Origin of the sequence: Blautia sp. OF03-15BH (assembly GCF_003463065.1) — a bacterium.
Lineage (GTDB): Bacteria > Bacillota > Clostridia > Lachnospirales > Lachnospiraceae > Limivivens.
Window position 1 is genome coordinate 114902 of the sequence record NZ_QSCM01000002.1, and the last position, 57671, is coordinate 172572.

At 47.1% G+C, this 57671-nt stretch carries 51 protein-coding genes and 1 riboswitch (2 of these 52 running past the window's edge); of the genes, 49 read left to right on the forward strand and 2 right to left on the reverse strand.

Annotated features, from left to right (window positions below; all coding sequences use genetic code 11):
- From DXA57_RS03320 to DXA57_RS03475, 32 genes are all read left to right on the forward strand, one after another.
- Positions 1-739, forward strand: partial view of an NAD(P)H-dependent glycerol-3-phosphate dehydrogenase gene (locus DXA57_RS03320; protein WP_117764584.1) — the 3' portion only. It extends 275 nt beyond the left edge of the window; only the last 739 of its 1014 coding nucleotides appear in the window; its start codon lies beyond the left edge, outside the window; the stop codon is at positions 737-739.
- Positions 740-903: 164 nt separating this feature from the next.
- Positions 904-1941: an ABC transporter substrate-binding protein gene (locus DXA57_RS03325; protein WP_117764586.1), complete on the forward strand. Its 1038-nt coding sequence runs from the start codon at positions 904-906 to the stop codon at positions 1939-1941.
- A 28-nt stretch (positions 1942-1969) separates the two neighbouring features.
- Positions 1970-2902: an ABC transporter permease gene (locus DXA57_RS03330; RefSeq protein ID WP_117764588.1), complete on the forward strand. Its 933-nt coding sequence runs from the start codon at positions 1970-1972 to the stop codon at positions 2900-2902.
- Positions 2902-3696 carry an ABC transporter ATP-binding protein gene (locus DXA57_RS03335; RefSeq protein ID WP_117764590.1) on the forward strand — a complete coding sequence of 265 codons (795 nt, stop codon included), beginning with the start codon at positions 2902-2904 and terminating at the stop codon, positions 3694-3696. The genes DXA57_RS03330 and DXA57_RS03335 overlap by 1 nt, the downstream gene beginning before the upstream one ends.
- A gap of 174 nt (positions 3697-3870) precedes the next feature.
- The gene (locus DXA57_RS03340; RefSeq protein ID WP_117764592.1) at positions 3871-5250 is read left to right on the forward strand and encodes a hypothetical protein; all 1380 of its coding nucleotides are present in this window, start codon (positions 3871-3873) and stop codon (positions 5248-5250) included.
- A 242-nt stretch (positions 5251-5492) separates the two neighbouring features.
- The gene (locus DXA57_RS03345; RefSeq protein WP_117764594.1) at positions 5493-5909 is read left to right on the forward strand and encodes a cobalt transporter; all 417 of its coding nucleotides are present in this window, start codon (positions 5493-5495) and stop codon (positions 5907-5909) included.
- Positions 5910-5938: 29 nt separating this feature from the next.
- Positions 5939-6133 (forward strand): CooT family nickel-binding protein, encoded by a 195-nt coding sequence (locus tag DXA57_RS03350; protein WP_117764596.1) that lies wholly within the window; start codon positions 5939-5941, stop codon positions 6131-6133.
- A gap of 26 nt (positions 6134-6159) precedes the next feature.
- On the forward strand, positions 6160-7089 hold the full coding sequence (locus DXA57_RS03355) for a methylenetetrahydrofolate reductase (protein WP_117764598.1): 930 nt from the start codon (positions 6160-6162) through the stop codon (positions 7087-7089).
- 61 nt (positions 7090-7150) lie between these two features.
- Positions 7151-7921, forward strand: a complete 771-nt coding sequence (locus DXA57_RS03360; RefSeq protein WP_117764600.1) for an ATP-binding protein — start codon at positions 7151-7153, stop codon at positions 7919-7921.
- A gap of 160 nt (positions 7922-8081) precedes the next feature.
- Positions 8082-9974, forward strand: a complete 1893-nt coding sequence (cooS, locus tag DXA57_RS03365) for an anaerobic carbon-monoxide dehydrogenase catalytic subunit (protein WP_117764602.1) — start codon at positions 8082-8084, stop codon at positions 9972-9974.
- Positions 9975-10117: 143 nt separating this feature from the next.
- A complete protein-coding gene (locus DXA57_RS03370; RefSeq protein WP_117764604.1) occupies positions 10118-10879 on the forward strand; it encodes an ATP-binding protein in 762 nt (253 codons plus the stop codon).
- Between the two features lie 37 nt (positions 10880-10916).
- On the forward strand, positions 10917-13040 hold the full coding sequence (gene acsB, locus DXA57_RS03375; protein ID WP_117764606.1) for an acetyl-CoA decarbonylase/synthase complex subunit alpha/beta: 2124 nt from the start codon (positions 10917-10919) through the stop codon (positions 13038-13040).
- A 394-nt stretch (positions 13041-13434) separates the two neighbouring features.
- Entirely contained in the window at positions 13435-14376 is a 942-nt protein-coding gene (gene acsD, locus DXA57_RS03380; protein ID WP_117764608.1) for an acetyl-CoA decarbonylase/synthase complex subunit delta, read from the forward strand.
- A gap of 29 nt (positions 14377-14405) precedes the next feature.
- A complete protein-coding gene (acsC, locus tag DXA57_RS03385; protein WP_117764610.1) occupies positions 14406-15755 on the forward strand; it encodes an acetyl-CoA decarbonylase/synthase complex subunit gamma in 1350 nt (449 codons plus the stop codon).
- 79 nt (positions 15756-15834) lie between these two features.
- Positions 15835-16620 carry a carbon monoxide dehydrogenase/acetyl-CoA synthase methytransferase subunit gene (gene acsE / locus DXA57_RS03390; protein ID WP_117764612.1) on the forward strand — a complete coding sequence of 262 codons (786 nt, stop codon included), beginning with the start codon at positions 15835-15837 and terminating at the stop codon, positions 16618-16620.
- Positions 16621-16623: 3 nt separating this feature from the next.
- Positions 16624-18546 (forward strand): corrinoid activation/regeneration protein AcsV, encoded by a 1923-nt coding sequence (gene acsV / locus DXA57_RS03395; RefSeq protein WP_117764614.1) that lies wholly within the window; start codon positions 16624-16626, stop codon positions 18544-18546.
- A 30-nt stretch (positions 18547-18576) separates the two neighbouring features.
- The gene (locus DXA57_RS03400) at positions 18577-19215 is read left to right on the forward strand and encodes a DUF3786 domain-containing protein (RefSeq protein ID WP_117764616.1); all 639 of its coding nucleotides are present in this window, start codon (positions 18577-18579) and stop codon (positions 19213-19215) included.
- Between the two features lie 172 nt (positions 19216-19387).
- Positions 19388-20017 (forward strand): cyclodeaminase/cyclohydrolase family protein, encoded by a 630-nt coding sequence (locus DXA57_RS03405; protein WP_117764618.1) that lies wholly within the window; start codon positions 19388-19390, stop codon positions 20015-20017.
- Positions 20018-20046: 29 nt separating this feature from the next.
- A complete protein-coding gene (locus DXA57_RS03410) occupies positions 20047-20898 on the forward strand; it encodes a bifunctional 5,10-methylenetetrahydrofolate dehydrogenase/5,10-methenyltetrahydrofolate cyclohydrolase (protein ID WP_117764620.1) in 852 nt (283 codons plus the stop codon).
- Between the two features lie 58 nt (positions 20899-20956).
- Positions 20957-23671, forward strand: a complete 2715-nt coding sequence (locus DXA57_RS03415; RefSeq protein ID WP_158571223.1) for a leucine-rich repeat domain-containing protein — start codon at positions 20957-20959, stop codon at positions 23669-23671.
- A 68-nt stretch (positions 23672-23739) separates the two neighbouring features.
- A riboswitch (cobalamin riboswitch) is annotated at positions 23740-23945 on the forward strand.
- A gap of 335 nt (positions 23946-24280) precedes the next feature.
- The gene (locus DXA57_RS03420; protein ID WP_117764624.1) at positions 24281-24934 is read left to right on the forward strand and encodes a vWA domain-containing protein; all 654 of its coding nucleotides are present in this window, start codon (positions 24281-24283) and stop codon (positions 24932-24934) included.
- A 184-nt stretch (positions 24935-25118) separates the two neighbouring features.
- On the forward strand, positions 25119-25340 hold the full coding sequence (locus DXA57_RS03425; protein WP_117764626.1) for a helix-turn-helix domain-containing protein: 222 nt from the start codon (positions 25119-25121) through the stop codon (positions 25338-25340).
- On the forward strand, positions 25340-25975 hold the full coding sequence (locus DXA57_RS03430) for a DUF1819 family protein (protein WP_117764628.1): 636 nt from the start codon (positions 25340-25342) through the stop codon (positions 25973-25975). The genes DXA57_RS03425 and DXA57_RS03430 overlap by 1 nt, the downstream gene beginning before the upstream one ends.
- Positions 25976-25998: 23 nt before the next feature.
- Positions 25999-27315 carry an AAA family ATPase gene (locus tag DXA57_RS03435; protein WP_117764630.1) on the forward strand — a complete coding sequence of 439 codons (1317 nt, stop codon included), beginning with the start codon at positions 25999-26001 and terminating at the stop codon, positions 27313-27315.
- Positions 27316-27318: 3 nt separating this feature from the next.
- Positions 27319-27996, forward strand: a complete 678-nt coding sequence (locus DXA57_RS03440) for a hypothetical protein (RefSeq protein WP_117764632.1) — start codon at positions 27319-27321, stop codon at positions 27994-27996.
- Positions 27997-28097: 101 nt separating this feature from the next.
- Positions 28098-28316 carry an aspartate dehydrogenase gene (locus tag DXA57_RS03445; RefSeq protein WP_117764634.1) on the forward strand — a complete coding sequence of 73 codons (219 nt, stop codon included), beginning with the start codon at positions 28098-28100 and terminating at the stop codon, positions 28314-28316.
- Between the two features lie 200 nt (positions 28317-28516).
- Complete coding sequence (eno, locus tag DXA57_RS03450; RefSeq protein ID WP_117764962.1) at positions 28517-29812, forward strand: phosphopyruvate hydratase; 1296 nt, start codon at positions 28517-28519, stop codon at positions 29810-29812.
- Positions 29813-29959: 147 nt separating this feature from the next.
- Positions 29960-30928 carry a bile acid:sodium symporter family protein gene (locus tag DXA57_RS03455; protein ID WP_117764636.1) on the forward strand — a complete coding sequence of 323 codons (969 nt, stop codon included), beginning with the start codon at positions 29960-29962 and terminating at the stop codon, positions 30926-30928.
- Positions 30929-31047: 119 nt separating this feature from the next.
- Positions 31048-32442 (forward strand): alanine/glycine:cation symporter family protein, encoded by a 1395-nt coding sequence (locus DXA57_RS03460; protein WP_117764964.1) that lies wholly within the window; start codon positions 31048-31050, stop codon positions 32440-32442.
- 21 nt (positions 32443-32463) lie between these two features.
- Positions 32464-33438 carry a TAXI family TRAP transporter solute-binding subunit gene (locus DXA57_RS03465; RefSeq protein ID WP_330423186.1) on the forward strand — a complete coding sequence of 325 codons (975 nt, stop codon included), beginning with the start codon at positions 32464-32466 and terminating at the stop codon, positions 33436-33438.
- Entirely contained in the window at positions 33435-34622 is a 1188-nt protein-coding gene (gltS, locus tag DXA57_RS03470) for a sodium/glutamate symporter (RefSeq protein ID WP_117764640.1), read from the forward strand. Before DXA57_RS03465 ends, gltS begins: the two co-directional genes overlap by 4 nt.
- Before the next feature lie 199 nt (positions 34623-34821).
- Positions 34822-35004, forward strand: a complete 183-nt coding sequence (locus DXA57_RS03475; protein WP_117764642.1) for a hypothetical protein — start codon at positions 34822-34824, stop codon at positions 35002-35004.
- Positions 35005-35006: 2 nt separating this feature from the next.
- On the opposite strand, the gene DXA57_RS03480 is transcribed toward DXA57_RS03475, so the two are convergent.
- Positions 35007-35909: a S8 family peptidase gene (locus tag DXA57_RS03480; protein WP_117764644.1), complete on the reverse strand. Its 903-nt coding sequence runs from the start codon at positions 35907-35909 to the stop codon at positions 35007-35009.
- A gap of 192 nt (positions 35910-36101) precedes the next feature.
- Here DXA57_RS03480 and DXA57_RS03485 point away from each other — a divergent pair, with 192 nt between their 5' ends.
- The 9 genes from DXA57_RS03485 (at position 36102) to DXA57_RS03525 (ending at position 47826) form a co-directional block, all read left to right on the forward strand.
- The gene (locus DXA57_RS03485; protein WP_117764646.1) at positions 36102-37544 is read left to right on the forward strand and encodes a 2-isopropylmalate synthase; all 1443 of its coding nucleotides are present in this window, start codon (positions 36102-36104) and stop codon (positions 37542-37544) included.
- Between the two features lie 13 nt (positions 37545-37557).
- Complete coding sequence (locus DXA57_RS03490) at positions 37558-38241, forward strand: GntR family transcriptional regulator (protein WP_117764648.1); 684 nt, start codon at positions 37558-37560, stop codon at positions 38239-38241.
- Positions 38229-39440 (forward strand): NADP-dependent isocitrate dehydrogenase, encoded by a 1212-nt coding sequence (locus tag DXA57_RS03495; protein ID WP_117764650.1) that lies wholly within the window; start codon positions 38229-38231, stop codon positions 39438-39440. The genes DXA57_RS03490 and DXA57_RS03495 overlap by 13 nt, the downstream gene beginning before the upstream one ends.
- A gap of 296 nt (positions 39441-39736) precedes the next feature.
- Positions 39737-41962 (forward strand): alpha-galactosidase, encoded by a 2226-nt coding sequence (locus DXA57_RS03500; RefSeq protein ID WP_117764652.1) that lies wholly within the window; start codon positions 39737-39739, stop codon positions 41960-41962.
- 107 nt (positions 41963-42069) lie between these two features.
- A complete protein-coding gene (locus tag DXA57_RS03505; protein ID WP_117764654.1) occupies positions 42070-43707 on the forward strand; it encodes a peptide ABC transporter substrate-binding protein in 1638 nt (545 codons plus the stop codon).
- Positions 43708-43901: 194 nt separating this feature from the next.
- On the forward strand, positions 43902-44858 hold the full coding sequence (locus DXA57_RS03510) for an ABC transporter permease (protein WP_117764656.1): 957 nt from the start codon (positions 43902-43904) through the stop codon (positions 44856-44858).
- Positions 44859-44874: 16 nt separating this feature from the next.
- Positions 44875-45804, forward strand: coding sequence for an ABC transporter permease (locus DXA57_RS03515; RefSeq protein WP_117764658.1), 930 nt, complete (start codon positions 44875-44877; stop codon positions 45802-45804).
- 20 nt (positions 45805-45824) lie between these two features.
- Entirely contained in the window at positions 45825-46856 is a 1032-nt protein-coding gene (locus DXA57_RS03520; protein WP_117764660.1) for an ABC transporter ATP-binding protein, read from the forward strand.
- Positions 46846-47826, forward strand: coding sequence for an ABC transporter ATP-binding protein (locus DXA57_RS03525; protein ID WP_117764662.1), 981 nt, complete (start codon positions 46846-46848; stop codon positions 47824-47826). Before DXA57_RS03520 ends, DXA57_RS03525 begins: the two co-directional genes overlap by 11 nt.
- 85 nt (positions 47827-47911) lie before the next feature.
- Here DXA57_RS03525 and DXA57_RS03530 read toward each other — a convergent pair whose 3' ends face one another.
- Positions 47912-49834, reverse strand: a complete 1923-nt coding sequence (locus tag DXA57_RS03530) for an ABC-F family ATP-binding cassette domain-containing protein (RefSeq protein ID WP_117764664.1) — start codon at positions 49832-49834, stop codon at positions 47912-47914.
- 254 nt (positions 49835-50088) lie between these two features.
- On the opposite strand from DXA57_RS03530, the gene DXA57_RS03535 reads away from it, so the two are divergent.
- The 8 genes from DXA57_RS03535 to DXA57_RS03570 form a co-directional block, all read left to right on the forward strand.
- On the forward strand, positions 50089-51408 hold the full coding sequence (locus DXA57_RS03535; RefSeq protein ID WP_117764665.1) for an aspartate kinase: 1320 nt from the start codon (positions 50089-50091) through the stop codon (positions 51406-51408).
- A gap of 115 nt (positions 51409-51523) precedes the next feature.
- On the forward strand, positions 51524-52192 hold the full coding sequence (locus DXA57_RS03540; RefSeq protein WP_117764667.1) for a redox-sensing transcriptional repressor Rex: 669 nt from the start codon (positions 51524-51526) through the stop codon (positions 52190-52192).
- 63 nt (positions 52193-52255) lie between these two features.
- Positions 52256-53737, forward strand: a complete 1482-nt coding sequence (locus DXA57_RS03545) for an NAD(P)H-hydrate dehydratase (RefSeq protein ID WP_117764669.1) — start codon at positions 52256-52258, stop codon at positions 53735-53737.
- A 2-nt stretch (positions 53738-53739) separates the two neighbouring features.
- Positions 53740-54915, forward strand: coding sequence for an alanine racemase (gene alr / locus DXA57_RS03550; RefSeq protein ID WP_117764671.1), 1176 nt, complete (start codon positions 53740-53742; stop codon positions 54913-54915).
- A gap of 99 nt (positions 54916-55014) precedes the next feature.
- Positions 55015-55362: a type II toxin-antitoxin system PemK/MazF family toxin gene (locus tag DXA57_RS03555; protein ID WP_117764966.1), complete on the forward strand. Its 348-nt coding sequence runs from the start codon at positions 55015-55017 to the stop codon at positions 55360-55362.
- A gap of 83 nt (positions 55363-55445) precedes the next feature.
- The gene (locus DXA57_RS03560; protein WP_117764673.1) at positions 55446-56174 is read left to right on the forward strand and encodes a YebC/PmpR family DNA-binding transcriptional regulator; all 729 of its coding nucleotides are present in this window, start codon (positions 55446-55448) and stop codon (positions 56172-56174) included.
- Between the two features lie 66 nt (positions 56175-56240).
- Entirely contained in the window at positions 56241-57011 is a 771-nt protein-coding gene (locus tag DXA57_RS03565) for a CFI-box-CTERM domain-containing protein (protein ID WP_117764675.1), read from the forward strand.
- A gap of 111 nt (positions 57012-57122) precedes the next feature.
- Positions 57123-57671, forward strand: partial view of a ClpP family protease gene (locus tag DXA57_RS03570; RefSeq protein WP_117764677.1) — the 5' portion only. Its footprint extends 120 nt past the window's final position; 549 of the gene's 669 nt are visible here — the first part of the coding sequence; it begins with the start codon at positions 57123-57125; its stop codon lies off the right edge, out of view.

The following is a 57671-nucleotide window of genomic DNA, read 5'->3' on the forward strand; positions in this document are numbered from 1 at the left end:
AGTGTTTCTGAGACCCGGTCAGCTGATTGTTAATGTGGCAAAGGGAATTGAGGAGCATACCATGCTGACACTTTCCGAGATCATTGAGGAAGAGCTTCCGGAGGCTGAGGTTGCAGTCATGTCCGGACCAAGCCATGCGGAGGAAGTTGGAATCGGTCTTCCGACCAACATTGTGGTCAGCACCCATAAAAGAGCTGCGGCAGAGTATCTGCAGGAGACTTTCATGAGCCCTGTTTTCCGTGTTTATACCAATCCGGATATTCTGGGTGTGGAGCTTGGCGGCTCTTTAAAGAATGTCATCGCTCTTGCTGCAGGGGCTGCGGATGGCCTGGGATACGGAGACAATACAAAAGCGGCTCTGATCACCAGAGGAATCGCTGAGATTACCAGACTTGGCGTGGCTATGGGAGCAAAAGAGGAAACCTTTAACGGACTGACCGGTATCGGAGATCTTATTGTTACCTGTGCCAGCCGTCACAGCCGGAACCGGAAAGCCGGTTATCTCATCGGTCAGGGATACACCATGGATGAAGCCATGAAGGAAGTCAAAATGGTGGTAGAAGGTGTTTATTCCGCCAAGGCTGCCATGGAGCTGGCGACAAAATATCAGGTGGAAATGCCGATCGTAGAGCAGGTAAACAAAGTCCTTTTCGAAAATAAGAGTGCAAAAGACGCAGTTGCCGAGCTTATGCTCAGAGACAAAAAAGTGGAAAACAGTACGCTTGTCTGGGAAGCGTAAGAATGAAAAACGCCTTATTCTGTATAAAACACAGAATAAGGCGTTTTTTACAAAAAAACAGTTGCTTTTTTTGCACAATGGGTGTATAGTACAGATAACTTGAGGCTTTAAAGCATAAAAGTGTTAAAGCATCGACACATTGATAAGATAAAGGAGAGGGTATTATGAAAAAGAAACTTGCTTTATTATTAAGTCTGGGACTCTGTGTATCAACAATGACTGTTACTGCTTCTGCTGAGGAAGAGAAGACCTATAAGATCGGTGTCTGCCAGCTCATGGAGCATGACGCCCTGGATGCAGCCTACAATGGTTTTGTAGAAGGACTGAAAGAAGCCGGATATGAAGAAGGCAAAAATCTGGAGATCGACCTGAACAATGCACAGGGCGATCAGTCCAACTGTGCAACGATTGCTTCCAAACTGAAAAATGACGGCTGTGATCTGGTATTTGCCATTGCAACTCCGGCGGCGCAGGCCTGTGCCAATGAGATCACCGACACACCGATCCTGATTTCCGCAGTTACCGATCCGGCTGCTTCCGGACTGGTTGACAGCAATGAGGCTCCGGGAGCAAACATCACCGGTACCTCTGATCTGACACCGGTGGCTTCTCAGATCGAAATGATCCAGAAACTGGTTCCTGATGCAAAGACCGTAGGAGTTTTCTATACTTCCAGTGAGACCAATTCCAAACTCCAGGCAGATATGGCCATTGAGGCAGGAGAGAAGCTTGGCTACACGATGGAGACCTATACCGTTTCTCAGAGCTCTGAAATCCAGCAGGTAGTAGAATCCATGGTCGGAAAGATCGATGCACTCTATATTCCTACAGATAATCTGCTTGCCTCCAATATGCCGACGGTTTCCATGGTTGCAAACCAGGCAAAGATCCCGACAATCTGTGGTGAGAGCGGAATGGTAGAAAATGGAGGACTCATCACCAACGGAATCAATTACTTTGATCTTGGCGTCCTGACCGGAAAACAGGCAGCGGAGATTCTGGAAGGTGCAGATCCGGCAGCCATGCCTATTGAATACTGCCCGGAGGATTCCTATACCTACACGGTAAATGAAGATACGGCAGCTGAAATTGGCATTGAGATCCCGGAGGAGTTCCTTCAGGATTCCGAGGAAGCGGAAACGGAAGCTTCCACCGAGACAGCAGAGGAGACAGAAACAGAAACAGCATCTGCTGCAGAATAATAACTGAATATACCTTTTGGAGGTTTACATGAGCGTATTATTAGCCATGTTCAGTGCCATTGCCCAGGGAATGCTCTGGGCAATGCTTGCACTGGGCGTTTATATCACATTTCGTCTTCTGGACTTTGCAGATCTGACCTGTGAGGGAAGTTTTGCCATGGGTGCCTGTATCAGTGCGGTAATGACGGTAACTTATCATATGAATCCTTTTATCAGCCTGATCTTCGGTTTCCTTGGAGGTGCGATCGCGGGAACCGTTACGGGACTTCTGAACACGAAACTTAAGATCCCACCGATCCTGGCAGGTATTCTTTCCATGATCTCTCTTTATTCGATTAACCTCCGGATCATGTCTGACAAGGCAAACCTTCCGATCAATGTCCGGGAAGAAGGCGTAGAGAGCATGGTGACTCTTGTGCAGAAGTTGCTTCCGGAATCCATACGGACCATGAGTCAGACCACAACAGTGATCGCTGCCTGTATCGGTGTTATTTTTTGCGTTCTCTCTGTTGCGGTCCTTTACTGGTTTTTTGGAACAGAGCTTGGAAGCGCCATCCGTGCTACCGGAAACAATGAAAAAATGATTCGTGCACTTGGTGTCAATACGGATCATATGAAACTGGTTGCGCTGGCTTTGAGTAATGGTTTTATTGCACTTTCCGGTTCCCTGGTAGCCCAGAACCAGAAAGTGGCCGACGTGGGATCCGGTACCGGTGCCATTGTGATCGGGCTGGCATCAATCGTGATCGGTGAAGTTCTTTTTGCAAAAGCGACCAGCTTTAAATGGCGTCTTACCGGTATTATTGTCGGTTCTATCGTATATCGTATGATCGTAGCCATTGTCCTTCAGCTTGGTATGCGTTCCAGCGATCTGAAGCTTCTGACCGCGATTCTTGTTGCCGTAGCCCTTTCTGTGCCGCGACTTCTTCAGGTAAAAAATGGAAAGGGGGCAAGATCCTGATGCTTCTTCTAGAAAATGTACAGAAAACCTTTAATGCCGGTACAGTGAATGAAAAAAAAGCACTGACAGGAGTCGATCTGAACATGAACTCTAAAGATTTCGTGACTGTCATCGGTGGAAACGGAGCAGGAAAATCCACTATGCTGAACATGATCGCCGGCGTTTATTCGATCGATAAAGGAAAGGTGGTCCTGAATGGGAGAGACCTGACCAGGGAACCGGAATATAAAAGGGCAAAATATATCAGCCGTGTATTTCAGGATCCGATGATGGGAACAGCCGCTAACATGGAGATCCAGGAGAATCTGGCTCTTGCATACCGCAGGGGAAAAAAGAGAGGGCTTGCCTGGGGCATCACGAAGGATGAAAAAGAACTTTTTTATGAAAAGCTGAAAGTGCTGGGCCTTGGTCTGGAAGAGCGGATGACCTCAAAGGTAGGTCTGCTTTCCGGAGGACAGCGTCAGGCGCTGACTCTTCTGATGGCTTCTCTGATCCGTCCGGAACTTCTGCTTCTGGATGAGCATACGGCGGCACTCGACCCGAAAACGGCAGCAAAGGTGCTTGATGTAACGGAAAATATCATTGAGGAACAGTCTCTGTCAGCAATTATGGTCACACATAATATGAAAGACGCCATTCGTCTGGGAAACCGTCTGATCATGATGCATGAAGGAAAGATCATTTATGATGTTTCCGGCGAAGCAAAGAAAAAACTTCAGGTATCAGACCTTCTTGCCAAATTTGAACAGGCCAGCGGCGGCGAATTTGCCAATGACCGAATGATGCTGGCGTAGGGAGTTGTGATCGCAGACTGCTGTTTTTCATGCGATATGCCCTAGATTTCTGGAGAATTAGAGATTGCTATTTTTATGGATTTCGATTATCATAAAGATAGCAATCTTTTTTTGTCAGAATCTGTCCGGCGTTGATCACCGGAAGAATATTCGCCTGATACAAGGGGGAGTTTTATGAAATGCAGAAGATGTAAGACCAGTTTTGATTACGATGCCTGTTATGGAATCTGTCCCAAGTGTGCCGCCTATAACCGTCCGGACGGAAAGGACGAAATGAAAACGGTTATGGGGGAGGATGCGGGAAGCTTTGAAGAAGAATACCATCCGCCGGTGATGTCTACGGGAGAAGCGGGAGACTTCCTGGGAATGGATGAGCCGGCTGCTCACAGACGTTCTAAAAATAAGAATAATGGAAAACAGAAAGAATTTCAGCAGCGTCTCAGCAATCCTTATGTGGAGACCACAGTAAAGGACGGAAAGACCGTTCCCTACTGTGATCATGACAAAAAGACCGCGAAAAAAGAGAAGAAAAAGAAAAAATCCAAAGCAGGCGGCATTCTTGCCCTGCTCTTCTGTGTGGCCATCGGAGTCTGCTCGGAATACAGTACGGAGATCGAGCAGTTCTGCATGAAAATTTACGGGGACTATTTTGCTGAGAAAGGTTCCCTCTCCGGCTTGAAGCATACAGATGAGATTACCTATACGGAGAAAAAGACTGTGGGCGGCAGAATGCTGACCTTTGGCTCTGCCTATGAGCTCTATACGGATGACGAGGAATTTCTGGTGATTCCCTACCGGCAGATCGTGGAAAGCCTGCCGGAGACCACCCAGGAAATCGCCCGGGAGTACGATCTCAAATGCTATGTTGCCAACAATGGGCTCTATCTGGATGCAGTTCCGGCCTATGTTATGGAAGATACTTATGGCGTCGAGGGAATAGGAACGATGAATAACGCCTATTCCGACGAAGATAAATCCCTGATTTTCGTGGGAGATTTTTCCGGGGAGCGGGAGAACGGAACAGTTCAGTTAAACTTAAGCTTCCGAAAGGACGGGGCGGACATGCCGGTGATCTATGAGGTGACGCTGCCGCTGGAAGATGAGGAGGAAGCTTCGGAGACAGCCGTAAGCGCAGAGGCTGTATGGAAAAAGAAAGAACTCGATGAGACGGCCACAGAGTCCTCCTATGCTACACCTGTGATTGAACGGATCGGAAACCAGTACCGGGGCGAGGAAGCGGAGAGTGGTTCTGTGTTCTATCAGATCACTCAGGATTTTGTCAACAATGATCGGGATTATCTGCAGGCTTCGGATATGGAGCTTTATCTTACAGATCTTTCTAGCACACGTTCCACCTATGATTTCGGCGGCATTACGACCCTGTCTGAGCGTTTTGACTCCGATGATCCTTTGAGCCTTTACAGGCTTCTGATTCTTCCCTGGAAGGAAAAAGGAACGAAAATCACGGTCTTTGAGGTGGCTGAAAACTGCGACCGGATCGGCGCAGAACTTTACTTTATGGGCGAGACGAAAGAATGGCAGGCATCCCTTTGATGGGACCTGCTTTTTTGTTCTGATACGGGAATGCGCTGTCGGAATACAGTAAAAAGATTCCGCCAACAAGCGACATTTGCCCGCATAGTGCGGAAAAAATCGAGCAGAAGTTCCAGAATTACGAAAAAAAATACAATTACAATTGTTGAGAATCACAATGGTTTATGATATAATAAATTTCAAATGAAGATTCATAGAATCATTATGTCTATTTTTTAACGATATAAAAGGAGGTAGATCAAATGCATCTGATAAAAGATGAAAATGGAAATCTGATCCCTCATGGTCATGAGCATGTTCATGAGCATACACATGAGGACGGACATACCCATACACATGCCCACACACATGAGCATGGTCACGAAGAGGAACATCATCACCACCATGATCACGAGCATGGATGTGAGGGCAGCTGTGACACCGGCTGCAACGGCTGCGGCGGAGCTGCCAAAGATCCGAAAGCACAGCTTGTCGCACTTCTTGGCTATATGCTGGATCATAATGAAAGCCATGCCAGGGAGCTTGACGATATGGCTGCCAAGATCTCAGAGGCTGGTATGTCTGAAGCAGCAGAACAGATCAAAAAGGGTGTTGCAGAGTTCCAGAAGGGCAATATGTATCTGAGTCTTGCCCTTTCCATGGTGAAAGAGGACAAATAACAGCAGGCAGCAGATGGAGGTGAAAAACCATGTGTCTCGCAACCGTTTATAAGAAACAGGAAGAGCCTGACAGCATTCTTTTACAGTATGTCAGCAAGATTCTTGTAGATGGAAAACACATCACACTGATCGATGTGATGGGAGAAGAAAGACAGCTTGACGGAACCATCCGTATGGTGGATCTGACAAACAGCAAAGTGATCATCGACTGCGCAGAATCATAAATGCAGTTAGGATGAAAGCAGGAGGTATGACAAAATTGACAAGATTGTCTGAAATGATGAAAGAAAAACAGCTTTTGTCATTTGAACTTTTTCCACCGAAAACAGATAAGGGAATGAATAACCTTCCGGAGACGATCAAGAAACTCTGTGAGTTTCATCCGGAATACATTTCCTGTACCTACGGAGCAGGCGGAGGAAACGTAGGGCGTAACAGAGAGGTATGCCAGGAGATCATCAAGGCCGGTACCGTCCCCGTAACGCATTTTACAGTTATCAAAAACACGAAAGAAGGAATTAAGGAGCAGCTGCAGAACTATCTCGCTGACGGCGTGGATCATATGCTGGCTCTTCGTGGTGATATCCCGAGAGGAGAGACCACGACCTGCGGAGATTTTAATTACGCAACGGATCTGGTAGCTTTTGTGCGGAAAGAATTTGGCGATAAATTTGAGATCGCTGTGGCAGGTTCTCCGGAGGGACATATCGCATGCAGAAGTCTTGAGGCTGATATCGCTGTCCTGAAACAGAAACAGGATAACGGTGCGGATTACATCATGACTCAGCTTTGCTGGGATATGGAACAGTTTAAATACTGGCTGGATGCCATTGATAAAGCCGGTGTTACCATGCCGGTCGATGTGGGGATCATGCCGATCCTGGATCAGGCAGCTACAATCAATATGGCACTTTCCAGAAACGGTTGTGTGATGCCCAGAGAGTTGAGCCGTCTGATCTCTAAATACTGGATTTTTCCGAATCCGTTTGATAAAGAACCGTTCGATGATGCTCTGGAACAGAAAAAGGCAGATTTCAAGAAAGCCGGCATTGAATACACGATCCGACAGATCGATGAATACCGTGCACTTGGAATCAATGGAATCCATCTGTACGCTCTGAACAAGTGGAAAGATGTAGCGGAAATCATCAATGCATCCGGTATGCGTACGATGATCTGATAAAGATTTGAATGCGGATGGTAAATGTCCGCTTTACTAGATTTTAGGAGGTGTGCTTCCAATGGCACATGTAATTGCCGTCGCCGGAAAAGGCGGCGTTGGAAAAACGACTCTTTGCGGTCTGTTGATTCAGTATCTTTGCGACAAGAAAAAAACTCCGGTTCTGGCTGTGGACGCGGATGCGAATTCTAATCTGAACGAGGTCCTCGGTGTAGATGTGGAAATGACACTGGGAGAGATCCGTGAGGATGTGGAGCGCTCCGCAGATTCTTCTACCAACAAGATCCCTGCCGGAATGTCCAAGGCTGATTATATGGAGATGATGGTGAACCGCTGTCTGATCGAAGATGATGATTTTGACATGCTCGTTATGGGAAGAACGCAGGGAAAAGGCTGTTACTGCTTTGTAAACGGTCTTCTGCAGGCTCAGCTTGCAAAACTGACTCCCAATTATCCGTATATGGTAGTGGATAACGAAGCCGGAATGGAGCATATCAGCAGAGGAATCCTTCCCAAGGTTGATACGGTTATTCTGGTGAGTGACTGCTCCAGAAGAGGCGTACAGGCAGTAGGCCGTATCAAAGAGCTGATCAAAGAGTGTGATCTTCGTCCCACATCCATTGGCCTGATCATCAACAGGGCGCCGGAAGGCAAACTGAATGAAGGAACCCTGGAGGAAGTAAAAAAACAGGGACTGGACCTTCTGGGAGTCATCCCGCAGGATGAAGGGGTTTATGAGTATGACTGTGATGGTAAACCCATCATTCAGCTTCCGAAGGATTCACCGGTCCGCAAGGCTCTGTGTGAGATCCTGGATAAATTAAATTTTTAATCTGTGAATAATCCCTCTGCATCCGACGCCCCGGTTTTGGAAAGACCGAGACGCCGTGCCGGTGGCAGAGGGTTTTATTAAAAAGTGCATATCCCTAGGGGGTGGATGGGATATAAGAAAACCGCCCCGCATTTTTGCCCAATTACGAAGGAGGTTAATAATGGGAAACTTTAAGATGACAACTGTTGAAGAAATGGAGGCTGCTACCAATCGACTTCTGGAAACAGGCGCGAAGGTTGGTGCTGACGCATGGCAGTTCCGTGTAAAAAATCAGACTCCGCATTGTAAATTTGGTGAGCAGGGTGTTTGCTGCCGTATCTGTTCTATGGGACCTTGCCGTATTACTCCGAAGGCTCCGAGAGGTATCTGTGGATGTGATGTTCACGGTATCGTAGGGCGTAACTACCTCAAATTTACTGCAGGCGGCGCAGCTACTCATTCCGATCACGGACGTGAGATCTGTAACACTCTGGGACATGCAGCACCGGATGGAGCTTACCAGGTAAAAGACCCGGCAAAACTGATCCGTATTGCAAAAGAGTGGGGCGTTGAGACAGAGGGCAGAGATATCTATGATCTGGCTCATGAGATGTCCGAGCTTGCACTGAGCGAGTATGGTAAAAACCACGGCGTTTCCAGATGGCTGAAGAGAGCACCTCAGCATACACAGGATCTGTGGCACAATGCAGGAATCGAGCCGAGAGCAATCGACCGCGAGGTTTCCTGTGCACTGCATATGAGCCATATGGGATGTTCTTCCAAGCCGGAAGCTCTGATCCGTCAGTCTTTAAGAAATGGTCTGTCTGATGGATGGGGCGGTTCCATGTGCGGAACTGAGTTCTCCGATGTTCTGTTCGGCACTCCCAAGCCGATCGACACCGAAGCAAACTTAGGTGTTATGGTTGCCGAGAACGTAAATATCGTGGTACACGGACATGATCCGAGCCTTTCCGAGATGATCTGCGAAGTTGCAGATGATCCTGAGATGATCGCTTACGCAAAAGAGATGGGAGCAAAAGGAATCACCATTTCCGGTGTCTGCTGTACTTCCAACGAGGTTGCTATGAGACGTGGTATCCCCATGGCTGGTAACTTCCTGCAGCAGGAGAACGTTGTACTGACCGGTGCCTGTGAGGCGATCGTTGTTGATGTACAGTGTATCTTCCCGGCTCTCGGCCCCTTAAGCAAATGTTTCCATACCAAATTTATCACCACCTCTCCCATTGCACAGATGCCGGATTCCGAGTACATCGAGTTCAGTGCAGGCAGTGCATTAGAGAAAGCAAAACAGATTGTCAAAATGGCAATCGAGAACTTCAAAAACCGTAAACCGGATCTGGTATACATTCCGGATATGAAACAGAAAGCAACCGTTGGTTACTCTGTTGAGGCGATTGTTAAGACTCTGGATGGTGTTACCAACTCTCAGGTTGACAAGACCGGAACTACCAAACCGCTTATTGACTGTATCACTTCCGGTGTTATCCGTGGTGCAGTAGCTATGGTTGGATGTAACAACCCGAAGATTCGCCCGGACTATGCTCATATCGAGCTGATGAAGAAACTCATTGCGAACGATATCATCGTTGTAGCATCCGGATGTTCCGCTCAGGCAGCTGCAAAAGCAGGTCTGATGGACAAAGCTGCAAAAGATCTCTGCGGTGCAGGCTTAAAGAGAGTCTGTGAGCTGGCTGATATCCCGCCGGTACTTCACATGGGCTCCTGTGTAGATATTTCCCGTATGATGATCCTGGTAGCAGAGCTGGCTAAGGATTCCGGACTGAACATTTCTCAGCTGCCGGTTGTAGGCTGTGCTCCGGAGTGGATGTCTGAGAAAGCAGTTTCTATTGGAAACTATGTAGTAGCTACCGGTATTGATACCTTCCTTGGCGTTGATCCGTACGTAAGCGGTTCCAGCGAGATCTCTGATCTTCTGACCAACGGCGTAAAAGAGTGGGTTGAGGCTTCCTACACCGTAGAGAAGGATATCGAGAAACTGGTTGATAAAATGATTGAAAGAATCGAAGAGAAGAGAACGGCCCTGGGCATCTGATTCTGAGCACTCTTTGATTCCTGACAGGCAATAAGAGAATTTACATAGCCTGTCAGTTTCTGGAAGCGGATCCGGCATCTTTTTAAAAGGCTGCAGGGATTCGCTTTCGAAGCGGAGAATATTTCTGGAAGGTGGATGAAGACATGAAAATTGCAGTGACCGGTAAAGGCGGTGTGGGAAAAACGACCTTCGCAGCCACTCTGGCCAGATTATATGCAGAAGAGGGAAAAAATGTTCTGGCGGCTGATGTGGATCCAGATGCAAATCTGGGCCTGGCCCTTGGTTTTTCCGAGGAAGAGCTGGATGAGATCATTCCAATTACCAAGATGCGTAAACTGGTGGAGGAACGGACAGGTGCAAATGCGAACAATCAGTTCTATAAACTGAATCCGAAAGTAGATGACATTCCGGATACTTATTCCAAAAAGTGTAACGGTGTAAAGCTTCTGGTGCTGGGAACCGTGGATACGGCCAACAGCGGCTGTGTCTGCCCGGAGCATGTGATGCTGAAACGTATCATCAACCATCTGGTTTTACGTAGTAATGACGTGGTCATTCTGGATATGGAAGCCGGACTGGAGCATCTGGGAAGAGGCACGACAGAGGGAATGGATCAGTTCGTGGTTGTAATTGAACCGGGAGCAAGAAGTATCCAGACCTATAAAAATGTAAAACGCCTTGCATCAGGACTCGGTGTAAAGAAAGTCCGGGTTGTGGCCAATAAGGTTCGGAATGAGGACGATGAAGCATTTATTAAAGAGAGGATCCCGGAAGAGGATCTTTTAGGCTTTGTCCATTACAATCCGGAAGTGATCGACGCAGACCGGCAGGGGAAATCCCCATATGACTGCAGTGAAACTGCAGTGGAAGAAATCAAAAAAATAAAAGAAAAACTGGAAGCCTGAAAAAGATTCCGGTATTTTGAAATTGGAGGTAATTATCGTGACTTTATTTGACGTGATTTTCAGCGGAAATGATACAGTCTATGATCTGACAGTAAAAGCTGTTGATGATGCAATTGCAGCAAACGGTGCGGATAAAGCAGTAAGCTTCCCGCATACTGCATACAGCCTTCCCTGCTACTATGGCGTAACAGGAACAAAGATCACCAATCTGGGTGATATGAAAAATGCTCTGGATGTTGTAAAATCTCTGATGACCAGAGATCAGAAACTGAACGATGCTTTCATGTCCGGTGTTGCTACCGCACTTTGCGCTGAGTTTATTGAGGCTCTGAAATACATTGACGGTGCTACACCGTATGAAGAGCCCTGCTACGGACATCTGGCAGATGCTGTGATCCGTGAGCTCGGTGTTCCCCTTGTAACCGGCGATATCCCGGGTGTTGCTGTTATCCTTGGTTCTGCTCCTTCTGTTGAGGAAGGTGTGGCTCTGGTGAAATCCTATCAGGCACAGGGTATTCTGGTAACTCTGGTAGGCGGCATCATCGATCAGGTGGCTGAGGCTGGCATGAAGACCGGCGCTAACGTACGTGTTATCCCGCTTGGTAAAGATGTAACCTCTGTTATCCACGTGGTATCTGTAGCAGTCCGTGCGGCTCTGATCTTTGGTAACGTAACTCCTGGTGACGCTTCAGCTCTGATGGAGTATACCATGAAACGTGTACCGGCATTCGTAAATGCTTTTGCTCCGCTGGATCCGGTTATCGTAGCCTGTGGTGCAGGCGCTATCGCTCTTGGTTTCCCGGTAATCACCAATGAGGAGACCTTCAGCGTACCGAAGAGCCTGATCGTACAGAAAGACGTAAGCAAATTCAATGCTACCTCTCTTGAGGCTCGTGATATTAAGATCAAGATCACCAATATCGATATCCCGGTTGCATTCGCATCCGCATTCGAGGGTGAGATCATCCGTCGTGGTGACATGCAGGTTGAGTTCGATGGTTCCCGTGTGGACTGCTGCGAGCTGGTTCAGACCATGGATGCTTCCGAGATCGAGGATCACAAGATCACTGTTGTAGGGCCGGAAGTAGATGAGATGGAGCTGGGCAGCAAGAACAGCATCGCTTACGTCGTACAGGTTGCAGGCAAAAACATGCAGCCGGATTTCGAGCCGGTTATCGAGCGTAAATTCCATAACTACATCAACTGCATCGAGGGTGTATACCATACCGGTCAGCGTGACATGCAGCGTGTACGTATCAGCAAAGATGCTTTCAATGCTGGTTTCCGTATCAAACATATCGGTGAAGTTCTTTACGCTTCTGTAAAGAATGAGTTCGATGCAGTTGTTGACAAGTGTCAGGTTACGATCTACACGGATCCGGCTGAGTGTACCAGAATGCGTCATGAGGTGGCTATCCCCACTTTCGACAAACGTGATGCACGTCTTGCAAACCTTACCGATGAGTCCGTAGATGTATATTACAGCTGTATCCTTTGCCAGGCATTCTCCCCGAGCCATGTATGTGTGGTTACTCCGGAGAGACTTGGTCTTTGCGGTGCTGTTTCATGGCTGGATGCAAAAGCTACCAACCAGCTGGATCCGAATGGTCCTTGTCAGGTGATCACCAAAGAGAGACCGATCGATGAGAGAATCGGTGAGTATGAGGATGTCAACGAGGCAGTTAAGAAACTCTCCCAGGGTGCTCTGGAAGATGTATCTCTGTATTCCATCATGGAGAAACCGATGACCTCCTGCGGATGCTTCGAGTGTATCTGTGGTATCGAGCCCTTCTCCAACGGCGTATGCATCACCAACCGTGAGTATGCAGGTATGACTCCTCTCGGAATGACCTTCCCGGAACTGGCTTCCATGACCGGTGGCGGAGTGCAGACTCCTGGCTTCATGGGACATGGTAAACACTTCATCGCTTCCAAGAAATTCATGAAGGCTGAGGGTGGTATCGAGCGTATCGTCTGGATGCCGAAGGCCCTGAAGGAGCAGGTTGCAGACAGACTGAACCAGACAGCCAAGGAGCTGTACGGAATCGAGAACTTCACAGATATGATCGGTGACGAGACCATCGCAGAGGATCCCGAGACCTTACTGGAGTTCCTGACTGAGAAAGGCCATCCGGCACTTGGAATGGATCCGATGATGTAATTCAACAGTTTTGCACGCAGATGCAGAAGAGAAGAGCCGTTGCGTGTTTACACGCGAAAGGCGATTATCTTCTGTATCTATGGGCAGAATGGTGCTGAGCCCCGGTGGGGCTCGTTAAGCACGGACCGAAGCGGAAGCGTAGACCCATTTAGGGAAGGGACGGAAGCTGCCGTTCAGGCAGCGTACCGCCTGCGTCACGCAGGCGGGTCCCTGACCTGTGCAAAACGTCCGGTATCCACTCCATTCCCCCACAAACTTTTCCATAATCCGGAAAAATGTTAAAAAATTGTCATTCTGTCTATTGAAATTTATTGCGGAATATTGTAAAATAGACTAGTTAAGTTAAAAATAATTACAAAGAAATAACCAGTTTTTTGAAGGAGGTTTTATTAAAATGGCATTTACTGCAAAATCAGGAAAATTCAGCGCCAGCATCAACTCCGTTGAGGTGGGTTGTGGAGATAAGAAGATCGTTCTCGGCGGAGAGAATGTACTTCCTTTCTACACCTTTGACGCACCGGTCGAGAACGCACCGAAGGTTGGCGTTGAGATCACAGATTCCGGTCTTGAGAATGAGCCGGAGTGTGTGAAGAAATATTATGAGGGCTGCGAGACTGTTGCCGATATGGCAAAGAGAGCAGCAAGCTTTGAGGGAGTAGATTTCTTAAGCTTCCGTATGGATGGCGGAGATCCGAACGGTGCAAACAAATCTACAGAAGAGCTCATTGCTATGCTGAAAGAAATCGTGGCAGCAGTAGATCTTCCGCTGGTAGTTTGCGGATGTAAACATGCAGAGAAGGACGCAGAGCTCCTTGCCAAAGCAGCTGAGGCTGTTGACGGAAAGAATGCCCTGATCCTGGCTGCAAAAGAAGAAAACTACAAACAGGTGGGTGCAGCAGCAGGCCTTGCTTACAAACAGGTCGTAGGTGCTGAGTCCGCAGTAGATATCAACCTTGCAAAACAGCTGAATGTACTTCTTACTCAGCTTGGTGTAGACGGTAAGAGCATTGTTATGAATGTTGGTTCTGCAGCAGCAGGTTATGGTTTTGAGTACGCAGTATCTACCATGGACCGTGTAAAAGCAGCAGCTCTGGCTCAGGGCGATGTAACTCTGCAGATGCCGATCATTACTCCTGTAGCATCCGAAGCATGGGGCGTAAAAGAGGCTATGGCTTCTGAAGCTGATATGCCGGAATGGGGAGATCAGGAAGAGCGTGGAATCGATATGGAAGTTGAGACTGCAGCAGCAGTTCTGGCATCCGGTTCCGATGCAGTGATCCTGAAACACCCGGTATCCATTAAAACCATTTCTACCATGATCAAGGAATTAATGTAATTGTTGCTGCATAAGGAGGATATAGAATAATGGCACTTAAAGGTCTTGATATTTTTAAATTATCACCGAAGAAAAACTGTAAAGAATGCGGATGCCCGACCTGTATGGCTTTCTCCATGAAGGTTGCTTCCGGAGCGATCGAGCTCTCCAAATGTCCGTATTTCTCTGCTGACGCTCTGGCTTCCCTGTCTGAGGCAACCGCTCCGCCAATGAAAACCATCAAAGTTGGTACCGGCGATGCTGAGCAGACTCTGGGCGGTGAGACCGTTCTGTTCCGTCACGAGAAAACTTTCGTGAGCAAAACCAGATATGCTGCTCATCTGTGCGACTGCATGGACGAGGCAACCATCGATGCTAAGATCGCTAAAGTAGCTGCTGTTGATTATGATCGTATCGGTGAGAGAATGTACACCGAGATGGTTTATGTAAATCACAGCGAAGAGCCGAAAACGGACTTTGTTGAGCTGGTGAAAAAAGCAGCTGCTATCGAGGGCAGAGTACTGATCATCGATACCAAGGATGTTGAGCTTGCCAAAGCTGCTCTTGAAGTAAGCAAAGACAAGAAACCGATCCTGAACGGTGCAGATGCTTCCAACTATGAGGCTATGAGCGCTGTTGCTACTGAGGCAGGCGTTGTACTTGGCGTATCCGGAAAAGACATCAACGAGCTTTACGATACCGTAGCAGCTCTTGAAAAACTGGGCAACAAGAACCTGATCATCGACTGTGGCAAAAACTCCATCAAAGAGGCTTATGCCATCGCTGTTCAGTTCCGTCGTGCCGCTATCAAAGACGGCAACAGAACCTGCGGTTATCCGTCTCTGGTAAATGCAGCTGTTCTGGCTCATGGTGACAAACACCTGCAGGCAGCACTGGCATCTCTGTTTACCATGAAATACGGTTCTATCGTAGTAGTAGAAGAGATGGATTACGCTACCGCACTTCCGCTGTACGGTTTAAGACAGAACGTATTCACAGACCCGCAGAAACCCATGAAGGTAGAGCCGGGTATCTACTCCATCAACGGTGGTGATGAGAATTCTATCTGTCTGACCACTGTAGACTTTGCTCTTACATATTTCGTAGTATCCGGTGAGCTGGAGCGTTCCGGCGTACCGTGCAACCTGATCATCAACGATGCAGGCGGACTTTCCGTTCTGACTTCCTGGGCAGCTGGTAAGCTTTCCTCTTCCTCTATCGCTAAATTCTTTGAGGAGCAGGATATCGCCGGCAAGATCAAGAACCACAAACTGGTTATCCCGGGTAAAGTTGCTGTACTGAAGGGTGATCTGGAAGCAAAAATGCCTGGCTGGGAGATCATTGTTGGACCCAGAGAGGCAGTTCAGCTTGTAAAATTCCTTAAGGATATGCAGGGCTAAGATATAAAAAAGGATGGCGGCACAGCTTCTTCTTGTGCCGTCATCTAAAATAATAAAAAGAATAAAGGAGAACACAACCATGGCAAAATTTGTTACGATTGGTGAGAGACTTTCCACTACTGCTCCGGCAGTCAACAAGGCATTTATGGAGAGAGATCCGGAGCCGATTCTGAAAAGAGCAAAACAGCAGCTGGATGCAGGCGCTGTTTACCTGGATGTAAACATCGGACCGGCTGAGGGTTACGGCCCGGACCTGATGAAATGGGCAGTACAGCTCCTTCAGGGCGAGTTCGACAACGTTCCTCTGGCACTGGATACCTCCAATAAAGAGGCTATCGAGGCTGGTATCTCTGTTTACAACAGAAGCAAAGGAAAACCGATTGTAAACTCTGCTGACGCTGCAGGAAGAATCGAGAACATCGATCTGGCAGCTGCTAACGATGCAATCGTTATCGCACTTTGTAACGGCGAAGGAATCGCAAAAGACAATGATGAGCGTATGGGTTACTGCCAGCTGCTTCTGGAGAGAGGTCTGGAGCATGGTATGGAAGCTGAGGATCTCTGGTTCGACCCGCTATTCCTGGTTGTAAAAGGAATGCAGGACAAACAGATGGAGATTCTGGAGTGCATCAAGATGTTCGCTGATATGGGTCTGAACTCCACCGGCGGACTTTCCAACAACAGTAACGGTATGCCGAAGACCATCCGTCCGATTATGGATTCCGCTCTGGTAGCTATGGCTATGATGCAGGGTCTGACCTCCGCTATCGTAAACCCGAATGACCTCCGTCTGATGGAGACCATCAAATCCTGTGATGTATTCAAAGGAAACACCCTGTACGCAGATTCCTATCTGGAGCTGTAATAAATGCATAAGGTCACTTTTAAGTTTGAAAACAGCGAAGATGTAACAGTCTTCGCTGCTTTCGGTGAAAGCCTTCTTGAGGTAGCGAGAAAAACAAACGTAGCTATCGATGCCCCCTGCGGCGGAAACGGAGCCTGCGGAAAATGTAAGGTAAAGCTTATGGGAGGCACCCTCGACTCAAAGAAAACCAGCCATATTTCCGATGAAGAGTATGCGGCAGGCTGGCGTCTGGCCTGCATCAGTAAGATCATAGATGATGTGGAAGTTCTGGTGCCGGATATTGCCAGTGCATATAAGAGCCGGATGAAAATGGCAGACTTAAGCTCAGCGGAAGAGGTTAAGATCTTTGAGGAATTGAAAGAACAGATTGCGGAAGTAGGTATTGAACTTAAAAATAACCTGGAAGTTATCGATGTAACGATGAGTGCACCGACACTGGATGATACCATGCCGGACAATGAGCGCTTTTCATGGGCCGTGGAAGAGGTTACCGGTATGGATAAGATCCGGGTGCCTTATTCTGTCATCAAGAAAATGGCACATGTTTTCCGTGCCAGTGATTTTCATGTGAAAGCAGTCATCCGCAAGACAGGCAAAGATGTGTTTGTCTATGATGTACTGCCGGCATCAGAAGAACCCGTAGTGGCTGGTATTGCCATTGATATTGGTACTACCAGCGTTTCCGCCATTATCATTGATATGCTGAATGGAGCAGTTCTTGCAAAAGGTAGTGCCGGAAACGGTCAGATCCGTTATGGTGCGGATGTGATCAATCGTATCATCGAGTCTGGAAAGCCTGGTGGAAGAGAGAAGCTTCAGGATGCGATCATCAAAGAAACTTTAAATCCGCTGATTCTGAATATGTGTGCCAGCGCAAAGATCAAACCCGCGCAGGTTTACCGGCTTGCCATCGGTGCCAACACTACCATGAACCATCTTCTGATGGGAGTGGATGCGGATCCGGTTCGTATGGAGCCCTATATCCCCACATTTTTCAAAACGAATTCACTGTTTGCCTCTGATATCGGTCTGAAGGTAAATCCGGATGCCCATATCATTCTGGCTCCGAATATCGGAAGTTATGTGGGCGGTGATATCACTGCCGGTGCCTTTGTCAGCATGATCTGGAATAAACCGGAATTTTCCATTTTTATCGACCTTGGAACCAATGGTGAGATCGTTTTCGGAAATTCTGATTTCATGATGAGCTGTGCCTGCTCTGCAGGTCCTGCTTTTGAGGGCGGAGATATCAGCTGTGGTATGCGTGCCACAGACGGAGCTATTGAAGCCATCAAACTGGATAAAGAGACACTGGAGCCGACGTATTCGGTGATCGGTGATCCGGGAACCAAACCGGTAGGTCTTTGCGGATCCGGTATCATTGATATGATCGCTGAACTGTTCCGCTGCGGCGTTATCAACCCGAAAGGACAGATCATCCGGGAGGGCAGACGGATCCGCAGAGATGAGTTCGGAATGGGAAGTTATATCATTGCCTTTGAAGAAGAGGCCGGTTCTGTGAAGGATGTGGAATTGACAGAGGCAGATATTGACAGCTTTATCCGTGCAAAAGGCGCTATTTTCTCAGCCATTCGTACGATGCTTTCCTATTGTGATTTTGATATCAGCATGATCGAGAATGTCTATGTGGCGGGTGGTATCGGAAGCGGCATCAATATGGGCAATGCCATTGAGATCGGTATGTTCCCGGATATCCCTGTGGAGATGTACCATTATCTTGGAAATACTTCACTGGCCGGTGCATACGCAATGCTGTATTCAACGGAGGCAGAAAGAAAGGTATATGAAATTGCCCAGAACATGACCTATATTGAGCTCAGCAATGTGCCCACCTATATGGATGAGTTTGTGGCAGCCTGTTTTGTGCCTCATACGGATAAAAGCCTTTTCCCGAGTATTCAGTAAGACAGTGAGATAAAGCAGATGAGGTAATACATGAATATTCCTTACGAAAAAGATAACAAAGAACGGATTCCCTTTACCCATTATCTGGAGGAGTTTCAGGCGTTGGATCCGGAAACGGCATCTCTGCGTTCTGGAATTCCTTACGATAAAGATAAAAAAGTATTCACCCTTCGTATGCTGGGAAAGGAATTTCTCATTTCCTGGCCGGAATTTGAAGTCCGCCGGGCTGATGAGACAGATACTCAGTATGCGGCGATTCTGGAGGGAGTGCCGGCGAAGATCATGGCGATCCGCATGATCGCCAACGGCATAGCTGCCGCACCGACGGGTAAGTATCTTACCTATCGTGAGGTGCCCTGGGGAACCGTTTATCTTCAGCAGTTTACCGGACGATGCATCAGCAGACTGGCTTTTTCCTATGGCAATCGTCTGGCAGACTTTTGTGCAGTTATGGAACGGATGGGAGCAAAAAAACTGACCATGGGAGATGCTTCCTATGAGTTTGAGTTTATCAATGGTTATTTTGTCCAGTTTATTCTATGGGCCGGAGACGATGAGTTTCCACCATCTGCTCAGATCCTTTTCTCCGATAATTTTCCACTGTCATTTTCTGCGGAGGATATGGCAGTGGTAGGAGATATCACGATCGGAACCATGAAAAAGTTGTAACTATTCAGAGCCAAGCAGATTTTCGGTCGAGAGTGTGAGTCATGCTTGCATGAACGAACACTTTTGACTGGAAATCTATTTGGCGAGTAGCCACATCGAGATGAAGCGAAGCGGAATCGAGATGGGCTCTGAATAGTTACAAAATCTATAAATTAAACAGGAGGTATGAATTATGGGATTTTCAACTGTACCCTGCAATGAATTTGTAGAAGTACTGGCATCCAAAGCACCCGTTCCCGGCGGCGGCGGAGCTTCCGCTCTGGTCGGAGCCATCGGAACTGCCCTTGGAAACATGGTAGGCAGCCTTACCGTCGGCAAAAAGAAATATGCGGATGTAGAAGAGGAAATGTATGAGCTGAAAGGAAAGGCAGAAGCTCTTCAGAAAGAGCTTCTTCATCTCATTGAGAGAGATGCAGAGGTCTTCGAGCCCCTTTCCAAAGCATATGGTATGCCAAGAAACACCGAGGAAGAGAAGGCTGAGAAAGCTCGTGTCATGGAGATCGTTCTCAAAGATGCCTGCTCTGTACCCATGGAAATCATGGAGAGATGCTGTGAAGCCATTGACCTGATCGAAGTGTTTGCTGAGAAAGGTTCTACTCTGGCGATCAGCGATGCCGGCGTTGGTGCAACGTTCTGCAAAGCTGCTCTTGAGGGAGCTTCCCTGAATGTGTTCATCAACACCAAATCCATGAAAAATCGTGAGTATGCTGATGAACTGAACAAGAAAGCAGATGAGATGCTTTCTGTATACACCAAAAAGGCAGAAGAGATTTATCAGAGTGTGGCTGCACGCCTGCGCTGAGAATGAGATAAAAGAGAGGTACAGATAAAATGGCAAAGAGACTTTTAGGTAAAGAAGTAACGGCTGCATTAAATGAAAAGATCAAAGCTCAGGTTGCTGAGCTTCAGGGGAAAGGTGTAAACCCCACTCTCTGCATCATCCGTGTAGGTGAGAATGAGAGCGATATTTCTTATGAGAGAGGAGCAACCAAACGTTGTGAGACTCTGGGCGTTGCCTGTGAGAAAATCCTTCTTCCGGCTGACGTTTCTCAGGAAGAGCTCCTTTCTGTGATCGACAAAGTGAACAAAGATCCGCAGATCCATGGCGTTCTTCTGTTCCGTCCGCTTCCGAAACATCTGAATCAGTCTGTGATCGAGAATGCTCTGGATCCGGCAAAAGATGTAGACTGCATGACCGATGGTTCCATGTCCGGCGTATTCACCGGCAAGAACGTAGGTTTCCCGCCCTGCACACCGCAGGCCTGCATGGAGATTCTGGATTACTACGGAATCGACTGCACCGGAAAGAAAGCAGTTGTTGTCGGAAGAAGCCTGGTAGTTGGTAAACCGGCTGCCATGATGCTGATCAAGAAAAACGCAACCGTTACCGTATGCCATACGAAAACCGTTGATATGCCGTCCGTAGTAAAAGAGGCTGATATCGTGATCGTGGCTGCAGGCCGCGCCGGTGTTGTAGATGCTTCTTATGTGGCTCCGGGTCAGACGATCATCGATGTAGGAATCAATGTAAATGCAGAAGGCAAACTCTGTGGAGACGTTGCTTTTGATGAAGTTGAGCCGATCGTTGATGCCATCACTCCGGTTCCGGGCGGTGTTGGAAGCGTTACTACCTCTGTACTGGTAGGCCATGTCGTAGAGGCAGCTGCAAGAACACTTGCATAAATGATTTTTAGAAGGGGTGTGCCTGATGGCGCATCCCTTTTTGACAGTGAGGAGAGTTATGAAGAGAGAAAAAAATATTTTTATCCTTATGGTCCTGCTGTTCTGCATCCTGTTTTTCCCGGCGGGAAATGTGAAAGCAGATGACACCCTTCTGCCCACAGCCTGGGATAACCGTGGAGTTTATCCAAAGAGATATTCGGATCTGGTTAGCCTGGACGACGGCTATATGAGAGTTTTTTACAGGGAAAATGTAGTCTATATTGAATATTATGATAATGATTTTAATATCAAAAGCAAGAAGAGCATTCCCATGGAACTGGAACTCTGGGGTGGTTTTTATCATGGCTCTGATGGTTATTATCTGGTAGAGGGTCAGAATAACAGAGAAGAAGACGATGCGAAGGAAGTCATTCGTGTGATCCGCTATGATCGAAACTGGAATAAAACGGGAACTGCGCATATTACCGGTATTGCCGGTGATGAGTTCGGACAGGTACGTTATCCCTTTGATGGCTGTGTGGAAATGACGGAACTCAATGGGATTCTCTATATCGCTACCGGACATGAGGGGTATGTAGATGCCTCTTTAGGCCAGGGTCATCAGGGACTTCTGGTGATCGCTGTGGATCAGCAAACCATGACGGGTGAGATCATTGATAATGATCTCTGGCATTCTTTTGCGCAGTATGTGAAAGTGAGAGATAACCAGCTTTATCTTCTGGAGCAGAGTGAAGGTTCTCGCTGCACGATGCTTTCCAGGTATGATACGGCAGCAAAGCAGTGGAAACGGATCTCGGTGTATCAGTACGGAGGAAACCGTACCTCTTCCTGGGCAGTTGCCTGCTATGCAAGTGTAGATGCACTGGAAGTTTCGGATACATCCGTTCTTGGTCTGGGAACCTCCATTGATCAGACAAAGTATGACACGGCAAGAGAAAATCATCTCCCCATGAATATTTATCTTACCGTGACTCCGTTGGATGATTTCACCGAGGAAGCGACAAAAGTAATTTCTCTGACCAATTATACAGAATCCGGAAAAGCCTTTATGGGCGTTAAAATCACAAAGGTGAATGACAATCGCTTTATGGTTTCCTGGGAAGAATACAACGGTGAGACAGAAGGAAGCGGAACGGAAGAGGATACTCTGGCCGGCAGTACACTCCATTATGTTTTCATTGATGGAAAAGGAAACCGGATCAGCCAGGAATATACCACAGGAGCCCCGATCAGCGGCTGTCAGCCGATTGTAAAAGGCGAAAAAGTCGTTTATTATGCCTCCAATAAAAATATGGTGGATTTTTATTCCATTGACAGCAATACCGGAAATACAACTAAGAAAATGTACCATGTGGCAGGAGAAGGGGTCGGCTGGAAACTTCAAAATGGCGTACTGACTGTTTATGGAAACGGTGCACTCTTCCTGGATCCGGAGGATCGCTACCGCTTTCCGGTTGCTTCTTCGGGTGGCGGATATTCCTATACGCAGCAGGGTCCCTGGCATGCGATCCAGAATAAAGTAAAAAAAGTGGTCATTTGCTCTGGTGTCACAGAAATTCCGGAAAGAGCATTTCCGTATTTTACCAATCTGGAAGAGATCGAGATCGAACCAGGGCTTAAAAGCATTGGGAAAGAGGCGTTCTACGGCTGCGATGATCTGGAAAAACTGACCATTCCGGCCAGTGTGACAAAGATCGGCGAGGATATCACCTGGACAGGATATTTTTGGGTTGGTAATTACAGCCATGTGATGGCAGGAACGATTTACGCACCGTATGATTCCTATGCGATCCAGTACGCGAAAAAAAATACACTTCGCTATAAGATCGATCTTTCCGGAGCCAAGGTAAGTGGTCTCAATGCAAGCTATACTTACACCGGAAAGGCCATCACACCGGCTGTAACCGTAAAGCTTGGCAGTCAGACGCTGAAGGCGGGAGAAGACTACAGCCTTTCTTATTCCGATAACAAGAAGGTGGGAACAGCAAAACTGACGATCAGTGGAAACGAGTCTTATTACGGAAGCATCCGTCTGACTTTTGAGATCAAAGCGGCCGCTTCCGCAAACCAGGGGCAGAAGCCGTCTGAGCAGAAGCCATCGGCTTCCAATACGGCTTTAAAGCCGGGAACTTTGAAGACGGACAGCAAAACAAAGAATGTCTATAAAGTGAAGACTGCAAGTACGGTAGAACTGAAGCAGTTGAAAAACAAAAATGCTTCCACGGTTACGATCCCGTCCACGGTGAGGTTCAACGGAAAAACTTATCGTGTGACCTCGATCGCTGCCGGTGCCTTTAAAAATAATAAGAAGCTGAAAAAAGTGACCATTTCCGGCTATATAACCACGATCGGAGCAGGAGCTTTCCAGAACTGCACCTCATTAACCACAGTTAAAACGGGAAGCCGTGTAACGACCATCGGTTCGAAAGCCTTCTACGGCTGCCGGAAACTGACAACGGTTGTTCTTGGCAAAAATGTCAAAACGATCGGAAACCTGTCCTTTGCAAATTGTGTTTCCCTTCGGAAAATGACGCTTCCGGCAAGAGTAGAAAAGATCGGAAGTAAAGCTTTCTGTAACGATGTAAAAATGGTTTCCTTTACGATCCAGACGCAGAAACTGACCTCCAAAAAAATCGGAAGCAAGGCATTCACCAATATGGGAAAAAACAATTACAAAAAGCTGGTGGTGAAAGTGCCGAAGAACAAAATTAACACCTGCAAAAAGCTGCTTCGTAGCAAAGGACTTTCTACAAAAGTAAAAATTACAAAATAGAATCGATTTTATTAGAATAATAGTGGTTGACAACCTTCCTTTTTAAGCTTATAATATTGTTTGTGTAATTTAATATTGCAGTATCAAGTGCAGACAGTACAATTCCGCAGTTACTGTCTGAAGAGGGAACCAGGTGAGAATCCTGGACGATCCGGTCACTGTAAACAGGGAATACCGCTCAATGATCCCATTGCATTACCCATATTAAATGTGAGAAGGGGAGTCGGTGTAACGATCTGTAAGTCAGGAAACCTGCTTGGTATTTGAGATGGGCTTCCGAGTAAAGTCAAACATCCAATCGGACACTATCCGCAGGTGTCTCAGAGATGTCAGCCATGGGTAGGCAGGCAGTTTTTATTTATGATTATGATTGTATGCATCTCGAGCATATTAATATACACGAACAATACCTCCTTCTTAAGGGCAGAAATTCCGCATCTGCTCTTTCGATGTAAAAGAAGCAGCAGCACCGGTTTGGGTGCTGCTGTTTTTCTATATACCGATGTCACCTGACAGGCGACCAATTTCGTTGGTTCTGTAGATAAAATGTGATTAACCATAATTCCAAGAGGAGGAAATCCCACAATGGCTTGAAAAGGAGGAAATCACATGAATACAGAATTAATGGAGTTGGTTTTTATTTTGGACAGAAGTGGATCCATGGGCGGTCTGGAAAGAGATATCATCGGTGGTTTTAATGGCATGATTGCAAAGCAGAAGGCATCGGAAAAGAAAGTGAATGTGACTACGGTTTTATTTGATGACGAAGTAGATATCATTCATGACAGATTTCCGGTGGAGATCATCGAACCACTTACAGAAAAGGAATATTTTGTGCGGGGATGCACGGCCTTACTTGATGCAGTAGGAACAGCAATTGAAAAAATGGAAAATGTACAGAAACATCTTCCGGAAAAACACAGAGCAGGAAAAATCATATTTGTAATCATGACAGATGGACTGGAGAATTCCAGTGAACATTATACGCAGGAGCAGATCCGAAGGAAAATAGAATTGAAAAAAGAATGTGGCTGGGAGTTTTTGTTTTTGGGTGCCAACATTGATGCAGGAAGAGAAGCAGAAAAGATTGGAATTTCCAGAAACAGATCCGTGACATATGAAAACGATTCAAAAGGTATTGCAATAAATTTTAAAGCAGTAGGTAATGCATTGAGTAAAGCAGTTACCTGTGGAACTGCAGAAAACTTTTTTGCAGAGGACTGGAAACAAGAAATCGTAGAATATCATAAGAAGAAAAAATAGAGACCGGATTGGTCTTTTGAAATGAAATATTCGCAAAGGTAAAGCTGTCATTTGTTTCTTCCATTGAAGTAATTCTTCTGCTATGGTACAATAAAATGGACTGAAAGTGAAAGAACGAAAAGCGAAAAGGAACTTCTGAAATATCAGGAAACCATAAGTTTTGTAGAATGAAGAGGTAAAGCAGATGGCAGTATCATACAACGGACTATGGAAGCTATTAATTGATAAAAACATGAAAAAAACAGATCTGATGGACAGGTTGGGAATCAGCAGCAGTACGATGGCAAAAATGACCAAGAACGAACTCGTTTCTATGAAAGTGCTGGAAAAAATCTGTGACGAACTGGACTGTGACTTTGGAGATATTGTCCACCATAAAAAAGAAACAAAAGATGGTGGACAGTAATGGAATACAGTGCAGGGCTTACATCAAAATTATTTTGGTTGCAAGAGTCCAGAAAAACAGCAGCTTATATTCTGGAAGGACTTAGCAAGGCAGACATCCGCAAGATTGCCTGGGAGGAAAATATCTATCAGGTGAAAGCAGAATATCGCGCCTACGAGGTGTTGAATGGAACATACCGAAGGGTATCTACCTTACCAGAAGCAGTATTACAGGCATTTATCACTTGTGATGTAGAAACCGCAAAGATGCTGAATCTGATTGCAATTTTGATGGATAGCAGATTATTTTTTGAGTTTTTACATGAAGTATACGACGAGAAGATTCGATTAGGGGAAAAAGAGATCACAGACTGGGATCTGAATGTCTTTTTTGCAGATAAGGCAATGCAGAGTGCTCAGTACACAATCGACAACGCCAACTCCGCTTCCGAAAAATCAAAAGCAACCAAAGCAGTGACGAAATACACGAAACAGTTTGCCAAGATGAAAAAAGCCATCGCTCACATCGCCAATCAGAGAATCGAGATCAATCCGGATGATGGCGTAAAAGTAAATTATGAAAAATTCCAGGGCGTAGAAGTGGCCCGGGGAGGAAAGAAAGCATTAAAAATAGATTTGCTGGCAAAAATTAAATAAGAACGAAGAGAGGTGACAGACGGATGAAATTAAAAAATATCAAGATTTCCAATTATAGATGTTTTAAAGAGGCAGAGATTGAATTTGATGATCATATCACATTGATGGTTGGTAAGAATGGAGCAGGTAAAAGTGCAATATTAGATGCTGTAGCAGTTTCAATTAGTACGTTTTTGTTAGATATTGATGGAGGTGTAAGCAGAAGTATTTTAAAGGACGATGCTAGATATGAGTTCCATGATTTAAATGGAACGATTGATCCACAACACCAATTTCCAGTAAGTATCGAGAGTATAGGTGATTGTCTGGATCAGCAAAATGTGAAATGGGTTCGATCACTAAATTCTGAAAGCGGTAAGACCACTATCAAAGATGCAGGAGAATTGACGAGTCTTGCAAAGAAAGCACAGAATCAGATTATGACAGGAGATAAATCATTGGTTCTTCCTCTAATATCTTATTATGGAACCGGACGATTATATGCACAAAAGAAAGAGAAAAGAAATATAAAATCTTTAACAGAATTTAAACGTCAGGTCGGTTATGTAGATTGTATGGCAGCAGAATCTAATGAGAAACTGATGCTGAATTGGTTCCAGACACAGACATTAAAAAGCCTCCAAAAACAACAGAAAACAGGTGTGTTAGAAAAACCGATACTTTTAAAGACTGTTGAAAAAGCTATTTGCAGAAGCTATGAGAGAATTAGTGGAGCTCGAAATGCCAGCATTTCTTTCGAACTTGATACACATAGATTAATTTTGGAATTTGAAACGCCAGAAGGAGAGACCCAGAGATTTGCAATGGATGAAATGAGTGATGGCTATAAGAATACACTCAGCATGATTGGTGATCTTGCATATCGTATGGCAGTTTTAAACCCTACCTTAGGTGATGGGGTGCTGGAAAAAACCCCTGGAATTGTTTTAATTGATGAAATAGATTTACATTTACATCCTCAATGGCAGCAGACCATTTTGAACGATCTTCAGGCGATTTTTCCGAAGGTTCAGTTTATTGTTAGCTCTCATGCGCCAGCTGTCATCAACTCGATTTCTAGAGATCAGATTCGGATTTTAGATAATGGAGAAATTTACATGCCAGCAGCACAGACCTATGGAAGAGACGCAAATTCCATATTAAGAGAAGTTATGAAGGTATCAGAACGTCCCGTGGATATCAAACAGCGAATAGATTCATTTTATGCATATATGGATGAAAATAACTACAAAGAAGCAGATAAGGTTTTGACAGAGATTGAAACGATTGTCGGAGCAACAGATCCGGATATCGCAGCCGCAAGGACATCTCTGGATTTGGAGAGAATATTGGGGGAATAGCATATGATCGTTGTAAAAAGAGGCAAAGAACCCAATAGTCTTCTGAAATTCCGAAAACAACATCTGGATGCAGACTATGAAACAGATATGCCTACGGATGTACTAAAAGATATTAGAGAACAGATGTGGGAAGAACAGAAATGTTTGTGTGCATATTGCATGAGAAAAATTGATGATCCGAGAGTTATGAGAATTGAACATTGCAGGCCAAGGCATCCACAAGGCGAAAAAGAACATGATAGAAAAGCAACTTTAGATTTTAAATGGATGCTTGGTGTTTGTTATGGAAACAGTTTGGAGAAAGGTGTAAAACCGGAAGATAAAACTTGTGATGCTCATAGGGGTAATACAGAGCTTACAATCAATCCATTTGATGAATTATCTATTAGAAAGATTAAATATAGTGCAGATGGAAGTATTTGTTCAGATGATCCGGAAATCAATAAAGACGTGACAGAAACATTAAACTTGAATTGTCAGGCACTTTCTTTACCACAGACACGAAGAAGCGTTTTGCAGAAAGAACAAGAAAGAATTTTAAAGAAATGCAAAGGAAAATCACAGGATGCAGTTATACATGAGTTGGAGCGCACCTATTCAAGCCTTGTGCAGGAAAGAAATTTGACACCGTATTGCGGAATTATTATTTCTTGGCTTGAGAAAAAATTGAAGATATCATAAATTGTAATAAATAGTATTGAGTCAGATTCTAAAGTGGTTTCAACAAGTACAAGAAAGAAAATACGTTGCCGGAAACATCATGTGATATGAGGAGGGAATTTATGAAATTTTTTAAAAAGAACCATCATTTAAAAACCTACGACCCAAACCACCAGAAACCCGTCCTCAAAACCAGCATCTGCACCGGCGAGCAGGTGGCAGGCTTCAAGGATCTTCAGACCGGAAAAATCGATGAAATCATGCTGATCCGTTCTCCGGCAGATCTGGCAGAATTCAGAGAATTGTACGGAATAACAGAAGAAATTTACAAGGAATATTAAATCCATGCCAACAGCAGAGCCTGCAACTTGTTACAGAAACTTTCTCAATTGCAGTTTACGGATCCTCTTGCATCTCATATAAAGTTATGATAGACTAACTATGGTTAGAAAAGCCTAACTTACTGTGAATAAATCATGCAAACTCCTTCTGCCCCCTGAGCAAGGGTGGGAGGATGCATGGAGAAAGGATCGAAATAAAGATGAAACATTTAGCTATTGAGAAAGTAATCGGAAGAGAGATCATTGATTCCAGAGGCAATCCCACCGTTGAGGCGGAGGTTTATCTGGCAGACGGCACCATTGCAAGAGGGGCAGCTCCCAGCGGAGCTTCCACCGGTGAATTTGAGGCTCTGGAGCTGCGTGATGGAGATAAAGAGCGTTTTGGCGGAAAAGGAGTATCCAAAGCAGTAAATAACATCAACACTGTTATCAACGAGGTGCTGAAAGGCGTGGATGCTTCCGATATTTATGCAGTCGATGCAGCCATGATGAAAGCAGATGGAACCAAGGATAAATCCAACCTTGGTGCGAATGCGATCCTGGCAGTATCGATCGCAAGCTGCAGAGCAGCAGCTATCGCACTGGATATTCCTCTGTATCGTTTTCTGGGTGGCGTGAATGGCAACCGCCTTCCTGTTCCGATGATGAATATTTTAAATGGTGGTGCTCATGCGGCAAATACTGTGGACGTACAGGAATTTATGATCATGCCGGCCGGTGCAGAGAGTTTCCGGGAGGGTCTCAGATGGTGTACCGAGGTTTTTCATGCACTGGCAGCACTCCTAAAGTCCAGAGGACTGGCTACTTCTGTGGGTGATGAGGGTGGTTTTGCTCCGGATCTTGGAAGTGATGAGGAAGCCATCGAATGTATTCTGGAGGCGATCCGCAAGGCTGGTTACGAACCAGGCAAAGATTTTGTTCTGGCTATGGATGCTGCTTCCAGTGAATGGAAAGGTGAGAAGAAAGGCGAGTACATCCTTCCGAAATGCGGCAAAAAGTATACCTCTGCAGAACTGGTAGAGCACTGGAAGAAGCTTTGCGAAAAATATCCGATCTACTCCATCGAAGACGGTTTGGATGAAGAAGACTGGGAAGGCTGGCAGGTACTGACCAGAGAACTGGGAGGCAAGGTCCAGCTGGTAGGAGATGATCTTTTTGTCACCAATACCGAGCGTCTCTCAAAAGGAATCTCTCTTGGCTGCGGAAATTCTATTCTGATCAAGCTGAATCAGATCGGTTCTGTGTCTGAGACTCTGGAAGCCATCAAGATGGCTCACAATGCCGGCTATACAGCTGTTACCTCCCACCGTTCAGGTGAGACAGAGGATACTACGATCGCAGATCTGGCTGTTGCACTGAATACCTGCCAGATCAAGACCGGTGCTCCCAGCAGAAGTGAACGTGTGGCAAAATACAACCAGCTGCTCCGGATTGAGGAGGAACTGGGTACATCAGCAGTTTATCCTGGTAAAAAAGCATTCCACATCAGCCGTTAAGGTAGTTTGCATACAGTTACATTAAAATTAAAAAGACCTTGAGGAATATCGCCGAAGATGTTGCCGAAAGGTCTTTTTTCTTGCCTTTTTTTCATATTCATCGTATGATTTTATCGATATCGGATAACAATGAAATGGAGAAAATATATGCTTGATAAATTTAACCGCTTTATAGAAAAATGGATGGCCCTGGTCACACCGGCCTGCCTTCTTTTCGGTGTGCTTTTTCCAGATATCGCGAAGCATGGTCTGCCTTATGTTTCTCTGGTCTTTGCGTTTATGACCTTCACAGGAGCTCTGAAATCGGACTTTCATGATATGGCCCGGGTGCTGAAGCATCCCATTCCCCTGCTGGCCTGTCTTGGAGTGCTTCATGTGCTGCTCCCTGTTCTGGCCTGCGGTCTTGGGCATCTGCTTTTTCCTGGAAATGACCGTCTGATCACAGGGATGGTGTTGGAATTTTCCGTCCCGACGGCGGTGGTCAGTCTTATGTGGGTGACGATCTATAGCGGAAACAGCCCGCTGTCCCTGTCACTGGTGATCGTAGATACGCTTCTGTCACCTTTCCTGATCCCGGCTACGCTGCAGATTCTGGTAGGTTCCCGGGTGTCCATGGATGCAGCCGGTATGATGCAGGAACTTCTTTTTATGATCGCCATTCCTGCACTGGCAGCCATGAGCCTCAACGAGCTGACACATGGAAAAGTGCGGAAAGAATGGCCCTCAAAGCTGGCTCCCTTTTCAAAAATGTGCCTGATTTTTGTGGTAGCCTCTAATTCCTCCAAAGTAGCTCCCTATGTGCGGAATATGACACCACAGAGGGTTCTTGTTGCAGCAGCCATCCTTGTACTGGCGGCCTCCGGTTATGCCATCGGCTGGCTTTTATCCCGTTGGTTCGGCGGAGACCGGGAGATGGCAGTGTCTATGCTCTATGGCTCCGGTATGCGTAACATCAGTGCCGGGGCAGTTCTTGCAGCTGCTTATTTTCCGGGTGAAGTCATGTTTCCGGTTATGATCGGGACATTGTTTCAACAGGTCCTTGCAGCCTGTTACGGAAAGCTGATCGAAAGAATGTATAATCATTCCAATCAAAGGAATCAATGGAAGATTTCCTGATCTGCTTGCCATCCTTTTCTGTTTGTGGTAACATGTTACTTTAAGAATCTGACGCGGCAACTGTTTACAACATCATGTGGAAGATTCGGAAAACAAAAGAAAAGGGAGAAACAAAAAGTATGGTTGAAATCATAACGGCCGTGAATCAGGCGGTCAACAATTTTATCTGGGGCGTTCCTGCAATGATCTGTATTCTCGGTGTTGGAATGTACCTGAGTATCTGTACCGGTTTCCTGCAGATCCGGAAATTTCCCTATGCGATTCGTACCACCATCGGACGGATGTTCCGGAAAAAAGATGCCTCAGACGGTTCTATGACTCCGTTTCAGGCGGTCTGCACGGCCCTGGCGGCAACGGTAGGAACAGGAAATATTGCAGGAGTAGCGGGTGCCATTGCGATCGGAGGTCCGGGCGCTATCTTCTGGATGTGGTGTTCCGCTGCTTTTGGTATGTGTACCAAATTTGCCGAGGTGACTCTGGCCGTTCATTTCCGTGAGCGGAACAAGGAAGGCGATCTGGTAGGCGGTCCTATGTATTACATCAAAAACGGTCTTGGAAAAAACTGGCAGTGGCTGGCTTTTTTCTATTCCCTGTTTGGTGTGCTGACCGTATTCGGAACCGGAAATGCCACGCAGGTCAATACCATTACGACAGCCATTGATACGGCTCTTGTTCAGTATGGCCTGATCGGAGATACGGCAATGTCCATGCTGAATCTGGTCATTGGTATTTTTATTGCCATGCTGGTGGCAATGGTCCTTCTCGGCGGCATCAAAAGGATCGGAAGCGTGACAGAAAAACTGGTGCCCTTTATGGCGCTTTTCTATGTGGTTATGGCACTGGGAGTTGTTGTGCTGAATATTCCGCGCCTTCCGGCAGTTTTTGCTTCTATTATCGGAGGGGCTTTCTCTCCGAAAGCATTCACCGGCGGTCTTGTCGGAAGCATGTTTGTGAGCCTTAAAAAGGGTGTATCCCGTGGAATCTTTTCCAATGAAGCGGGACTCGGTACCGGTTCGATCGCCCATGCCTGTGCGGATACAAAGAAACCGGTAAAACAGGGAATGTTCGGTATTTTTGAGGTTTTTGCGGATACCTTTGTCATCTGTACGCTGACGGCTCTTGTGATCCTTTGCAGCGGTGTTTCCATTGGATATGGCAAGCCAGCCGGGGCGGAACTGACGATTTCCGGATTTACAGCGACCTATGGCGGCTGGTTTTCCATTTTTACGGCAGTGGCTCTATGCTGTTTTGCATTTTCCACGATCATTGGCTGGGGACTCTACGGTGCCCGCTGCATCGAGTATCTTTGTTCCAGTGAAAAAGTCGTCCGTCCTTTCTTTGTGGTTTATTCTTTTGTAGCGATCCTTGGTGCGACCGTGGATCTGGGACTTCTGTGGGATATCGCAGATACCTTCAACGGTCTGATGGCGATTCCGAACCTTATCGCACTTTTCCTTCTTTCCGGTACGGTAGTGAAACTGTTGAAGGATTTTTTTGAGAAAGAGAAAGCCTGAAAAATGAAAGGATGTGTTCCATTGAAGAAAAAATGGATTTTTTTGTGTTTCATCCTCCTTCTGCTCACGGGCTGCAGTGGAGGAACAAAAAAGCTGCGTTTCGGAACGGCTGGCATCGGGGGTGTGTATCATGCTTTTGCGGACACCTTTGCCAATATCCTGAATACGGAAACGGATGATTTCCAGACAGAAGTAAAAACGACGGCGGGGTCTGCGGCGAATTTAAGGCTGCTGTCAGAGGGCTATATCCAGCTGGCGGTTGTCCAGGCAGATCTTCTTCAGGATGCCTGGAACGGTGAGGGGAGCTTTGCTGGCGGAAAGACTTGCCAGGGCTATGGCGCAGTGGCAGCTCTCTACACAGAGGCCTGTCAGATCATAGTGAGAGATGATTCTTCTATTATAAATATGGATGATCTTCTTGGAAAAACGGTGAGTGTCGGAGAAAAAGAATCCGGCACGGAACAGAACGCCGAGAAGATTCTCTCAGCCAGTGGTTTTACAGACAACATGGTGACGAAAGTGAATCTTAATTATACGGATGCGGCTGAGCAGCTAAAGGACGGCACGATCGATGCATTCTTCTGTACAGCCGGTGTGGAGACCACGGTCATCGGTGAACTGGCAAAGCAGTGCGGTATCCGTCTCATCAGCCTGGATGAAAAGACACGGAGCAAACTGACCCGTTCCTATGATTTTTATTCCGAGTACCTCATCCCTGCCGGAACTTATGAAGGTCAGGAAGAAGAGGCCAGAACGCTGGGAGTCAAGGCTGTGCTGCTGGCAGGTGACAAGCTTTCTTCCGCACAGGTAAAAGAGATTACAAAAATACTTTTTGACAGCAAAGAGAAAATCCAGTACGCTTTGCCGGTGGATATTTCCCTGGATGAAACGACTGCCGTGGAAGGGATCACAATCCCCTTCCATAAGGGAGCAGCTGCATATTATGAGGACTGCAGTGTGGATCTGGAAGACGAGACAGAGAAAGGAAGCAAATGAAGATTCAGCTGGATATGTATCAGACCATTGCAACTGCAGTGCTGGTTCTGATGCTTGGAAAATATTTGAAACGTAAGTGCAGTATTCTGGAAAAATTCTGTATTCCCGCTCCGGTTATCGGAGGTGTCATTTTCGCAGTGTTTACCTGTATCTGTTATGTGACCGGTATTGCAGAATTTTCCTTTGATGATATCTTAAAGGATGTGTGCATGGTATTTTTCTTCACCTCCGTGGGCTTCCAGGCAAACCTGAAAGTCTTAAAAAGCGGAGGAAAAGCCCTGATCGTATTTCTCGGTCTTGTTATCGGTCTGATCTTATGCCAGAATTTTCTGGCGGTAGGTCTGGCGAAGCTTCTTCAGATCAGCCCTCTGGTAGGGCTGTGTACCGGTTCGATCCCCATGGTGGGAGGCCACGGGACAGCCGGTGCCTTCGGACCGATCCTGGAGGATTTTGGAATTTCCGGAGCTACAACTCTCTGTACTGCAGGGGCAACCTTTGGACTGATTGCCGGCAGCATGATGGGAGGTCCTCTTGGAAAACACCTGATCAAGAAAAAGAATCTGCTGGACACAGTGGTTTCTGAGGATGACAGCCTTCTGGTAGAGGAGGAGAAAAAGCATGAACGCCATGTCAGCATGTATCCTTCGGCTGTGTTTCAGCTCATCATTGCTATGGGTATTGGTACTATCGTGTCAAAGCTTCTTTCTCTTACGGGAATGACATTTCCTATTTACATCGGTGCCATGATCGTGGCAGCCTTTATCCGGAACATTGGAGAATATTGCGGAAAATTCACGATCTACATGGGAGAGATCAATGATATTGGAGGCATCAGTCTTTCTCTGTTCCTGGGTATCGCTATGATCACCCTGAAACTCTGGCAGCTGGCGGCACTTGCCCTGCCTCTGCTGGTTCTTCTGGCCGGTCAGACGATACTGCTCTTTGTTTATACGAATTTCATTGTGTTCCGCATTATGGGAAAAGACTACGACGCGGCTGTTCTTTGCGCCGGAGTCTGCGGATTCGGAATGGGAGCCACTCCCAATGCCATGGCAAACATGCAGGTGCTCTGTGAAAAATATGCGCCATCCGTCAAGGCTTATCTTCTGGTGCCGCTGGTGGGCAGTCTTTTTGCAGATTTCATCAACAGCCTGGTGATCACCGTTTTCATCAACTTTTTGTAACTGTTCAGAGCCAAGCAGATTTTCATGCAAAAGTGTGAATCATGCTTGCATGAATGAACACTTTTACATGGAAATCTATTTGGCGGATACGCCACACCGACGAAATGCGAAGCATTTTGGAGGCTGGCTCTGAACAGTTACAATTTTATGTAAGTTACGTAAAAAATGTCCGGGGGAGCGGACATTTGAGGGAGGATTTATGTTGTTTGGAAGAAAGAAAAAAGAAAAAACTTCTTACAAAGTAGAGAGTGAGAATCTCGCCATTCCGGAGGTTCACATCGGAGAAACGCATGAAGAAGAACCGGAGCCGGAACGGGAGGAAAACATCACTTACGAGAATGTAGCTATTCCAGAGATCCATATTTACAGAAAGAAAAAATAAGATCAGCGCAATAACCGGTCAATCCGAAGAAAGCCCCAGCCCTGACGGCTTCCGGGCAGCTTCAGGTCAACCGTACTTTCATGCATACGCATTTTTACATCCAGATTGGAAAGCTCCGGATGAAGAGAGAGAAGCAGAGCGGCAGCTCCAGAGACCACAGGTGTGGACATGGAGGTGCCGCTTTTTACTGTGTATCCCTGGCGGGTGAAAGCGTAGCGGGAACTGCAGGAAACGATCCCTGTGCCCGGAGCCGTAAGTTCCGGTTTTACGATGCAGGCGCAGGTAGGCCCCCGCCCGGAATAACCGGTAAGGATCCGTCCCTTTCTGGGAAAAGCTTCTATTTGTTCGTCATCGGAGGCTCCGACTGTGATGATCTTCCGGCTGCTGCCGGGAGAGGTGATGCTTTCTTTGCGTGGACCCATATTCCCTGCGGCAGCCACAACGATAAGACCGGCATCCCAGGCATCCTCCACAGCCTGGATGAGCTCTTCGTCCTCTTTTCCTTCTGCCAGAGTGCCTACAGAGATGTTGAGGATCCGGGTGTGATATCGCTCTCTGGTAGAGATCACAAATTCGATGCCCCGGAGAACATCCTGACGGCTTCCGTTTCCACGGCGATCCAGGACTTTCACCGGCAGCAGGCGGCATTCAGGAGCGATGCCGCGGTAACGGCCCCGTGAGAGCTTTCCATTCCCGGCCAGAATTCCGGCCACATGGGTACCATGACCGTAATCATCGTAACAGCCGGTCCGTCCGTTTGAAAAATCACGGAAATCCACAATGCGTTCTTTCAGATCCGGGTGAGGATAAATACCGCTGTCCAGTATAGCGGCAGTGATGCCCTTTCCGGAAAAACCTTTGGCGAGGAGCGGTTCCGCTCCGGTCAGTTTTCTCACCCGATCCATAGGAATCCATCCTTCTTATCCCGACATCTTTTTATCAGTATATGCGGGAAATCGGTTGTGTGCTATGCGTCAGGATCCCGCATCTTGATATATTTTTCACAAGATATTTTGAAATGTGCTTGACAATACATGTATAATTGTATACAATGATGCAAAAAGAAAAAACAACAGATGCATAGGAGTGATAGAAAGATGGAAAACCGTCGTGTGACAATGAACAACAAGACAAATCTTCTGGAACTGGAAGAGCACATGTACCCCCTTGTAGATGTGAAAACTCCAAATGTTTTCCGGAACCTGTTCCCCTATAGTGAGGTTCCGAAGATCGCATTCAATGACCGAGTCGTTCCGCATCACATGCCGGAGGACATCTGGATCACGGATACGACCTTCCGTGATGGACAGCAGTCCCGGGCGCCTTACAGTACGGAACAGATCGTGACGATCTTCGATTATCTTCACAAGCTGGGCGGTCCGAAAGGAAAGGTACGCCAGTCTGAATTTTTCCTCTACAGCAAAAAAGACAGAGATGCTGTCATCAAATGTATGGAGAGAGGCTATAAGTTCCCGGAAGTTACCAGCTGGATCCGTGCAAATAAGAAAGATTTCGAACTGGTAAAGGATATCGGCATGAAAGAGACCGGAATCCTGGTCAGCTGTTCCGATTACCACATTTTCTATAAGATGAAGATGACCAGAAGAGAAGCGATGGAACATTATCTGAATATCATCCGTGACTGTCTGGAGATTGGCGTGAGCCCCCGGTGCCATCTGGAGGATATCACCAGAGCAGATATCTATGGTTATGTAATTCCCTTCTGTCTGGAACTGATGCGTCTGATGGAATTTTATCAGATCCCGATCAAGGTCCGCTGCTGCGATACCATGGGATACGGAGTTAATTATCCAGGAGCGGTAATCCCTCGTTCGGTTCCCGGTATCATTTATGGTATCATGACCCATGCGGGTGTTCCCAGTGAGCTGATTGAATGGCATGGTCATAACGATTTCTATAAAGCGGTTACGAACTCCACCACAGCCTGGCTTTACGGTGCCAGCGGAGTCAACTGTTCTCTGTTCGGTATCGGTGAGCGGACAGGAAACACACCTCTGGAAGCGATGGTCTTTGAGTATGCCCAGCTTCGGGGAACCCTGGATGGAATGGATACCAGAGTCATCACGGAACTGGCAGAATATTATGAAAAAGAGATCGGTTACCGCGTACCGTCAAGAACGCCTTTTGTCGGCGAAAACTTCAATGTGACCAGAGCGGGTATCCATGCAGACGGTCTTCTGAAAAATGAGGAAATCTACAATATCTTTGATACAGACAAGTTCCTGAACCGTCCGGTACTGGTGGCAGTATCCAACACCTCCGGTCTTGCGGGAATTGCACACTGGATCAATACTTACTATCATCTGCCGGAAGAGGATAAGATCAGCAAAGATACCCCATTGGTAAAAATGGTCAAAGAATGGGTAGACCGGGAATATGAAAGCGGTCGTGTGACGATCCTGACCAATCAGGAGCTTGTGACCGTTATCAGTGATTCCTGCAAGAAGCTGAATATTCCGCTTCCTGGAAGAAAAGAGGCTTCGACGGCCCGGAAAACCGTTCCCGATTCGGAACTTTAAGGAGGATATATCTGTGGAGGCGACAGATCAATTTTCCCTCAGAGGAAAAGTATTTCATACCATACGTGAAAATATATTGAGCGGGTGCTACAAATATCAGGAGGAACTCCGGGAGAGTACTCTCGGAAAAGAACTGGGAGTATCCCGGACGCCGGTGCGGGAAGCGCTTCGGCAGCTGGAGCTGGAGGGACTGGTGACGATCGTACCCAATAAAGGGGCTTACGTCAACGGCATTACGGCTCAGGATGTGGAAGTGATCTACCAGATGCGTTCCCGTCTGGAAGGGCTTTGTGCCCGGATGGCCTGTAAATGGATGACAGGGGAACAGCTGGATGAGATGGAAGAAGTGATCCTTCTTTCCAAGTTTCATGAAAAAAAAGGTAACTTTGATCAGCTGGTAGGGCTGGACAGCCGTTTTCATGAAATCCTGTTTGAAGGCTGTCAGAGCAAGCTGCTGGAGCATGAACTGAAGAACCTGCACCAGTATGTCCAGAGAGTACGGAAGTCTTCTCTGGAAAGCGGGCGTCGGGCGGAAAAATCCACGCAGGAACATGAAAATATCATGCTGGCTATCCGGGAGAAAAATCCGGATCTGGCAGACGAACTGGCTACCCGCCATGTTATGAATACCATCAGTAATATCAGGAACTGCCAGATAGAAACGATCATGGAGGATGAGACAAAATGGAAAAAATAAAAATGCATACCCCGTTGGTTGAGATGGACGGAGATGAGATGACAAGGATTCTCTGGAAAATGATCAAAGAAGAACTTCTTCTTCCTTTTATCGATCTGAAAACCGAGTATTATGATCTTGGACTGAAACACAGAGATGAGACAAATGATCAGGTGACGATGGATTCTGCAAAGGCAGCGATCAAATATGGTGTGGCTGTCAAATGCGCCACCATTACCCCTAATGCAGCCCGTGTGAAGGAATACGACCTGAAGGAGATGTGGAAGAGTCCGAATGGCACCATCCGTTCGATTATGGACGGTACCGTATTCCGTACTCCGATCGTTGTAAAAGGCATTGAACCCTGTGTGAAGAACTGGAAGAAACCCATTACTCTGGCACGTCATGCCTATGGTGATGTTTACAAGGCATCCGAGATGATCGTTCCAGGGCCCGGAAAAGCAGAGCTGGTATTTACCGCAGAGGACGGGACGCAGACCAGAGAGCTGATCCATGAATTCAAAGCTCCCGGCGTTCTTCAGGGCATGCACAATCTGAATGCTTCCATTGAAAGCTTTGCAAAGAGCTGTTTCCAGTATGCGCTGGATACGAAGCAGGATGTCTGGTTTGCTACGAAAGATACGATCTCTAAAAAATACGATCATACCTTTAAAGACATTTTCCAGGAGATCTACGACAGAGATTATAAAGAAGCTTTTGAAAAAGCAGGGATCACCTATTTCTATACTCTGATCGATGATGCGGTTGCCCGGATCATGAAAGCAGAAGGCGGCTTTATCTGGGCTTGTAAGAACTATGATGGTGATGTCATGAGTGATATGGTATCCTCTGCCTTTGGTTCTCTGGCTATGATGACCTCCGTTCTGGTAACACCTGACGGTAAATTTGAGTATGAGGCAGCTCATGGAACGGTGCAGCGTCATTATTACAAATATCTGAAGGGCGAGGAAACTTCCACCAATTCTGTTGCTACGATCTTTGCCTGGAGCGGAGCTTTGAGAAAACGTGGAGAACTGGATCAGATTCCGGAACTGGTCAGCTTTGCGGATAAACTGGAACAAGCAACTCTTGCCACCATCGAAAGCGGAAAAATGACAAAGGATCTGGCATTGATTACCACATTGGAAGATCCGACGGTATTAAACAGCGAAGAATTCATCAAAGCTGTCCGTACAAATCTGGAAGAGCGTCTTGCGTAAAAAAGATATATCTAATTGTTGATTTCAGATCATACCATCTCCGTAATACCGAAAAACATATCATACAGCAGACACAAAGATATTGTATCTGCTGTGTTTTTAATTGACGGAAATGCACAGAATAAAAGATATATCTAATATTGTTTTATGGAATATGCGTATATAGTATTGACAAATTGATATATTATGTGGTATATTTGTGACAGATAAACAGGATGTCAGGGCAAACGATATTTCGAATGTCCGCTTTACCCTGAACATTTCATTTTACGAAAGCAGAAAAGGGGAAAAGTCCCATGAGTATTGTTTTTCACGAAAAAACCAGAGAATTTCATCTCTATAATGACAAGATCAGCTACATTTTCCAGGTTCTGCGGAATGGACAGCTGGGACAGCTCTATACGGGCGCCAGACTGAGAGACCGGGAGGATTTTTCACATCTGGCGGAACTGGGCTTCCGTGACATGGCTCCCTGCATTTATGAAGGGGATACGACATTTTCGCTGGAGGCTTTGCGTCAGGAGTACCCGTCCTATGGAACCGGTGATATGCGTTATCCGGCGTATGGATTGATCCGGGAGAACGGCAGCCGTCTTTCCAGCTTTGTTTATCAGAGTCATCGGATCTATCCGGGCAAACCAAAACTGGACGGACTTCCGGCTACTTATGTAGAGTCTGATCACGAAGCAGAAACACTTGAAATCACCTTAAAGGATGATATCCTGGGAACAGAATTGATCCTTACCTATACGATCTATGAGACATTTCCGGTGATCTGCCGGAATGCCCGTTTCTGTCAGACAGGAAAAGAAACCGTGGTCCTGGACCGTGCTATGAGTTTCTCTCTGGATCTGCCGGACTGGGATTATGACATGATTACGCTTACAGGTTCCTGGGCAAGAGAACGATATGTCCGTACCGAGCATCTGAGAGAGGGTGCGCAGGAAGTTTACAGTATGAGAGGACACAGCAGTCATCAGTTCAATCCGTTTCTGGCACTGAAGCGTCCTCACGCGGATGAAAAACAGGGTGAAGTCTTCGGATTCAGCCTGGTATACAGTGGCAATTTTCTTGGTAAAGTCAATGTAGACACTTATGGAGTCACGAGAGTGCTGCTGGGGATCCATCCGGAAGGCTTTTCCTGGACTTTGAAGCCGGGTGAGAGTTTCCAGACACCGGAGGCTGTGATGGTTTATTCCTCCGAGGGACTGAATGGCATGAGCCAGACCTTCCATAAGCTGTATCGTACCAGACTCTGCCGGGGCAGCTGGCGGGATCGGGTAAGGCCGGTGCTGATCAATAACTGGGAAGCCACCTTTATGAATTTTACAGAGGAGAAGATCCTGAATATTGCAAGAACTGCGGCAGACCTTGGCGTAGAGCTTATGGTTCTGGATGACGGCTGGTTCGGCAAGAGGGATGATGCCACCAGTTCTCTTGGAGACTGGTATCCGGATCTTTCCAAGCTGCCGGATGGTATTACCGGAGTGGCAAAAAAGGTGGAGGCCCTTGGCATGAAGTTCGGCCTCTGGATCGAGCCGGAGATGGTCAATCATGAGAGCCGTCTTTACCGGGAACATCCGGACTGGCTCCTGGGAGAGCCGGGAAGACCTCAGTGCCACGGCAGAAACCAGTTTGTTCTGGATTACAGCAAACCGGAGGTTGTACAGGGCATTGGAGATATGATCGCAAAGATTCTCCGGGAAGCTCCTGTTTCCTATATCAAATGGGATATGAACCGGAGCATGTCTGAGGTCTTTTCCAAAGGAAGAGCTGCGGCATTCCAGGGTGAAGTATTTCATCGCCATATGCTTGGTATTTATGCACTCTATGAGCGGCTGATCACCGAGTTCCCGGATATTCTTTTTGAGTCCTGTGCCAGCGGCGGAGCCCGTTTTGATCCGGGAATGCTTTATTATGCACCGCAGACCTGGACCTCAGATAATACCGATGCGGTGGAGCGCCTGAGGATCCAGTATGGAACCTCTATGGTTTATCCGCTCAGTTCGATGGGCTGTCATGTATCTGCCGCACCCAATCAGCAGACATACAGAAATACATCTCTGAAGACAAGAGGGGAGACAGCACTCTTTGGTGTGTTTGGCTATGAGCTGGACCTAAATACTCTGACAGATGAAGAAAGAGAAGAGGTCCGTCAGCAGATCTGTTTTGTAAAAGAACACCGGGAGCTCCTGATGAAAGGGACCTTTTACCGGTTGCTGAGTCCTTTTGAAGGGGATGAAGCAGCATGGATCGTAGTTTCTGAAGACCGGACGGAAGCAATGGCGGGTTATTACCGCCAGAGACAGCCGGCCAATGCACCTTATCAGCGGCTCCGTCTTGCGGGACTGGATCCGGAAATGGAATATCTGGTATCTGATTTTGCAGGAAGCTTCTTCGGAGACGAACTCATGCAGGCAGGTCTTGTGACCTCTGATGAAGGCTGCGGAGTGAAGGGCAGCGGTGTTCCGCAGGGAGACTACCAGTCGAGAGTTTTTTATATAAAAAGAAAAGATCATTGATATTTTTCCATGCAAAGCATGGTAAAAATAAAAAGGATGCCGGAGCCGGACAGGATATCCTCTGACACGACATTCAAAAATTTCTTTATGAAAGAGAGGACAACACTATGAAAAGAAAACTTCTGTCAGCATTACTTGCAACAGCCATGACCATGACTGTTGTAGCAGGAACCGGAATTGCTGTATCTGCAGACGGTGAGGCCGTTGTAAGCACCGTTATGTTCTCCGATCCGGATACCATGGATCCCGGACGTGCAGACGACGACCAGAAGAACTCCATCATTCTGGAGTGCCAGGAGAGCCTGGTTCGTCTGATCGATGGAAAACTGACCAATGCAGGCGCAGAGAGCTACGAGACCTCTGAGGATGGTCTGACCTGGACCTTCCATCTGCGTGACAACAAGTATTCCGATGGAACACCGGTCGTAGCAGCTGACTATGTAAACTCCATCCGTCGTGTATTTGACCCGGAGGTTAACTGCCACAACGCCGGTATCTTCTACTGCATCGCAGGCGGAGAAGCTTTCAATACCGGTTCCGGAGCAAAAGAGGATGTCGGAGCCAAGGCTGTTGATGACAAGACTCTGGAGATCACTCTGACCGAGCCTATCCCGTACTTTGCACAGCTTCTGACTTTTGCAAACATCACTCCGGTTCCCGAATCAAAAACCGAGGGCGAGAACAACTCTTCCTATGGTGCGATCGTAGAAGATCTGGCACAGAGTGGTCCGTATTACATTTCCGAGTGGACCCGTGGTTCCAAGGTTGTTCTGAAAAAGAACCCGAACTACTGGGATGCTGAGAACATCAAACTGGACGAGATCGATATGATTCTGGCTCAGGATGAGAATACCAGACAGCAGCTTTTTGATCAGGGACAGATTGATCTTCTGAGAAATGTCCGCACAGAGTACGTTGACCAGCTGCAGTCCAAGATCGATTCCGGTGAGGTTACTCTTATTTCCGGCCCGCAGCCGAGAAACAGCTACATCTGCTTCAACAACGAGGATCCGGATGGCGTATTCTCAAATGAAAACATCCGTAAAGCCTTTGCAATCGCCTTTGACCGCGAGTCTTATGTCAAGAACGTTCTGAAAAAAGAACAGGCTGCTTACGGTGAGATTCCTTACGGAACCGCTATCGGTGACGATCTGTTCCGTGATCTCTATGAAGAGCCCATGAAAGAGCTTCTGGAGCAGGATCCGGTAGAGCTTCTGAACAAAGGACTGGAGGAAATCGGCAAATCAGGTGAGACTCTTGAGGTTACCTTCCTTCAGAGAAACTCTGACAACGAGACCAAGGTTGCAGCTGAGTACTATCAGAACCAGTGGCAGACAAAACTCGGCGTTGTTGTAAACATCGAGACTGCTTCCGATAACTCTTCCTTCAACAACCAGGTTTCCAAAGGACAGTACCAGATCTGCCAGACCGGTTGGGGCGCAGATTATAACGATCCGATGACCTTTATGCAGTGCTACACCACTGGCGATGGAAACAACCCGGCATTCTTCTCCGATTCCGAGTATGATGAGCTGGTAAATGCATGCAAGACCGAGTCCGACATGAAAGTCCGCGGTGAGAACTTTGCAAAAGCTGAGAAGATCCTGACTGTTGACAAATGTGGTATTTCCCCGGTTACTTTCTCTTACTCCAACGTTGTTGTAAACCCGAAACTCCAGGGCGTATACATCAATGGTGCAGGCGGTCCTTCCGTTGAGTTCAGAGATGCATACCTTGCTGAGTAACAGATAACCAGAATGACAGTGGAGCTGCCGTTCAGTCCATTGTGTTATGCCGGAACATGCGGGAGATCCTTGGATCTCCCCGCCGTTCCGGCATTTATAAGTCAAAGGTCTTAGTGTACGGTATCACTCCCGTTTCTGTCAGCAGAAAGCGAGTGATACAGCACACTAAGCTTTCACTTAGGAGGTACGACAAAATGATTAAATACATATTAAAGAAAATTGGCTACATGATCGTAACCTTATGGGTAATTCTTACAATTACCTTTTTTCTGATGAACTGCATTCCTGGTGATCCGACACAGGACAGCATGAAAGTGCTTCCGGAAGCAGTTGCAAACAACCTGAAAGCACGTTGGGGACTGGACAAGCCTCTTAGCGAGCAGTATGTGATCTATCTGAAAAATCTTCTGCACGGGCAGATGGGAGAGTCCTACAAGACGCCTGGTCTTACTGCAAACCAGATCATTTCCGAGCGTTTTCCGGCTTCCTTGCAGTTAGGACTGCAGGCTGTGGCAGTAGGTCTGATCCTGGGGCTGATCCTTGGTATTCTGGCCGCTCTGCATCGTGGCCGCTGGATCGATTTTTTGACGATCTTTATTGCTATCATCGGTGTGTCTGTGCCGAGCTTTGTATTTGCAGCCTTGCTTCAGAAATATGCGGCTGGCTCTTACTTCCCCATTGTCGGCTGGTCATCGAAGGGGATGGGGATCGGGCAGATCTTCCAGTATACGTTCCTTCCGACGGTATCGGCATCCATCAGCGGTATTGCCACCTATTCCCGTTTCATGCGTTCTTCCGTACTGGATGTACTGAGTAATGATTACATTCTTCTGGCCAAATCCAAAGGCCTTTCCAACTTCCAGATCGTAAAACGTCATGTACTCCGTAATGCCATCACACCGATCATCTCCATCGTAGCTCCGCAGGTAGCCAATATCGTAACCGGTTCTTTCGTTATCGAACGTATCTTCTCGATCCCCGGTCTGGGACGTTACTATGTAGAGAGTGTAAACGGACGTGATTACCCGATGATCATGGCAACTACATTGTTCTTCTCATTTATCTTTATTTTCTGTATGGTATTGATGGACATCCTTTATGCCATCGTAGACCCCAGAGTGAGAAAGAGCATCATCGAAGGCAACAAGTAAGGAGGGTGAGACCAGAATGACAGAACAGAGCGGAAAGCTTACAAAAGAACAGTTCACCCGGGTAGGAGTGGACGAACAGGCATCAGAAAATCTGGTGCGCCCCAGTATTTCTTACTGGCAGGATGCATTCCGGAGACTGAAGAAGAACAAGGTTGCGATGGCAAGTCTGGTTCTTCTGATCGCAATCGTGTTTATGTGTATTTTTGCACCGTATATTTATCCTCATCCCTATGATGAGCAGAACATTGAATTTACCAATCAGGGGCCCACTCTGCAGCATATCTTCGGTCTGGATGATCTGGGAAGAGACATTTTTGCCCGTATCTGGATCGGCGGCCGTGTTTCCCTGACTATTGGTGTCGTCGGTGCGCTGGTATCTCTGCTGATCGGTGTCCTTTACGGCGGCGTCAGCGGATATATGGGCGGTCTGGTGGATGATATCATGATGCGTATTCTGGAAATCCTTTCAGGTATCCCTTACATGGTCATGGTAATCATCGTGACTGTTTTTCTTGGAAAAGGTATGAGTTCTCTCCTTTTGGCACTCTGTATCACCAGCTGGACCGGTCTGGCCCGTCTGGTACGAGGACAGGTGCTGGAATTAAAGGAGTGTGAATATGTCATGGCGGCAAAGGCACTGGGTACGCCGACACTCAAAATCGTCACCCGCCATCTGATCCCGAACACCATGAGTATCATTATCGTACAGACCACCTTCTCCATCCCGAGCTTCATTTTCTCCGAGGCTTTCCTGAGCTTTATCGGAATGGGTATCCAGCCGCCGCTTACCAGCTGGGGTGCCATGGCTTCTCTTGGACAGCAGCAGATGGCTTACTATCCTCATGAACTGATTTTCCCGGCACTGGCTATTTCTGTAACCATGCTGGCATTCAACCTCCTGGGTGATGGCCTGCGTGATGCATTTGACCCGAAACTCCGTCAGTAAGAAAGAAAGGTGTGTGAAAAATGAGCAATCTGTTAGAAGTAAAAAATCTGGAAGTCTCTTTCCATACCTATGCCGGTGAAGTCAAGGCGGTACGGGGAGTATCCTTTGAAGCAAAAGCAGGCGAATGTCTTGCGATCGTAGGAGAGTCCGGTTCTGGAAAAACAGTAACCTCCAAGGCGGTTTTAGGCTTGATCGCCACGCCTCCGGGAGAAGTGAAAAAGACCAGTGAGATCATATTTGATGGTCAGAATATTATGAATTACAGTGAGAAAGAATGGAGAGCCTATCGTGGAAAAGATGCAGCTATGATCTTCCAGGATCCCATGACCTCCCTGAACCCGACCATGAAAGTCGGCAAACAGATTATGGAAAGCATTCTTCTTCACAGCAAGGTTTCCAAGGATGAGGCAAAAAAACGTGCTCTGGAGCTTCTGAAAATGGTAAACATCCCAAATCCGGAAGAGCGTATGAATCAGTATCCTTATGAATTTTCGGGTGGTATGAGGCAGCGTGTTGTCATTGCCATTGCTCTTGCCTGCAATCCGAAGCTTATGATCGCCGACGAGCCCACGACAGCTCTGGATGTGACCATTCAGGCACAGATCATTGACCTTCTGAAAAAGATCCAGAAGGAAAATAATACAGCTGTAGTCATGATCACACATGACCTTGGTGTCGTAGCCGGTATGGCAGATGACATCATCGTTATGTATGCAGGTCGCATTGTAGAAAAAGGTACGGTTTATGAAATTTTCAACGAGCCGAAACACCCCTATACGGATGCTCTTTTAAAGGCTGTTCCGAACCTGAAAAATGAGAATAAATCCGAACTCCGCATCATTCCTGGAACACCGCCGGATTTGATCGCGCCGCCGAAAGGCTGTGGTTTTGCAAGCCGCTGTCAGTACTGCATGGGGATCTGTAAAGAGCAGTCTCCGGAATACACCCGTTTTTCCGGTTCCCACGAGGCTGCCTGCTGGCTGAACCATCCAATGGCAAAAGAAGTGTACGGAATCAAGGACATCAAGGAGGTGTTTGAAGATGGCAAATGAGAAAGAAGTGCTGGTTCATGTCGAGCACCTGAAAAAATACTTCAAAGTACATAAAAAAGATATTTTAAAGGCTGTAGATGATGTTTCTTTTGATATCTATAAAGGAGAGACCCTTGGTCTGGTAGGAGAGTCCGGCTGTGGTAAGACCACCTGCGGAAGAACCGTTCTTGGTCTTTATCCGGCAACCGAAGGTGTCATTGAATACGCCGGTCGTGATGTGACAAAAATGGGAAAAAAAGACGGTCTGTGGTTTAAAAAGAGAGCCCAGATGATCTTTCAGGATCCTTACGCCTCCCTGGATCCCCGAATGACAGTTGGTGATATCATTGGCGAAGGCCTGGAAAACTTCGGTCTTCATCCCAATGATAAGCAGGAGAGAATCCATGAACTTCTCTCTCTGGTAGGCCTGAACAAAGAGCATGCCGGTCGTTTCCCTCATGAGTTTTCCGGCGGACAGAGGCAGCGTATCGGTATTGCGAGAGCTCTGGCTGTAGATCCGGAATTTATTGTCTGTGATGAGCCGATCTCCGCACTGGATGTTTCTATTCAGGCGCAGGTTGTCAATCTGCTGATCAAGCTTCAGAAAGAGCTGGGTCTGACCTATCTCTTTATCGCTCACGATCTTTCTATGGTAAAACATATTTCCGACCGTGTCGGTGTTATGTACATGGGACATATCGTAGAGCTGGCTTCCAGTGACGAGCTTTACGGCAATCCGGAGCATCCCTATACCAAGGCTCTTCTGTCTGCGATCCCGATCCCGAATCCGGAGCAGGAACGCAGCAAAAAGGTCCTTCCGCTGGAGGGCGAGGTGGGAAGCCCCATCAACTGCGGACCTGGCTGCCGCTTTGCAAGCCGCTGCAAATTTGCAACTGAAAAATGTAAGAGTGAAACACCGAAATTGAAAGAGATCAAAGCAGGGCACTTTGTAGCCTGTCATCTTTTTGACAATTCTGTGAAAGTAATCTGAGTCGCTGTTTTGACGAAAAAAGTCCCCGGTACCGGATGGAAAAGCCATTCGGTACCGGGGACTTTTTATAGTAACAAAACGGTTGTCATTCGTCCTCTGCCAGTTCTTCCCAGGTCTCATAAAGAGCAGCAAGCTCTTCGCTGATCTGGGCTTTTTCTTTACTCAGTTTGATGCATTTCCCAACATCCGTTGCCACCTCCGGAGAGGCCATCAGAGCATCAATCTCGGCATCGCGCTCTTCCAGAGCGGAAATCTGATCCTCCGTCTTTTTCAGGGCATTCTTCCGTTTTCGCTCTTTGGCCTGTAGCTCTTTCTGCTGCTGCCAGTCCAGTTTGGAATCTGTTTCTGTTTTGTCGGAAGAAACGGCAGAAGCAGCCTCACCTGGAACGTAGATAGCCGTCAGTTCCTCTTTTTTCTCTAGATAATAGTCGTAGTTTCCGATATAGTTTACCAGTGTATTTCCAGTCAGTTCCAGAATTCTGGTTGCCGTCTGATTGATAAAATAACGGTCATGAGAAACATAAAGGACTGTTCCCTCGTACTGATTCAGAGCATTTTCCAGAATCTCTTTGGAAGTGATATCCAGATGGTTGGTCGGCTCATCGAGAATGATGAAATTGGCTTCTGAAAGCATGAGTTTGGCAAGGGAAACACGTCCACGTTCTCCACCACTTAAATCCTGAATCCGTTTGTAAACATCGTCACCGGTAAAAAGAAAGGCAGCCAGAACGTTGCGGATTTCTGTATTGTTCATGTTTGGATAAGTATCGGAAATCTCTTCAAAAAGAGTCTTCTCCATGTGAAGGACATGATGTTCCTGATCATAATATCCGATATGGACCTTACTTCCCAGGGTGAAACTTCCGGCATCCGGAGCCAGAAGACCGTTGAGGATCTTTAAGATCGTGGTTTTTCCGGTACCATTGTTTCCGATGATGGCGACACGTTCGCCACGTTTGATCTCAAAATTCAGATCAGAAAACAGCGTATGGTTGTCAAAGCCTTTTTCCAGACCTTCCACTTTCAGTACGTCATTTCCGCTGATGACCCGTGGAGTCAGATGGATATGGATCTCCGTATTGACTTCTGTCGGCTTTTCCAGAACCTCGATCTTGTCCAACATTTTCTCACGGCTTTCCGCACGGCGGATAGACTTTTCACGGTTGAAGGATTTCAGCTTGGCGATCACTTCCTGCTGGTGTTTGATCTCACGCTGCTGGTTTAAATATGCATTGATCTGTGCCTGACGGACCTGGGCTTTTTTCATGGAATAATCGGAATAGTTTCCAAGGAAGGTAGTCACATTGCCCTGATCGATCTCTATGACCTTGGTGACTACCCGGTTCAGAAAATAACGGTCATGGGCTACGATGAGGACAGCACCGGAATAATTGAGCAGATAAGTTTCCAGCCAGGCAATGGAATTCATATCCAGATGGTTGGTCGGCTCGTCCAGAAGAATCAGGTCCGGATGAGAAAGTAGGAGCTTACCCAGAGCCACACGGGTCTTCTGACCACCGGAAAGCGTGGATACTTTTTTGGTAAAATCCTCCTCGGTAAAGCCAAGACCTTTTAAAACACCGGTGAGTTCACTCTGAATGGCATAGCCGTTTTCACGCTCAAACTGAGAATTTAGCCGGTTATAGGTTTCCAGTACGCTTTCCAGGGCTTCGCCGGAAAGGGATTTCATTTCCATTTCCAGCTCCCGGATCCTTTTTTCCATGGCAAGCAGCTCTGCCTTTACGGAAAGGAGCTCGTCATGGATGGTGTTTTCAGAAGAAACAGCATCATGCTGAGCCAGATAGCCGATGGTTTTTCCTTTTGCAAGGATCACATCTCCGCTGTCCGGATCCAGCTGATGCATGATGATTTTCAGAAGGGTGGATTTTCCAGCCCCGTTGATGCCTACAATGGCCGCCTTTTCACGGTCTTCAATATGAAAAGAAGCGTTTTTCAGGATGACATCGGTTCCGAAAGCTTTTTGAATACTCTGACATGCCAGTATCATGGGATTCACTTCTTTCTTGCTTTATTTATGCTGCCGGTTTTTGATCACGGCAACATTTCTTTATCTTATCACATTTTCCTGCCTTCGACCAGTTATTTTCCGTGAAAAAAGACGAAAATAGAAAAAACGACTGGACGGATGGCGAAATTTGCGATAAGATTGATAATCAACAATCAAAGTGACGTAACAGAGTGACGGGCTTTATCAAGGTGTCTCTGGATCGTTGTTGAAATTCAAGACCAGGAGGAGAGAAAATGAAAAAAGTTGTAAAATTCGGCGGCAGCTCTCTTGCCAGCGCCGAACAGTTCAAAAAGGTTGGCGCGATCATTCGTTCTGATGCAGGCAGACGGTTTGTGGTCCCTTCCGCACCGGGCAAGCGTTTCAGTGAAGATATCAAGGTGACAGACATGTTGTATGCCTGCTATGCACTGGCAGCAGAAGGGAAGGAATTTGCCAAAGAACTCCGGCAGATCGAACGGCGTTATCAGGAGATCATTGATGGCCTGGAATTGAAACTTTCTCTGGAAAAGGAGTTTTCTCTGATCCGTGAGAACTTTACAAACAAGGCCGGAAAAGATTATGCCGCATCCAGAGGAGAATATCTTAACAGTATCATCATGGCAAACTATCTTGGATATGAATTTGTGGATGCTGCAGAAGTGATCGTCTTCCGTGAGGATGGCAGCTTCGATATGGAAAAGACCACAGAGGTTCTGGGCGAACGGCTGAAAGAAATGGAAAATGCTGTGATCCCGGGATTTTACGGTGCACTGCCGAACGGGCAGGTCATTACTTTCTCAAGAGGTGGTTCTGACATTACCGGTTCTCTGGTTGCCGCAGCTATTCACGCAGATCTTTATGAAAACTGGACAGATGTTTCCGGCTTCCTGGTCACAGATCCCAGGATCGTAGTCAATCCTGAAGTCATTGAGACCATCACTTACCGGGAACTTCGCGAGCTTTCCTACATGGGAGCTACCGTTCTTCATGAGGAGGCCATTTTCCCTGTCCGTAAGGAAGGCATTCCCATCAACATTCGCAATACCAATGCACCGGAAGACAAGGGAACTCTGATCGTGGAAAGTACCTGCCGGAAACCCAAATATACCATCACCGGTATTGCAGGAAAGAAAGGCTTTGCTGCTCTGAACATTGAAAAAGATATGATGAATTCCGAGGTGGGCTTTGGCAGAAAGGTACTGGAGGTCTTTGAAAAGAACGGTATTTCCTTTGAGCACATGCCCTCTGGCATCGACACCATGACCGTATTTGTCCATCAGAGTGAATTTGAGGAAAAAGAGCAGAAGGTTCTTGCAGGCATCCATCGTGCCGTTCATCCGGATTCTGTAGAACTGGAGTCAGACCTGGCGCTGATCGCAGTCGTAGGAAGAGGGATGCGCTCCACCAGAGGGACTGCAGGCCGCATTTTTTCCGCCCTGTCTCATGCAAATGTAAACGTAAAGATGATCGATCAGGGTTCCAGTGAGCTCAACATCATCATCGGTGTGAAAAATGAAGATTTTGAGCCGGCGATCCAGGCGATCTACAATATTTTTGTTATGACACGCCTTTAAATCCTTCCTTTCGTCAAAGACAACCTCTTGACATTTATTTGACAATCCAGACAGGATTGGATATAATATGTAAAGAGGTTTTTGACCTTAGAGGAATCAGGAAGGATGGTATAAAGTGGAACGAAAAGTAATCTCGCGGGCAGTGATCAAGCGTCTGCCGCGATATTATCGTTATCTGGGTGATCTTCTGGAAAGCGGAGTCGAGAGGATTTCATCCAACGAGCTGAGTGACAAGATGCAGGTGACGGCATCTCAGATCCGGCAGGATCTGAACAATTTTGGCGGTTTCGGTCAGCAGGGTTACGGTTATAATGTGCAGCATCTGCATACCGAGATCGGAAAAATTCTGGGACTGGACCGTACCTACAACATGATCATTCTCGGTGCGGGAAACCTGGGTCAGGCTCTGGCAAATTATTCAAAATTTGCCCGCTGGGGCTTTCGGGTGACCGGGATTTTTGATGTGGACCCGGAGCTTGACGGGACAGTCGTCGGGAACATTCCGATCCGGATGGTGAAAGATCTTCCCGAATATCTGAAAGAAAACGATGTACAGATCGCAGCGCTGACGCTTCCCAGAAGCCAGGCAAAAGCCATGGCGGATCTGGTAACGGAGAATGGCGTGAAAGCGATCTGGAATTTTGCTCATACAGATCTGAAGCTTCCTGAAGATGTGATCGTGGAAAGTGTACATCTTTCGGACAGCCTCATGCAGCTTTCCTACAACATGAGCAATTATAACAAGAATAAAAACAAAAAGCAGGGAAGAACAAAAGAAAAGTAAGCAGAAGACGCGGTAAGACGAAGTTTTAGCGCGTCCTTTTCGTGTCTAAAAAGGGGGTTTTTCATGGAATATCTGGTGTCGGCAGAAGAAATGCGCCGGGCAGATCGCTCTGTGATCCAGGACTATGGTGTTCCATCTCTGGTTCTGATGGAGCGGGCAGCCCTTTCCTGTGTGGAACTTATGAAAAAAGAAAGCTTTGATCTTTCCCGCATTCTGATAGCTGCCGGAAGCGGGAATAACGGCGGGGATGGTTTTGCCATGGCAAGGATCCTGAAGCTGCAGGGATTTTCTGCGGATATCTGGTTTGTCGGCAATCCGGAGCATCTGTCGAAGGAGGCTGCACTTCAGAAGAAAATCTGCGAAAATTATGGTATGAAATTTGTGCGGAATCTTCCGGACGGTGAATATACTACTATTGTAGATGCCATTTTTGGCGCCGGGCTTTCCAGAGAGATCCGTGGAAATTACCGCGAAGTTATAGAAGACATCAACCGGCATCCGGCAAAAATCTTCGCTGTGGATATCCCGTCCGGCATCTCATCGGATGATGGAAGGATCCAGGGAACAGCCGTACGGGCAGATGTGACCGGTGCGCTGGCCTTCCGGAAGCTCGGTCATGTCCTTTATCCCGGAACGGAGTATGCAGGAAAGACCGTTCTGCTGGATATCGGCATCACGAAAGAAGGCTTCCACCAGCAGCTGCCGCGGGTACAGGCAGCCGGAAGAGAGCTTCTTTCCCTGCTTCCACCAAGAGAAGCGGCAGGAAACAAAGGAAGCTTCGGTAAAGCCTGCCTTATGGCCGGCAGCCGGAATATGGCGGGAGCCGCGTACCTTTCCGGACGGGCGGCTGCCCTTATGGGAACCGGTCTGGTGCGTGTGGTGAGCGAAGCCTGCAATCGGGAGATCCTGCAGACACTTCTTCCGGAAGCCGTGCTGACCACGGAAGAGCTGTTTTCAGAAAAAATACTGGCGGAGTCTCTTGCCTGGGCGGATGCCATAGGGATTGGTCCCGGTCTTTCCACCGGAACGGAAGCAGAAAGAGAACTGTTTTTTGTTCTGGAAAAGAACAATCTTCCAATGGTTCTGGATGCAGATGCGTTAAACATTCTGGCAAAGCATCCGGACTGGCTGGAAAAGAGCCGGGCTCCAAAAATCCTGACTCCCCATATGGGGGAAATGGTTCGGCTCTCCGGTTTTTCCATGGAAGAACTGAAGAAAAGGCCTCTGGAACTTGCGGCTGCCTATGCGAAAGAGCAGCAGGTGATCCTGGTCCTGAAGGATGCCAGGACTGTGATCACGGATGGCGAGCGGCTGGTACTCAATGCCAGCGGAAACAACGGAATGGCCACAGGTGGTTCCGGGGACGTGCTCACGGGCATCATCACCGGTCTTCTGGCCCAGGGGACGGCACCTTTTGATGCAGCCGTTCTTGGAGTCTATCTCCATGGCCTGGCAGGAGACCGTGCAGCGGAAAATACAGGGGTGAGAGGGATGCTTTCCACAGATATCCTGAAGGAACTCCCTCAGATACTGAAAGAAGGATAAAAATGAAGGAAACAGAGGCAATGCGTATCTATGCGGCCATTGATCTGGACGCATGCAGAAAAAATATTGACGCCATGTTTGCAAAACTCCGGCCGGAAACAAAAATGACTCTGGTCATTAAGACCGATGGTTATGGTCATGGAGCGCTTCCCGTTGCAAGACTCGGGGAGACGATGGAACGGGTCTGGGGCTATGCAGTGGCAACAGCTCAGGAGGCTTTTTATCTGCGGAGAAACGGGATCAGAAAGCCGATCCTAATCCTTGGATATACCTTTGAAGGAGATTACCTTAAAATGGTGGAGGAGGAGATCCGGCCGGTGGTCTTTCGTTATGAGACGGCGGCTGCCTTTTCCAGAGCAGCAAAGGAAGCCGGTAAAACCGTACATATTCACATTGGTCTGGATACAGGCATGCACCGGATCGGCTTTTCAGATACCATGGAGAGTATCGGAGAGATCCAGAAGATCCGGCAGCTGGAACAGGTAGAGCTGGAAGGAATCTTCACTCATTTTGCCCGGGCGGATGAAGAAGATAAAACATTCGCAAGAGCCCAGCTGCTCCGTTTTGTGAGCTTTGTCACGAAACTGGAGAAAAAAGGTATTACGTTTCAACTTCGCCATGCGGCCAACAGTGCCAGTATTATGGAATTTCCAGAGGCGCAGATCGATATGGTCCGGGCCGGGATCACGATTTACGGTATTTACCCTTCTGAGGAGATGAAACCGGAGAATCTGCCGCTGGAGCCTATGATGGAGCTGAAGAGCCGGATCGTTCTCATCAAAGAGATCGCGCCCAGAGATGCGGTAAGCTATGGCGGTACCTTTGTGGCAGAAAAAAATATGAGGATTGCCACCATTTCTGCCGGATACGGAGATGGTTATCCGCGGAGTCTTTCTAACAAAGGGTTTGTTCTGATCCATGGAAAGAAAGCGCCGATTCTCGGACGGATCTGTATGGATCAGTTCATGGTGGATGTGACAGACATTCCGGAAGCGGCCGAGCTTGAGGAAGTCACTCTTATGGGAAAAGACGGGGAAGCTTTTCTTCCCGTAACGGCTCTTTCCGAGCTGGCAGGAAGATTTCCCTATGAATTTGTCTGTGATATCGGCAAGCGTGTTCCGCGGGTCTATTATCAGGACGGAAAGATCGTGGAAATCGTGGATGAGCTTGTAAAATAGGAAAACTAAAAATCAGCCAAAAGAATACAAAAGCGCATAAACCGCAGGGATTATGGAAATACTGGTCATTATCAAATCAGGAAGCGGAGAGTGAAATGCGTGATAATTCGAAGAGGCGATGTTTTTTACGCAGACTTAAGACCGGTGGTCGGCTCTGAACAGGGAGGAATCCGGCCGGTGCTCATCATTCAGAACGATATCGGAAACCGTCACAGTCCTACTGTGATCTGTGCAGCAATCACATCCCGCATGAACAAAGCGAAGCTGCCGACGCATGTGGAGATCGAAGCAAGGAAATGTGAGATCGTTAAGGACTCAGTGATCCTTCTGGAGCAGCTGAGGACGATCGACAAGACCCGTCTGAGGGATCGCGTCTGCCACTTGGATGAAAGTATACTGAAACGGGTGGATCACGCGCTTATGGTAAGTCTGGAACTGCCTACATAAACAGGATTCTTGACGAACGGGCGGGGAAATGGTATAAATGATTAGAGACATAAGAAGAAAAAGTAAAAAGGAGTAGAAATTTCATGTCAGGACATTCAAAATTTGCCAATATTAAGCACAAAAAAGAGAAAAACGATGCAGCAAAGGGAAAGGTATTTACGATCATCGGCCGTGAGATCGCAGTCGCAGTAAAAGAGGGCGGTCCGGATCCGGAGAACAACAGCAAACTTCGTGACTGTATCGCAAAAGCAAAGGCAAACAACATGCCGAACGATACCATCGAGCGTGGTATCAAAAAAGCAGCCGGAGATGCCAATGCAGTAAACTACGAGCATGTTACCTATGAAGGCTATGGTCCTAACGGAATTGCTATCATCGTAGAGGCACTGACAGACAATAAGAACCGTACCGCAGCCAACGTAAGAAGTGCTTTCACCAAAGGAAACGGAAGCATCGGTACACAGGGCTGCGTGTCCTACAGCTTCGATGAAAAAGGTCAGATCATCATTGATAAAGAAGAGTGCGACATGAACGCAGATGATCTTATGATGATGGCTCTGGATGCAGGCGCTGAGGATTTCTCAGAGGAAGAGGACAGCTTTGAGATTCTGACTGCACCGGAGGATTTCAGCGCGGTCAGAGAGACTCTGGAGAAAGAGGGAATCCCCATGGCAGAGGCAGAGGTCCGCATGATCCCGCAGAACTATGTGACACTGACAGATGAGACTGCGATCAAGAACCTTCAGAGAACTCTGGATCTTTTGGATGAGGATGACGACGTACAGAACGTATTCCACAACTGGGATGAGTAAGATCTCTGACACCGGATGGATATGTCTGTTTATTCAGACATCACCAAATATGCAGGGAGAAAAATTATGAGCTTTTATACAACCGCGATCGAGGGACTTCCGGGCATGCTTCTGAATGTGGATGACCCCATCGGAAATTTTAAGAGAAAGCGTTATCCGACAGCGTTCGAAGCTTACTATGAACAGCATCTCGTTACGCTGGAGGCGCTGGAGAACGGATATCAGCAGGTGATCGATAAGGAACAGTATCTGGCAAATATGGCCGAGGCTGTAGCCGCTGCCGCAGAGGAAACTCTGATGCAGGAGAAAAAGAAAAACAAACGGGCCAACCTTCTGGTGGATTATAACCTTTCTCTGGTGGTCTATCTGTACCCGGCAGTACTGAAATACGAAGGAGAATCCGGAAAACCCTTCTCCGAAAAACTGGCAGCAGCTTGGAAAGAGCATTTCCCGGATACCAACGTATCTCCGGCGACTTATGAGCAGATCAACGGTGGTTTCAAACGGAAGTTCTGTTATATCACCACAGCAGCCTGTACGACTCTCGGAAAACCGGATGACTGTTATGAGCTGAACTGTTTCCGGAACTATCGTGATACTTATCTTTTGTCCACAGATGAGGGAGAAGCCATTGTGCAGGAATATTATGATATCGCTCCCACTATTGTGAAACATATCAATAGAGATAAAAAGTGTAAAGAGATCTACGCTTCCATCTGGGAAGAGTATCTCGCTCCCTGTCTTCATCTCATTGAGGAAGACAGAAAGGAAGACTGCCAGGAACTTTACACCAGAATGGTGCGGAACCTGGAAAAAGAATATTTTTACAAAAACTGACAGACAGTCCGTTTTCCCGAAAGGGAAAACGGACTGTCTGTTTCTTTCATAAAAAACTCAATTCCGGCAATACTGTAAAAAAGACAGCAATGTCGGAAACGAGGTAAAAAGATGACAGAGACAAAGCCAAAAGGAAAAACAGAAAATGACAGAGAAAATCTCCGGGAATTCGGTGAGGTAAAAATGGAAGACCGAATCCATCTGATTTCTGTGATCGGAGAGATCGAGGGTCATGAATGTCTTTCTGCCAATACCAAAACAACAAAATACGAACATGTTCTTCCGCAGCTGGCAGCGATCGAGGACAGTGACGAAATCAAAGGCGTTCTGGTTCTCCTGAATACGGTGGGAGGTGATGTGGAAGCCGGGCTTGCAATTGCGGAAATGATTGCTTCTTTGAGTAAGCCCACCGTTTCTCTTGTATTGGGAGGCAGCCATTCCATCGGAGTTCCCATTGCCGTGTCTACCGATTATTCCTTTATTGTGGCCACAGGGACGATGGTGATCCACCCGGTCCGGATGAACGGGACGGTCATCGGAGCGCCGCAGACCTATGATTATTTCAAACAGATGCAGGACCGGATCCTGGGCTTTATCGCCGGTCACTGCAGTGCACGAAGAGAACGGCTGGAGGAACTGATGCTGGATACCGGAATGCTC

Coding starts and splice junctions, on each gene's coding strand:
- DXA57_RS03350 (WP_117764596.1), top strand. CDS start 5,939: ATGTGTCTCGCAACCGTTTATAAGAAACAGGAAGAGCCTGACAGCATT.
- acsE (WP_117764612.1), top strand. CDS start 15,835: ATGGCAAAATTTGTTACGATTGGTGAGAGACTTTCCACTACTGCTCCG.
- DXA57_RS03445 (WP_117764634.1), top strand. CDS start 28,098: ATGAAATTTTTTAAAAAGAACCATCATTTAAAAACCTACGACCCAAAC.
- DXA57_RS03325 (WP_117764586.1), top strand. CDS start 904: ATGAAAAAGAAACTTGCTTTATTATTAAGTCTGGGACTCTGTGTATCA.
- DXA57_RS03405 (WP_117764618.1), top strand. CDS start 19,388: ATGGGATTTTCAACTGTACCCTGCAATGAATTTGTAGAAGTACTGGCA.
- DXA57_RS03410 (WP_117764620.1), top strand. CDS start 20,047: ATGGCAAAGAGACTTTTAGGTAAAGAAGTAACGGCTGCATTAAATGAA.
- DXA57_RS03480 (WP_117764644.1), bottom strand. CDS start 35,909: ATGGATCGGGTGAGAAAACTGACCGGAGCGGAACCGCTCCTCGCCAAA.
- DXA57_RS03400 (WP_117764616.1), top strand. CDS start 18,577: ATGAATATTCCTTACGAAAAAGATAACAAAGAACGGATTCCCTTTACC.
- DXA57_RS03440 (WP_117764632.1), top strand. CDS start 27,319: ATGATCGTTGTAAAAAGAGGCAAAGAACCCAATAGTCTTCTGAAATTC.
- acsD (WP_117764608.1), top strand. CDS start 13,435: ATGGCATTTACTGCAAAATCAGGAAAATTCAGCGCCAGCATCAACTCC.
- DXA57_RS03515 (WP_117764658.1), top strand. CDS start 44,875: ATGACAGAACAGAGCGGAAAGCTTACAAAAGAACAGTTCACCCGGGTA.
- DXA57_RS03430 (WP_117764628.1), top strand. CDS start 25,340: ATGGAATACAGTGCAGGGCTTACATCAAAATTATTTTGGTTGCAAGAG.
- DXA57_RS03425 (WP_117764626.1), top strand. CDS start 25,119: ATGGCAGTATCATACAACGGACTATGGAAGCTATTAATTGATAAAAAC.
- DXA57_RS03545 (WP_117764669.1), top strand. CDS start 52,256: ATGGAATATCTGGTGTCGGCAGAAGAAATGCGCCGGGCAGATCGCTCT.
- DXA57_RS03510 (WP_117764656.1), top strand. CDS start 43,902: ATGATTAAATACATATTAAAGAAAATTGGCTACATGATCGTAACCTTA.
- DXA57_RS03340 (WP_117764592.1), top strand. CDS start 3,871: ATGAAATGCAGAAGATGTAAGACCAGTTTTGATTACGATGCCTGTTAT.
- DXA57_RS03370 (WP_117764604.1), top strand. CDS start 10,118: ATGAAAATTGCAGTGACCGGTAAAGGCGGTGTGGGAAAAACGACCTTC.
- DXA57_RS03355 (WP_117764598.1), top strand. CDS start 6,160: ATGACAAAATTGACAAGATTGTCTGAAATGATGAAAGAAAAACAGCTT.
- DXA57_RS03530 (WP_117764664.1), bottom strand. CDS start 49,834: ATGATACTGGCATGTCAGAGTATTCAAAAAGCTTTCGGAACCGATGTC.
- DXA57_RS03565 (WP_117764675.1), top strand. CDS start 56,241: ATGAGCTTTTATACAACCGCGATCGAGGGACTTCCGGGCATGCTTCTG.
- gltS (WP_117764640.1), top strand. CDS start 33,435: ATGAAGATTCAGCTGGATATGTATCAGACCATTGCAACTGCAGTGCTG.
- DXA57_RS03455 (WP_117764636.1), top strand. CDS start 29,960: ATGCTTGATAAATTTAACCGCTTTATAGAAAAATGGATGGCCCTGGTC.
- DXA57_RS03330 (WP_117764588.1), top strand. CDS start 1,970: ATGAGCGTATTATTAGCCATGTTCAGTGCCATTGCCCAGGGAATGCTC.
- eno (WP_117764962.1), top strand. CDS start 28,517: ATGAAACATTTAGCTATTGAGAAAGTAATCGGAAGAGAGATCATTGAT.
- DXA57_RS03345 (WP_117764594.1), top strand. CDS start 5,493: ATGCATCTGATAAAAGATGAAAATGGAAATCTGATCCCTCATGGTCAT.
- DXA57_RS03505 (WP_117764654.1), top strand. CDS start 42,070: ATGAAAAGAAAACTTCTGTCAGCATTACTTGCAACAGCCATGACCATG.
- DXA57_RS03525 (WP_117764662.1), top strand. CDS start 46,846: ATGGCAAATGAGAAAGAAGTGCTGGTTCATGTCGAGCACCTGAAAAAA.
- DXA57_RS03485 (WP_117764646.1), top strand. CDS start 36,102: ATGGAAAACCGTCGTGTGACAATGAACAACAAGACAAATCTTCTGGAA.
- acsV (WP_117764614.1), top strand. CDS start 16,624: ATGCATAAGGTCACTTTTAAGTTTGAAAACAGCGAAGATGTAACAGTC.
- DXA57_RS03500 (WP_117764652.1), top strand. CDS start 39,737: ATGAGTATTGTTTTTCACGAAAAAACCAGAGAATTTCATCTCTATAAT.
- acsC (WP_117764610.1), top strand. CDS start 14,406: ATGGCACTTAAAGGTCTTGATATTTTTAAATTATCACCGAAGAAAAAC.
- DXA57_RS03335 (WP_117764590.1), top strand. CDS start 2,902: ATGCTTCTTCTAGAAAATGTACAGAAAACCTTTAATGCCGGTACAGTG.
- DXA57_RS03415 (WP_158571223.1), top strand. CDS start 20,957: ATGAAGAGAGAAAAAAATATTTTTATCCTTATGGTCCTGCTGTTCTGC.
- DXA57_RS03495 (WP_117764650.1), top strand. CDS start 38,229: ATGGAAAAAATAAAAATGCATACCCCGTTGGTTGAGATGGACGGAGAT.
- DXA57_RS03535 (WP_117764665.1), top strand. CDS start 50,089: ATGAAAAAAGTTGTAAAATTCGGCGGCAGCTCTCTTGCCAGCGCCGAA.
- DXA57_RS03420 (WP_117764624.1), top strand. CDS start 24,281: ATGAATACAGAATTAATGGAGTTGGTTTTTATTTTGGACAGAAGTGGA.
- DXA57_RS03360 (WP_117764600.1), top strand. CDS start 7,151: ATGGCACATGTAATTGCCGTCGCCGGAAAAGGCGGCGTTGGAAAAACG.
- alr (WP_117764671.1), top strand. CDS start 53,740: ATGAAGGAAACAGAGGCAATGCGTATCTATGCGGCCATTGATCTGGAC.
- cooS (WP_117764602.1), top strand. CDS start 8,082: ATGGGAAACTTTAAGATGACAACTGTTGAAGAAATGGAGGCTGCTACC.
- DXA57_RS03435 (WP_117764630.1), top strand. CDS start 25,999: ATGAAATTAAAAAATATCAAGATTTCCAATTATAGATGTTTTAAAGAG.
- DXA57_RS03475 (WP_117764642.1), top strand. CDS start 34,822: ATGTTGTTTGGAAGAAAGAAAAAAGAAAAAACTTCTTACAAAGTAGAG.
- DXA57_RS03520 (WP_117764660.1), top strand. CDS start 45,825: ATGAGCAATCTGTTAGAAGTAAAAAATCTGGAAGTCTCTTTCCATACC.
- DXA57_RS03460 (WP_117764964.1), top strand. CDS start 31,048: ATGGTTGAAATCATAACGGCCGTGAATCAGGCGGTCAACAATTTTATC.
- DXA57_RS03560 (WP_117764673.1), top strand. CDS start 55,446: ATGTCAGGACATTCAAAATTTGCCAATATTAAGCACAAAAAAGAGAAA.